Genomic DNA, 57,340 nt, shown 5'->3' on the forward strand with positions numbered 1-57,340 from the left:
CCACGAGGACCAGGCGGAGGTGCCGGTGTTGGTGATCTTCACGGAAGCCGAGAGGCCGTCGGCCCAGCGGTGGGCGGTGAAGCCGACCTCGCAGTCGGACTTCGGGGTGGTGGTGCCGCCGGACTTTTCCGCTGCCCAGCCGGAGACCCAGGCGAGGGCCGAGTTCCAGTTGATCGCGACCTCGTTCACCGAGTAGGCGCCGATGTCGTCGACCCAGCACTTCTGCTGCGGGCAGCCCGTGAGCAGGCGTTGGGCGACCGGGTCCTGCAGTGCGCTGTTCGGGCCGCCGGAGAGGGAGCCCGCGGGGGCGATGGGGAGGCTCGGGTCGTTCTGGTGTGCCCAGAAGCGGTGGTGGGCGTTGATCATCGCCTGGTCGCCGTAGCCCGTGACGTAGGAGGTGCTGAGCGGGTTGCGGCCCTGGATGTAGTGCAGGGCCTCGAAGACGCCGTCGCGGTACTTGGCGGCTCCGGTGAAGTCGTGGGCCAGGGCGAGGACCTGGGCGTTGTTGAGAACCGTGGAGTTCGAGCCCCAGACGTAGCCCGCGGTGCTGTTGTCGTACGGGGTGGCGTAACCCATCCCCGCCATGGCGGTCAGGTGCTCGTCGGCCACGGTGGCGAACTTCTGCTTGATCGCCGCCACGTCCGCCGCCGGGAGGCCGGGGACCAGGGCGAGGGTGATGTCGCCCAGCGGTGCCGTGCCGCCCCAGTGGAAGCCGCCGCGGTTCAGGCTCGCCGCCTTGTGGTGCGGTGAGGCGGTGACGTCGGTGCGGTAGGCGCTCTCACCCGTGGTGGCGAGCAGCTCCGACGCGGCCCAGTAGAACTCGTCGGTCACGGTGTCGTCGCTGTACGCGCCGCCGCCGGTGCCGTCGTTGGGGTCGGCGAGCTTGGCCGGGTTCGCCTTGGCCGCCGCGTAGGCCTTGCGGGCCGCGGCGAGCAGGGTGGCCGAGTAGGTGGCGTCGACGCCCTTCCACAGGCGGGACGCCTGGGCCGCCACCGCGGCCAGGTTCAGGGTGGCGGCGGTGCTCGTCGCCGAGAGGCGGCGGGGCTGGTCGTCCAGTTCGGGACGGGTCGGCAGGGCGGTCCAGTTGGCGTCGTGGACCTTGTGGTGCGCCATGCCGTCGGGCGCCTGCATCTTCAGCAGGAAGTCGACCTCCCAGCGGGCCTCGTCGAGGATGTCCGGGACGCCGTTGGACTTCTCGGGGATGTTCAGCGAGCCGTCGCGGTACGCGGTGGCGTCGCCGAGCACGGACGCGCGCTCGTAGGCGTTGAGGAGCTGCCAGGTGGCGATGCCGCCGTTGACGACGTACTTGCCGTGGTCACCCGCGTCGTACCAGCCGCCGCGCACGTCGAGGGTGTAGCCGCAGGCGAGGTCCGCACGGCACGGCACGTTGTTGTCGCCCTGGTTGGGGGCGACGTTCACGTGGCCGGCGGGACGCGCATACTCCTCACCGACGTACTGCGCCTCGATCGGCGTGCCGCTGCGCTGGTGGTAGAAGAACGCGAGCGAGTCGTAGCGCAGGCGCTTCACCGGGTCGGCGGAGATGTCGAACGGGAAGCTGCTGTCCTCGCCGACGGACAGCACGTAGCCGGTGCCGGCCGTGTCGAACGACGAGAAGTCGATCAGGTGCACCAGGTCGCCGGACGTGGCGTCCAGGCCCTTCGGCGTGCTCTGCCCGGACGCCACCGTCGCGCCCGCGGAGTTCTTGAGGGTCCACGTCTGCGGCGTCGTCGCCGTGGAGACGAGCGTCGCGCGCTTGGGCAGGCCCGGCACGTACGCCACCAGGTCGACCTGGACCTTCTTGGTGGGGTTGGGGTTCACCCCGCCGGGCGGCTTCACGCCGCCGATCACCGAGATGTTGTCGACGCAGATCGTGTTGTCGGACGGCTGGCCGCCGAGCTGGAACGCGACCTGGCCGTTGCCCGCGTCCGGGAAGTCCAAGGTGGACGTGAAGGTGAAGGAGAAGCGCTGCTTCTCAGGGGAGACCGTGAACTGCTGGCTCGCGATCCCGCGGTACGGGCTGACGCTCTCGCCCGCGGCGGCCGTCACCGGCTGCGCGGTCGTGGCGCGGGCGTCGAACGAGAACGTGTAGGACTGGCCTTCCTCGAACGGGACCCCGTTCTGGCCGATCAGGGCGTCCCAGGGGTTCGTGGTGCCGCCGGTGACCGCCGCGCACAGTTCGCCGCCGGTCACGCGGTGGGTGACGCCGGCGCCGGCCCACCAGGGGTCCGCCGAACCGCTGTCGAACGTGCCGTTGAGCACGCGCTCGTAGTCCGCGGCCGCGGCGGCGGACTGGAGCGAGGTCGCCGTCAGCACCGCGAGCAGGGTCGCGGCGAGGAGACGTGGGGGTTGAGATCTCATGCTGTGAGGTTCTCCGTCCTCGTCGACGGTGCGTCTGGGAGCGCTCCCAGGGGCACCGTAGGACGAGTCCGGCGACGGCAACAAGCTCCGGCGCGGTCATCGGTCGAATTCGACGCGTGATTCGACTCGAACCGAACGGGAGTCAGCGCAGGAGGCGGTCGAGGAGGTCGTGCCAGCCCGCTTCCGCCCGTGCGAGCGACCTGTCGCGGGGGCGGCCGAGGTGCTCGACGAGGACCACGTCCACGGACGCCAGCAGGGTGTGGGCGAGCAGGTCGGCGTCGGCGCCCGGGAGGACCTCGCGCACCAGCAGGGCCACGTGCCGGTGGCGCAGCTGCCGGGCGGGGACCGTGAACCGGCGTTCGGGCGACGGCTCGGCGGCGAGGTAGAGGTCGAGGTGGGCGTGTTCGTGGCGCAGCAGGGCCGGGCCGAACGCGCGCAGCCTCGTCGCCGCGCCGGCGTCGGGGCCGAGCGGCGCGGGGCCGCTCAGGAACGCTTCCTGGAACTGGCGCTCCGAGTGGTCCAGCAGGGCCTGCAGCAACCCCTGCCGGTCGCCGAAGCGGCGCGACACCGTGCCCTTGCCGACGCCCGCCGCGGTGGCCACGGACTCCATCGTGATCGCCGCCGCCCCCCGTTCCGCTGCCAGCCGCACGGCCGCTTCCAGCAGCAACGCCCTGTTGCGCACGGCATCCGCGCGCAGGGGCGCCTCCGGGTCTGCCAGTGGGAGGGTTGTGCCGTCGATCACCTCGGCAGCCTAGTCGGAAGATAAGCGGAACGCGACCCGTTTAAGGTGTAGTCGTTCAACCGCACCCCGCACACAGGAGTCCCGCCATGACCGTCCGCATCCTCACGCTCGTCGGCAGCCTCCGCTCCGGATCGCACAACCGGCGGCTCGCCGAGGCCGCGGTCCAGATCTCGCCGGACCACGTGGAGGTCGGCGTGTTCGAGGGCCTCGACACCGTGCCGTTCTACAACGAGGACATCGACACCGAGGACGCCGTTCCCGCCTCCGCCGTGAAGCTGCGCGAGGCCGCCGCGGAGGCCGACGCGCTGCTGCTCGTCTCGCCCGAGTACAACGGCACCATCCCCGCCGTGCTGAAGAACGCCATCGACTGGCTGTCCCGCCCCTATGGCGCCGGCGCCCTGTCCGGCAAGCCCGTCGCCGTCGTCGGCACCGCGTTCGGCCAGTACGGCGGCGTGTGGGCGCAGGACGAGGCCCGCAAGGCCGTCAAGATCGCGGGTGGCGTGCCCGCCGAGGACCTGACCCTGTCGATCCCGGGTTCGGTGGTCCGCTTCGCCGAGCTGCACCCGGTCGACGACCCCGAGGTCACCGAGAAGCTGTCCGGTGTGATCGAGGGCCTGGCCAGCCGCGCGAAGGCCGCTGTCTGACCACGAGGGCGGGCTAGGCGCTCGCCCGGCGCACCAGCGACGTCGGCAGCAGCATCGACGACGGGAGCTTCTCCTCGCCGGCCAGTTCGGCGAGGAGGCGCCACGTCATGGTGCGCCCCAGCTGCTCGACGTCCTGGCGCACGGTGGTGAGCGGCGGCGTCGCGGTCGAGGCGAGCACGGAGTCGTCGAACCCCACCACGGCGACGTCGTGGGGAATCCGGTAGCCGCGCGCGTGGAGCACTCGCAACGCGCCCACGGCCAGGATGTCGGCCGCCACGAAGACCGCGTCGAGATCGGGTGCGCGGCGCAGCAGGTCCTCCATCGCGAACGCGCCGCTCTCGGGCGTGAAGTCGCTGCTGTGGGCCACGAGCCCCACGGGCATCCCGTGTTCGGCGAGCCCGCACCGCCAGCCGCTCAGGCGGTCCATGCCGACCGCCATGTCGTGCGGGCCGGCGATCGTGGCGATCTTCTCGCGGCCCAGTGAGATCAGGTGGCGCACGGCCCCCAGCGCGCCGTTGAAGTTGTCCGCGTCGACGAACGGGACCGCGCCGCCCGCGAGCGGACGGCCGCCCGACACCACGGGCAGCCCCGTCTCGTGCAGGATCCTCGGCAACGGGTCCTCGCCGTGCAGGCTCACGACGAGCGCCCCGTCGACGTGCCCTCCGGTGAGGTAGGCGACCTGGTCCTCACCGTCGAGCGGCTGGTTCATCATCAGCAGGAGCTGGACGTGCCGTCCGGTGAGCTCGGCGTGCACCCCGCGCAGGATCCCGGCGAAGAACGGGTCCGCGAGGACCTGGCTGCCCTGTTCGGAGATCACGAGCGCGATCGCGTTGGCCTTGCTGCCCGCCAGGGTGCGCGCGGCGTGGTTGGGGCTGTACCCGAGCATGGCGATGGCGCGGTGCACCGCCTGGCGCGACCGCTCGCTCACGTACTTCTCGCCGTTGATCACCCTGGAAACGGTGGACTTCGACACCCCGGCCACGCGCGCCACCTCCTCGATGCGCGGGCCGGGGCGACGACTCCTGCCTTCCGTCATGAGGTGGCGACCAGCGCGTTGTCGCGTGCCACCCTGCTGAACCACCTCGCACTCATCTTCGGGGTGCGGATCTGGGTGTCGTAGTCCACGTGGACGATGCCGAACCGCTTCGCGTACCCCTCTGCCCACTCGAAGTTGTCGAGCAGCGACCAGCAGAAGTACCCGCGCAGGTCGACCCCCGCCTCGATCGCCGCGTGGGCGGCGCGCAGGTGGGAGGCGATGAAGCCGGTGCGGTCCACGTCGTCGATCGCACCGTTGCCGGTGAAGTCGTCGCGGAACGCGGCGCCGTTCTCGGTGATGTACAGCGGGAGCCGCGGGTAGTCCTGGTGCACCCGCATCAGCACGGTGGTCAGCCCGTCCGGCCTGACCTCCCAGCCCATGTCGGTGACCGGGGCGTTGCGGACGGGGAACGACGCGTGCTCCACGCCGACCCACGGGTTGCGGCCGCCGTCGTCGCCGTTGGGCGTCGAGCTGACGTAGTGCTCGGTGTAGTAGTTGACGCCGAGCATGTCCATCGGGCCGGAGATGACGCCGAGGTCGCCGTCCTTGATGTGGTCGCCGAAGCCGAACGGCTCCAGGTCCTCGAGGATGTCGGCCGGGTACTCGCCGCGCAGCAGCGGGTCCAGGAAGATCCGCTGCTGCAGCCCGTCGAGCCGGCGGGCCACGTCGAGGTCGCCCGGGTTGTCGGGGTCGACCGGGATGATCGGGTACATGTTGAGCGTGATGCCGACCTTGGCGTCCGGCTGGGTCGCGCGGATGGTGTCGGCGGCGAGCCCGTGGCCGAGCAGCAGGTGGTGCACCGCGGCGACGGCGGCCTTCGGCTCCTGGCGGCCGGGGGCGTGGATGCCCGCGGCGTAGCCGAGGAACGCCGAGCACCACGGCTCGTTCAGCGTCGTCCACGTGCTGACCCGGTCACCGAGCGCCTCGACGGTGGTGGCGGCGTAGTCGGCGAACCGGTACGCGGTGTCGCGGTTGGCCCACCCGCCGTTCTCCTCCAGCGCCTGCGGGAGGTCCCAGTGGTAGAGCGTCGGCCACGGCACGATGTCGTGCGCCAGCAACGAGTCGATGAGCCGCTTGTAGAAGTCGAGACCCGCCGGGTTGACCTTCCCGCCGTCCGGCCGCACGCGCGGCCAGGCGATCGAGAATCGGTAGGCCTGGAGTCCGAGGTCCGCCATCATCGCGACGTCCTGCTCGAACCGCCGGTAGTGGTCGGCGGCGGGTTCACCGCAGTCGCCGCCGACCACCCTGCCTGGCTGCCGGCAGAACTCGTCCCAGATGGAGTCGGTGCGGCCGTCCACGGCGGTCGCACCTTCCACCTGGAACGCCGCGGTAGCGGCTCCCCACAGAAATCCCTGTGGGAATACAATGTTCTCCATTTTCACCCCTTGACGGCGCCCTGCATCACACCGGCGACGATCTGCCGCCCGAGCACGAGGAAGACGATGAGCACCGGAACGGTCGCGAGCGTGGTTCCGGCGAGTACGAGCGAGTAGTCGACGTAGTAACCGCTCTGCAGCTTCTCCAGAGCGACCTGCAGAGTCGGGTTGTCGGCGTTGAGGACGACCAGCGGCCACAGGAAGTCGTTCCAGGACTGCATGAACGTGAACACGCCCAGCATCGCGGCGGCCGGCCTGGCGGCGGGCAGCGCGACGTGCCAGAACGCGCGCCACAGGCTGCAGCCGTCCATGCGCGCGGCTTCGACGAGTTCGTCGGGAATGGCGTCGACGAGGTACTGGCGCATCCAGAACACGCCGAACGCCGTGACGAGGTTCGGCACGATGACGGCTTCCAGCTCACCGGCCCAGCCGAACTCGGCCATCGCCATGTAGAGCGGGATGATGCCGAGCTGCGTCGGCACCGCCAGCGTCGCCACGACGAACAGGAACAGCACGCCGCGGCCGCGGAACTTCAGCTTGGCGAAGGCGAACCCGGCGAGCGTCGACAGCAGCACCACCGAGAACGTCACCGTGCCGGAGACGATGAAGCTGTTGCCCAGCGCCTTCCAGAACGGAACCGTGTCGAACACGCGCACGGCGTTGGCCCAGAAGTTCCCGCCGGGGACCAGCGTGAAGTCGCCGGTCAGCACCGAGTTGTCGCGGCTCGCGACGAGGAACGACCAGTAGAACGGGAAGGCGGAGCCGAGCACGAACGCGGCGAGGATGCCGTAGATCGCGAAGGACGGTCGTTTCATCATCGGACGGCCCTCCTGGTGAGGAAGAAGTTGAGGACCGCGACACCGATCACGACCAGGAACAGCACCCACGCGATCGCGGAGGCGTAACCGAGGTCGAGCCCCTGGAAGGCCGACTGGTAGAGGTAGAGGACGACGGTCTGGTACTGGTGCTCCGAGCCGCCGCCGCTGCCGCCCGAGGGCTCGAACAGCTTCGGCTCGGTGAAGATCTGCAGGCCACCGATCGTCGAGGTGACGATCACGAAGATCAGCGTGGGCTTCAGCATCGGGAGCGTGATGCTGAAGAACCGCCGCAACGCGCTCGCGCCGTCCACCAGCGCCGCCTCGTACACGTCGCGCGGGATCGCCTGCATCGCCGCGAGGATGATCAGCGCGTTGTAGCCGGTCCACCGCCAGTTGACCATCGACGCGATCGCGACGTGGCTGCCGAAGGTGCTGGCCTGCCAGTCGATCGGGCTGATGCCGATCAGACCGAGCACGTCGTTCACGAGGCCGTACTGCGGGCCGAACAGGTTGCCGAAGATGATCGTCAACGCCACGAGGCTCGCGACGTAGGGCAGCAGAACGCCCATCCGCCAGCCGGTGCGGGCGCGCAGGTTCGCGTTGAGCAGCGCCGCGATCACGACCGCGACGATGATCTGCGGGACGCTCGAGAGCAGGAAGATGCTGAACGTGTTGAACAGCGCGTTCCAGAACTGGTTGTCCTCGAACAGCGTCCGGTAGTTCTCCAAGCCGATGAACAGCGGCTCGTCGGCGCCCACCTCCCAGTCGAACAGGGAGACGTAGGCGGTGTACAGCAGCGGGAAGAGCCCGATGGCGCCGAAGAGCACGAAGAACGGTGCGACGAACAGGTAGGGCGATACCTTGGCGTCCAGGTTGGACAGCCGGTACCGCCGCGGAGGCCGCGGGCCGGCCTCCTGTGCCGGCCCGCGGTCCACCTTGGAGAGAGTGGCGGTCACTACTTGGCCGCCTTCTGAGCACCCTCGACAGCGGCCTTCCAGGCCTCTTCGGAGTTCTTGCCCTGCTCGACCGACTGCAGGGCCGGGCTGAACACCGTCTCCTGGATCTGGCCGTCGGCCGGGCCCTTGTACTGCGCGGCCTTGATCTTCTTGGCCTGGGTGGCGAACAGCGCGCCGGCCTTCACGTCACCGAAGTAGGCGTTGGTCTGCTCCAGCAGCTCCGGCGCGTCGAGAGCCTTGAGCTGGCTGGGGAAGGTGCCCTTGGCCTTGAACGCCTTGACCTGCTGCTCCGGCGCGGTCAGCCACGCGGCGAGCTCGGCGGCCTTCTTGGCGTTCTTGCTCTGCTTCGGCACGGTCAGGTACGAGCCGCCCCAGTTGCCGCCGCCGTTCGGGAACGCGTCGGTGACCGCCCACTTGCCCTTGTTCTCGGGACCGGCCTGCGTCTCGACGACACCGAGCATCCACGACGGGCACGTCTTGGTGGCGAACTTGCCGAGCTTGAAGCCGGTGTTCCACTCGGGGCTGAACGCCGCGAGCCGCGCCGACTGACCCTTCGCGACGGCCGCGGTCACCGCGGTCCAGTCCTTCTTGATGTCGGCGTTGGTGTCGACGACCAGCTTGTCGGACTTGTCGTAGTAACCGGTCTCGAGCTGGTTGTGCATCGCGTTGTAGACCTGGGCCGCGCTGTCGAACCAGGCGACACCCGGAACCTTCGCGATGAACTGGTCACCGGCGGCGAAGTAGCTGTCCCACGTGGCGAAGAGCGCCTTCACGCCCTCGGGGTCGGACGGCAGGCCGGCCTGCGCGAAGAGGTCCTTGCGGTAGCACATGGCCAGCGGACCGATGTCCGTGCCGTAGCCGATGAGCTTGCCGTCCTTGGATGTGATCGCGTCGGTCTTCCACTGCAGCCAGCGGTTGTCCTCGATCTTCGGGCCGATCTCCTTGAGATCGTTGAACTGCCCGGACTTCGACATCACCTGGCTGAGGTAGCCCTCTTCGACGCCCTCGATGTCGGCGAGACCGGAGCCGGCGCCGAGCTTGGTGAACAGGTTCTGGTGGTGGGGCTGGCCCTGACCGGTCTTGCGCTGCGTGATCTTGACGTCCGGGTGAGCGGCTTCGTACTCCTTGAACAGCTCTTCGTAGCCGAACTCGTTGAACGTCGCGATGGTGAGCTCGGTCTTTCCGTCTGCGGACTGGCTCGCTCCACCTGACCCGCACGCTGTGGTGGCGGCGGCGGACACGGCGGCACAGATCAGCACGCTGACCCAACGGTGTCGCACGGGAGAACTCCTCTGGTCTCGGCGGCGGGTTCTGGGAGCGCTCCCAGACGGGGAGGAGTGTCGTACCGGCTTCGAACGTGTGTCAAGACACACTCCGGGGTACACCAGGTGTTTCCGCTGTCGCGCGACCGGGTGACCTCGTGGTTTGCGGCTCAGGTCACAGTTGAGAAAGCTGGGAGCGTTCCCGGAAGTGTGACCTTTGGGTTAACACTGAGTGCTGCGGCCGGTACGCAGAGCGCCAGCGCGCGCATGGCGAAACCCGTGCGCCCAGGGCCGGAGCGGCAGCAGCGGTGGGAGCAATGCCCTGGTGCGACTGGACGTGCGGGGATGAGGACGAACGGCGCGCGGTGGCCGGGTCGGTGGGCGGCCGTACGGGGCCGTGGGTGAACACGCGAGTGTCCCGGGGCCGGCCGCGATCGGCGTGTGGAAGCGGGCGGAAGGGGGCGTCAGGCGCTCGCCCGGCGCACCAGGGAGGTCGGCAGCAGCAGCGACGGCGGCAGCCCGTCGTCGCCGGCCAGCTCGCCCAGCAGGCGCCACGTCAACGTCCGCCCGAGCTGCTCGACGTCCTGCCGCACCGTGGTGAGGGGCGGCGTGGCGGTGGACGCCAGCAGCGAGTCGTCGAACCCGACGACCGCCACGTCCTCCGGGATGCGCCGCCCGCGGGCGTGCAGCACCTGCAGCACACCCAGCGCGATGATGTCCGCGGCGACGAACACCGCGTCGATGCCGGGGGCGCGGTCGAGCAACTCGGTCATCGCACGCGCGCCGCTCTCCGGCGTGAAGTCCGCCTCGGCCACCAGGTCGGCGGGCAGCCGGGCCTCACCCAGCCCCCGGCGCCAGCCGCTGAGCCGGTCCAGTCCCGCCGCCATGTCGCGCGGCCCCGCCACGGTCGCGATGCGGTTGCGGCCCAGCGAGACGAGGTGCCGCACGGCGTCGAGGCCGCCGGTGAAGTTGTCCGAGTCCACGAACGGGACCGAGCTGGCGCCGAGCGGCCGCCCGCCCACGACCACCGGCAGGCCGATCTCCTGCAGGCGGTGGGGAAGCGGATCGTCGCCGTGCAGGCTCAGGAGCAGCGCGCCGTCCACGTGGCCGCCCGCCAGGTAGACGAGGAGGTCGTCGTGGTCCTCCGGGCGGCTCATCATGAGCAGCAGCTGGACGTGCCGGCCGGACAGCTCGGCGTGGACGCCGCGCAGGACGCCCGCGAAGAACGGGTCGCCGAGCACCCGGCTGCCGTGTTCGGAGACGATCAGCGCGATGGCGTTCGCCTTGCTGCCCGCGAGGGAGCGGGCGGCCTGGTTCGGGCTGTACTTCAGGTGGGTGATCGCCGTGTGGACGGCGTCGCGCGCCTTGGCGCTCACGTACTGCTCGTCGTTGATCACCCTCGAGACGGTCGACTTGGACACGCCGGCCAGCCGGGCGACCTCCTCGATGCGAGGGCCTGGCCGGCGGTGCCGGTCTACGTCCGTCATGACGCTCATCGTAGGAGTACGCGAAGATCAACTCGAACGTGACGAAACGCCCGCGTGTCACCGTGAGAGCGCGACCGCGGCACGGCGCTGTGCGCGGGGTGCCGCTGGGATCGGGGCGGGACGCCTGTGCCGCGCAGAACGTCCCGCCCCGAAGATCGTCAGGGCTCGACGCCCCACGCGAGCGTGCCGCCGGTGTGGGCGGTGACCCTGTCGAAGTCGGTGAGCGCGCCGCTCACCCGGTAGCTGTGGTCGTCGGTCTGGGTGAAGGTGGACCAATCGGACTTCGCGATCCGCACCTGGACGTCACCGGTGCTCGCTCCCGCCGCGAGGCTGCCGGAGGTGAAAGACACCTCGGCGTACGCGTCGGCGCCGGGCCGGGCTGCGGGGAGCTTCACCACCCGCACCTGGACGCCGGCACACCCCATCCGGGCCCAGTCGCACCACGTCTGGTAGCTCGCCGAGGGAGCGTCGCCGGTGAACCAGTACCGGATGGTGGTGCCGGTGAGGCTGACCGGCGTCGTGCCGCGGTTCGTCAGCTGCAGCGTGGCGCCGATCTGGTTGGCCGTGGCCGCTCCGGAACCGCTGTGCTGCACGGACAACGTGCTCGCGCTCCCCGGCAGCGTGCGCGTGGTGACCGGAACGCTCGCGGCGGACACGTTGCCGGACGTGTCTCTCGCGCGCACCGAGAACGTGTACGGCGTGTCCGGGGTGAGGCCGGTGACGACGAGACCGGTCGTGGCCGACGAACCCGTGACGGTAGTGCCGGCGAGCACGTCGTACCCGGCGACACCGACGTTGTCCGTCGAGGCCGTCCAGCTCAGCGTCGCGCTCGTGCTCGACACCGCCGAGACCGTGAGGCCGGCGGGAGCCGAGGGCGGTTCGGTGTCGTCGACGACGCCGCCGGGCTCGGTGCCCCACACCGTCCTGCCGTCCTGCCGCAGCACGATCCGGTCGGTCTGGACGACCGCGTTGCCGGTGCCGAGGCCCACCGCCGACCAGTCGTTGGACGGGTCCCAGGTGCCGGCGCTGGTGATCCGGAACTGGACCTCCTTGCGGAACGCCGACTGCCCGGCCGGGGCCACGCCGGTGCACGGGATCTCGACGTAGTACACCGAGCCGCGGTACTGCGCGGGGGCGCTCGCCGCGCCGCACTGGTTGTAGTTCGTGGTGACGCTGATCTGGCTCGGCGCGGTCGTGCCGTCGAGGGTGAAGTAGTAGCGCAGGGTGCCGTTGAACGTCCGCGCGGGCCAGGCGCTCTTGTTGAGCACGAACGCCTTGATCTCGGTGAACTGGGCGGCGCTCTGGTTCACCGACGCCTGGACCGTGAGCTCCGGGCCGTCCGGGGTCTCCGCGACCGGGAACGAGGCGAGCGGCGTGCCGCCGTACTCCCCGTACAGGCGGGCGAGCGCGCCGGTGAAGCCCGCGTTGTAGTCGAGCGCGACCTCGTTCATCACGTAGTCGCTGCGGCTGTCGGTGTAGGCGTCGTTGTTGGTGCTGGGGCCACCGACCAGCGCGCCGTAGAGGACGTGACGGCTGACGGCCGGTTCCTGGATGCTGTCGGCCCACGAGCCGTGCGCGCCGCGGTGGTGCGGGTTGCGCGGCGGGTTGGCGCCGAACCCGACGACGTAGCTCGCGTTGCGCGGGTTGTCGCCGAGGGCGTAGTTGATCTGCCGCACGCCGAAGTCGTGGTAGGTCTTGGCGCGGGTGGTGTCTCGTGTGGACAGCCAGTCCGAGTAGGTCAGGGCGGCGAACGCCGTGTTGGCGGCGTAGCGCAGGGAACCCCAGCTGTCGAGCACGGCCTGGCCGCCGGGGGAGTAGCGCACGCGGTTGCCGTTGTAGCCGGTCGTCCAGAAGTCGAGCCACCGGTTGGCGTCGGTGATGTAGGTCTGCTCGCCGGTCAGCTTGGCCATCAGGACGTAGGCGCCGTAGGACTTGTCGTCCCACGCGATCGTCCACCGGTAGGAGCGCTCGGTGCTCTGCGGTTCGGTGCCGAGCTTCTGGTACTCGGTCTTCGCCTTGGTCAGGTAGCTCGCGTCCCCGGTGGCGCGGTGCAGCCAGATCGCACCCCACACCAGCTCGTCCTGATAGCCGCTCCAGGAGTTGTAGAAGCTCGCGGCGTCGGTGATGCACGAGCTGTACTTGCCGCGGTAGGTGTCCGCGAAGCTGTAGAGCTGCTTGGCGTGCGTGAGCAGGGTCGCCGCGTACGTGGGATCGGTGTCCTTGAAGACCATCGACGCCGACGCCATCGCCGCCGCGTACTCGCCCGCGAGGTCGGAGCCGGGGCACGAGGCGTCCACCTTGTACGACGGACGGGCCATCGGCATCACCTCGGCCGAGCCCCACCAGGCGTGGTCGGGGTTGCCGGCGCCGACCTGGCCGTAGACGACGTTCGGGGACGGGTGCGCCTTGATGATCCAGTCCGTGCCGTGCCGCAGGTTCGCGAGCAGGTTTGGGAGTTGCCCGGAGCTCGCGTAGGCGGCCCGGTTCTCCACGGCGCCCCAGGCGAGCATGGACATGCTGAACGCGAACGGCAGCCCGAACTTCACGTGGTCGCCCGCGTCGTAGAAGCCGCCGGACAGGTCGAGCCCGACGTCGGCTCCGTCGCGCAGGGCCGAGTCGGCGCGCCAGCTCACGCGGTTGCCCGCCGGCAGCTGCCCCGACCGCTGGGCGTCGTAGAACCAGACCGACTTCTGCAGCGCCTCGCCGTAGTTGAACGCGGGCGCGGCCACCGAGGGCCGCACCAGCGGACCGGTCGCCGCCGCCAGCACCGCGACGAGCGCGGCTGCGACAGCTCTCCACCTGCGACTGTGCACGTGGGCCTCCGAGGACTCCGGGCTCCGACTGAATCTGGGAGCGCTCCCAGGTTCGGGACTGTAACGGTCACGAATCCGGTCCGACAGGGGTGGAGGTGAATGTTCGCGACAAGACCGCCGCTCGGCGCAATTTCGCCCGGCATTCGCGAGCGGGACGATTTCCGGCGCTCACCGCAATGTCGTGACGATTCGACGATTCGATGCACAGTACGTGGTCAGCGCCTCGGCCGTGTGGGGGACTCCGCTGGGCGAGAAGTGCTCAACAAAGGACGACGACCCGTCGCGGAAAGTGCAACGTGAGGTTCGCTATCGATTCGACCGCGATTCGACACCACTTCCTCGCGGTGTTGCCGGGTGATTACAGTCCGCTCCAATCTGGGAGCGTTCCCAGGCTTGGAGGTGTGTCATGACCGGAAGGCGCGGCGTCGCGCTGCTCGCGGCCTTCGTCTCGGTGGCCGCGACCGTCGGCCTGGCGGTGGTCGCCCCGGCCGCGGCGGCACCCGGCTGCAAGGTGGACTACGCGGTGCCCAGCCAGTGGCAGGGCGGGTTCACCGCGAACGTGGCCGTGACGAACGTGGGGGACCGCGTCGACGGCTGGCGGCTGACCTGGACGTGGCCGTCCGGGCAGAAGGTGACGCAGGCGTGGAACGCCACCGTGACGTCCTCGGGCGCCGAGGCCACGGCCGTCGACGTGGGGTACAACGCGGTGATCGAGCCGAACGCCAAGGTGTCGTTCGGCTTCAACGGCAGCTGGTCCGGTGTGAACACGGCACCGACGTCGTTCGCCCTCAACGGTGTCACGTGCACCGGCAGCCCCGGCACGGACCCGACGACGACCACGACCACCACCACGACGTCGGACAACCCGGTGCCGGGTGACGCGATGGCCCAGGTGGCGGCGATGCAGCCGGGGTGGAACCTCGGCAACTCGCTCGACGCGACCGGCGCCGACGAGACGTCCTGGGGCAACCCGCGCATCACCGAGGCGTTGCTGGACAACGTGAAGGCGCAGGGCTTCAAGAGCATCCGAATCCCCGTCACGTGGGGGCAGCACCAGGGCGGGGCGCCGGGCTACACGATCGAGGCCGCGTACCTCGCCCGCGTCAAGGAGGTCGTCGGCTGGGCGCTGGCGGACGGCTTCCAGGTGATGATCAACATCCACCACGACTCGTGGCAGTGGATCTCGGCGATGCCGTCCGACCGGACCGGCGTGCTCGCCCGCTACAACGCGATCTGGACGCAGCTCGCCACCGCGTTCAAGGACTCACCCGCGAAGCTCGTGTTCGAGAGCGTCAACGAGCCGCAGTTCACCGGCAGCTCGGGTGACGCCCAGAACGCCCAGCTGCTGCACGAGCTGAACGCGTCGTTCCGCACCATCGTCCGGAACTCGGGCGGCAACAACGCGAGCCGCCTGCTCGTGCTGCCCACCCTGCACACCTCGTCGGAGCAGGCACGCCTCGACGAGCTCGCGACGTCGATCAGCGGGTTCAACGACAGGAACCTGGCCGCGACCGTGCACTACTACGGCTACTGGCCGTTCAGCGTGAACGTCGCCGGCGGGTTCCGCTTCGACGCGACCGCGCAGAAGGACCTCACGGACTCGTTCGACCGCGTCTCCAGCACCTTCGTCTCCCGCGGCATCCCGGTGATCCTCGGCGAGTACGGGCTGCTCGGCTTCGACCGGCACACCGGCACGATCGAGCAGGGCGAGAAGCTGAAGTTCTTCGAGCTCTTCGGGTACTACGCGCGCACCAAGAAGATCACGACGATGCTGTGGGACAACGGCCAGCACCTCGGCCGCACGTCCTTCCGGTGGAGCGACCCGGAGCTGATCGCGCAGATCAAGTCGAGCTGGACGACCCGGTCCGGCACGGCGTCGGGGGACCAGGTGTTCAGCGCCCGGTCGAGCGCGGTCACCGCGAAGACGATCACGTTGAACCCCAACGGGACCACGTTCACCGCGTTGCGCCAGGGCTCGGCGGACCTGGTGCGCGGCACGGACTACACGGTCTCGGGCGACCAGCTCACCCTGACCGCGGCGGCGATGACCAGGCTGAGCGGTTCGCGGAGCTACGGCACGAACGCCGTGCTGACGGCCCACTTCTCCGCCGGGGTGCCGTGGCGGATCAACCTCATCACCCACGACACCCCCGTGCTGTCGGCCGCCACGGGCACGACGAGCGCCTTCTCGATCCCGACGAACTTCCGCGGCGACGTGCTCGCCACGATGGAGGCGAAGTACGCGGACGGGTCGAACGCGGGGCCGCACAACTGGACGTCCTTCAAGGAGTTCGACCGGACGTTCGCGCCCGACTACACCACGGGCGCCACGACGCTGACGCCCGAGTTCTTCGCGGAGGTCAACGACAACGCGCGGGTGACGCTGACGTTCCACTACTGGAGCGGAGCGACCGCCACCTACCACGTGACGAAGTCGGGGAGCGCGGTCACGGGGAGCCTGTGACCCCGAGCCCGCGGCGGAGCGCGTCCAACCTCGTCGGCGAACATCCGGCGTGAGATGGACGCGCTCTCCACGAGCGATGCGCCGGACGGGCGGCTCGGCGTCGGGCCGTTGCTGCCCGCGATCGACGCGGCGAAGTCGTGGCACGGCGCCGGAACGGCGCTGCGGTACACATCGGACGGTGAGCCGGTCGTGTGGTGGGACCGGCTGGGCGGCCTGGCGCTGATGGCCGGCCAGGTGGACGCCGGTGACATCGCCGCGTTGCCCGACGTGCTCGCGCTCGACCGGCCGGCCGGCGAGCAGGCATGATCACGCCGCTGGACGCGTTGTGCGCCACCGGGTCGGCGCGCGAGGCCGCCGCGGTGCTGCACCGCCACCACAGCACCATGACCGCCCGGCTCGCGCGGGCGGAGTCGGTGCCGGGGTCCGGGCTCGACGAGGCACCGGGCCGGTTCCGGCTGCACCTCGCGTTGATGTTGCGGCGTTTGCGGGACAACGCCACCCCACTAGGGTTGGCTCATGATCACCCTCGTGGAGGAGTCCGTGGAGCAGCTCACCGCGGGCTGGCGCGCCATGGTGCTGGACCGGGACCCGAACGCTGACGTGCGCGACCTACCCGGCGTGGCGGTGCGGTGGGCCGACTGCGGTTTCCCGTTCTGGAACTGCGTCACGCTGACCGAGCCCGGCCTCGGCACCGGCCTGCTCGCCCGGCGGTTCGCCGAAGCGGCCGAGGTCATGCGGGCCAAGGAGCGGTCCGGGTTCCTGTGGGTGTTCGAGGACCTGGTGCCGGGCGCCGACCTCGACGCGCTGGCCGGGCGTGCCGGGCTCGAGCACGCGTTCCCGGGCACGGCGATGGCGGGCGACCTGCTGCCGATCCCCGAGCCGCACCACCCGGAACTGACGTTCGAACGGGTCAGGACCGACGAGCAGTTGCTCGCCTACGCGGACATCAACTCCCGCGCGTACGGGTTCGAGCAGGGGGCCGGGCGCGACGGCATCGCCGGGTCGGCGTTGTGGAAGACCGGCGTGCACGCCTACCTCGGCCTGCGCGACGGGGTACCGGTGACGTGCGCGGCGACGGTCGAGACGGCCGGCCGGCTGCTCGTGGTCCTGGTGGCGACCGAGCCGGGGCACGAGCGGCGCGGGTACGGCGAGGCGGTGACGCGCAAGGCGCTGTACGAGGGCTGGCGGGCTACCGGCATCACCCGCGCGACGCTGCACGCCACGGTCGCCGGAGCGCCGGTCTACCCGCGGATCGGGTTCGCACCGGGCTCGGCGATGCGGTTCTACGCGCTCAAGGGCTGACCGGCGCCTGCCACAGGCCCACCAGCGCGTCGACCAGCCCGGTCGCCGTGTCCTGCCAGCTCGCGCGCGGGGTTCGGGTGTTCTCGGCGAGGGCGCGTTCGCGTTCGGCGATCATGTGCACGAGCAGCTGCCGGGCCATGTCGTGGCGCTCGGCCCGCACGGCGTCCGGCAGTCCGGCGACGCAGGCGTTCAGCCCGGCCAGGATCCGGACCTGCGAGGGGGAGGACCGCGTCTCCTCGATGATGATCGGCCGCAGTGTCGGGTCGGTCATCACCTGCGCGCCGAACCGCGCGAACCAGGTGGGGCTGCCGACCGCGTCCAGGTGCTCGGTGACCGGGCGGACGAGGCAGCCGAGCCAGTCGCGCAGGTCCGGGTCGTCGCCGAGCTCGGACACCCTCCGCTGCCGGATCTCCTCGACCTGCGCCAGGTGCTTGCGCGCGATGGCGCGGACGAGGTCGGCCTTGGTGCCGAAGTGGTAGCCGACGGCGGTGTTGTTGCCCTGCCCTGCGGCCTCGCTGACCTGGCGGTTCGACACGGCCAGCACCCCGTGCCCGGCGAACAGGCGCTCCGCCGCGGTCAGGATCAGCTCACGGGTGGCGTGGGCGCGTTCGGTCCTCGACGGGTTGTCGACCTTGCTCATCACGCCACCATCTTCCACCGGGAGCGGCTCCGGACAACGCGGACATCCTTCGCGGGGTGGTTCGAGGTGCCTGCGGCACGGACTTAAGTCAAGTGACTGACTTAGACTGCGGGCGTGCTCCTCGAAGAGACGCGTCCGGTGACGCGCCCGAACGTCGTCGTGGCCGTGCTCGCGCTGGGCGGCATCGTCGTCTCGCTGATGCAGACCCTGGTCATCCCGCTCCTGCCGCGGTTCCCGCAGCTGCTGGGCTCGTCGCCCGGCGACACGACGTGGGTGATCACCTCGACCCTGCTGGCCGGCGCGGTCGCGACACCCGTGATCGGACGGCTCGGCGACATGTACGGCAAGCGCCGCATGCTGCTGGTCAGCCTGGTGATGGTCGTGGTGGGCTCGGTGATCGGGGCGCTGAGCCACTCGCTCGTGCCGCTGATCGCCGGGCGCGTGGTGCAGGGCATGGCGGTCGGCGTGATCCCGCTCGGGATCAGCATCATGCGCGACGAGCTGCCGGTGGAACGGCTGGCCTCGGCGACCGCGCTGATGAGCTCCTCGCTCGGCGTCGGTGGCGCGCTCGGCCTGCCCGCCGCGGCGTTCCTCGTCGAGCAGAGCGACTGGCACATGCTGTTCTGGACGTCGGCGGTGGCCGGTGCGCTGGCGCTGGTCGCGGTGCTCGTCTGGGTGCCGGAGTCACCGGTCCGCGGCGGCGGGCGGTTCGACTTCCCCGGCGCGGTGGGGCTCTCCACCGCGTTGATCTGCCTGCTGCTCGGGGTGTCGAAGGCGTCCACGTGGAACGGTGGCGTCGTCACGGGCCTGTTCGCCGCGGCGGCCGTCGTGCTCGCGGTGTGGGGCCGGTGGGAGCTGCGGTCGCCCGAGCCGCTGGTCGATCTGCGCACCACGGCCCGGCGCCAGGTGCTGCTCACCAACATCGCCTCGGTGTCGTTCGCCTTCGCGCTCTTCGCCCAGTCGCTGGTGCTGCCGCAGGTCCTGCAGCTGCCGGCCTCGACGGGCCACGGACTCGGGCAGTCGTTGCTCGTCACGGGCCTGGTGCTGGTGCCGTCCGGACTGGTCATGATGCTGACGGCGCCGCTGTCCGCGCGGATCTCGAACGCACGCGGCCCGCGCGTCACGCTCGTCCTCGGCGCGCTCGTGGTCGCCCTCGGCTACGGCGCGGGCGTCTTCATGCTGTCCGCCCTCTGGCAGCTCGTCGTGATCTCGGCCGTCATCGGCGCCGGCATCGGCATCGGCTACGGCGCGATGCCCGCCCTGATCATGGGCGCGGTGCCGACGTCGGAGACCGCCGCCGCCAACAGCCTCAACACGCTGGCGCGCGCGATCGGCACGTCGGTGTCCAGCGCCGTGGCGGGTGTGGTGCTGACGCAGGCCGGAGCTCCGTTCAGCTTCCAGCTGATCATGGGCCTGGGCGCCGCGACCGCGCTGCTCGCTGTCGTGGTCGCGGCGTTCATCCCCCCGGCACGCCGGGTCGGCTGAAGAAGCGGGTGGTCTCCCGGACTCCTTCGCGTGGTTGTGCCGAACCCCGGGCAGGCCGGGGTCTTCCGCTCCCGGCGTCAGGGGACGAGGTGGTACGCGACCGTGGGCCAGACCTCGCCCTTCACCTCGCGGTCCTCGTCGCGGGCGGGGTCGCGGACGAACCCGGCGCGTTCGGCGACCTTGCGGGAACCGGCGTTGTCGCGGTGGGTCCACAGCCTCAGCTCGGTGACGGGGTGGTGCGCGAGGATCCACGCGACGAACTCGGTGAGCGCCCCGGTCGCGAGGCCCCGGCCGCGGGCTTCGGCCGCGACGAGGTACGAGACGTGCCCGACGCCGTCCCGGAAGTCGACGGCGACGTTGCCGCAGCGCTCACCGGCGTCCTCGATGCAGAACGACGCGACCGCCGGGTTGCCGGGCAACGCCTCGATCGCCGCGGCGACCTGCTGCTCGGTGGTCGTGGGCGGGTCGGTGGTGTACCGCTGGACCTCGGGGTCCCTCGTGGCCCGCACGTACCAGGCGGCGTCCTCGACGGTCCACTCGCGCAGCCTCACCCGAGCTCCGCCGAGTCCGTGAGCCGCAGCTTGCGCCGCGCCCGCTGGTAGAAGGTCGTCATCCCGAGCCGCACCACCCGCGCGGCACGCGCACGTCCGCGCAGCGACACCCGCTGCCCCGGCTCGACGTACCCGGCGACCATGCCGTCCACCTCGACGGCCAGGCGGCCGCTCGACGGCAGCAGGTCGAGGTCCACCTCGTCGTCGACCGACAGCACGACGCCGCGGCTGTAGGCCGAGTGCGGGGAGGCCGGCGTGACGAGCAGCGCCTCCACGGACGGGCTGGTGATCGGCCCGCCCGCGCTGAAGCTGTAGGCCGTGGAGCCGGTCGGCGTGGCGACGATGACGGCGTCGGCGGAGTAGCTCACGAACGGCTGGCCGGCGACGCGGACGGCGACCCTCGCACTGCCCTGGCCGGGCGTGCGCACCACGGCGATGTCGTTGAACGCCGTGACCTTCCGGTCGTCGAACACCGCGTCGACGGCGAGGCGCGGCTCGACGGTGAAGTCGTGGGCGTCGATGGCCGACAGCGCCGCCGGCAGGTCCGGGACGTCGACCTCGGCGAGGAAGCCGAGCTTGCCGAGGTTCACGCCCAGCACCGGGGCGTGCGCGCCGTCGGCCAGGCGCATGGCGCGCAGCATCGTGCCGTCGCCGCCGAGGCTCACGACCAGGTCGGCGCGGCGGCCCAGCTCCTCCGCGGTGACCGGGGTGGCCTCGCAGCGCAGGCGCTGGATCTCGTCGGAGATGCCGAGGATCTCCACACCGCGGTGGGCCGCCCAGCCGAGGACGGCCTCGACGGCGGCGGCGGAGTCCCGTTGCGGGTGCAGCACCAGGCCGGCGGCGTGCACGTCAGCACTTCCTCAGTCGGATCACCCGGCCAGTCTGCCGAATTCCCACGGGTCGTGTGCGCTGAAGAGCGTGACCTCGGCGGAGTGGTCGCGGGCCAGTGCCCTCAGCCTGTCCTGGGTCGTGACGCGGTCGCCGTGGTCGTGGGCGGAGCGCATCTGCACGACGTCGAGAACCGGGTGCGTTTCAGGCGTTTCCTCCAATTCGCGGTGGTAGTAGTAGGCGTCGCCGCAGTGCAGGAGCCACCGCGAGCCGTCGTGCACCGCGATTCCCGTGTGGCCTTCGGTGTGCCCCGGCAGCGGGACGAGCTTGAACTCCTCCGGCAGGCCTTCGGGCTGGACGGCGGCGAAACCGAACCACGAGTCGTCGGCGGACTCGTAGGCGCGCCACCGCGGACCGTGCGCCCAGTGGGCAGGGCGGTAGCGGTAGCTCGGGGCCTGGTCCAGGGCGGTGCGCAGTTCGGCGGCGAGGACGTGGACCGTGGCACGGGGGAAGTCCGGCAGGCCACCGCAGTGGTCCACGTCGAGGTGGGTGACGAGGACGTGCCGGACGTCGGCGGGGTCGTGGCCGAGCTCCTCGACCTGGCGGAGAGCCGTTTCCCGCTCGTCGAGAACCGGGTGCGCCATCTCGGTCCAGACCTCGCCGAGCGTGGCGAGCGGAGTGCGGACGTCCGCGAGCCCGAGTCCGGTCTCGACCAGGACGAGGCCCTCGCCGGTCTCCGCCAGCAGGCAGTGGTTCACCGCCGGGGCGCTCGGCAGACCCGCGCGGGTGGGGTCGAGGCGGCGCATCGAACCGCAGTTCAGGTGGTGGATCTTCATGGCGCAGAGCGTGCGACTTGAAGCGCGGTTCAAGTCAAGCCCCGCGTCCGGCCGTCCCGGACTAGCCTCGACCCCGTGCTGGACATCGCCGAAGTCGCGCAGAGGTCAGGGCTCGCGCCGTCCGCCCTGAGGTTCTACGAGAAGAAGGGCCTGCTCTCCTCGAACGGCCGCAACGGGTTGCGCCGCACCTACGAGCCGGAGGTGCTGCACCGGCTGGCGCTCATCAGCTGCGCCCGCCGGGCCGGGTTCTCCGTCGCGGAGATCGGGAGGTTCCTCCTCGCCATGCCCGGCGACACCGCCGTCCAGCAGCAGATGGCCGTGAAGGCAGCGGCGCTGGACGAGGACATCGCGCGGTTGCGGCGCATGCGCGACAGTCTCGGCCACGCCTCCACCTGCACCCACGAACCGCTGGTCGAGTGCCCCGAGTTCAAGCGGATGCTCGCCCCTTAGCGGCAGAAGGTGGTGATCGTTTCGGTCAGGACGTCGGTGAGCCGGTCGAGCGAGGCGAGGTCGACGTGCTCGGTGGCAGCGTGGGCTCCGGCGCCGTCCACGCCGAACAGCAGGCAGGGGATGCCGGCGCGGTCGAGCAGGGCGCAGTCGGTCCAGAACGGCTCCGCCCGGATGACCGGCGGTTCGCCGAGTGCGGCGACGAGGGTGCGCACGATCTCCGCGTCCGGGTCGGCCTCGAACGGCTCCCTGGCGAGGCCGCGGGTGAGCGTGGCGCTGAAGTCCGGGACGGTGGACGCCAGCCTGGCGATGATCGCCCGCAGCTCGTCCTCGGTCCGCCGCGGTGACTCGCCGGGAACCGTGCGGCGTTCCAGCGTGATGCGGCAGCTCGCCGGGTAGGTCGACGCCTCCTCGCCGCCGCTGATCAGCGACGCGTGCACGGTCCCGGTGCCCAGCAACGGGTGCCGCGGGCCGGTCGCGAGGTCGTGGCCGAGCTGTTCCAGCGCCACGAGGAAGTGCCCGGCCTTGGCGATCGCGTCGACACCGAGCTCCGGCCGCGACCCGTGGGCCGCCCTGCCCCCGATCTCGACGTCGAACCACACGAACCCCTTGTGCGCCAGCGTGACTTCGAGGTGGCTGGGTTCGGTGACGATCGCCGCGTCGGCGGTGAACGACTCCAGCACCTCCTCGGTGCCGAGACTGCCGTGCTCCTCGTCGGCGACGCACGCCACGATCACGTCGCCGCGCAGCGGTCGTTCGGTGGCTCGGGCGGCCGCGACCATCATCGCCGCGATGCCGCCCTTCATGTCGAACGTGCCGCGGCCGGACATCCTGCCGTCCTCGACCACGGGTTCGAGCGGGTCGCCGTCGTAGCCGGCCAGGCCGACCGTGTCGACGTGACCGTTGAGCATCAACGACTTCCCGCCGCCGGTGCCCTCGCGGACGGCCACGATCGAGGGTCTGCCCGGTCGTCTCTCCAGCCGGTGCACCTCGAAGCCGCGCTCCCGGAACCACCCGGTGCAGAAGTCGGCGATCTCGCGTTCGCCGTTGCCGCCGGGGACGAGGTCCGGGTTGACCGAGTCGATGGAGACCAGCCGCGCCAGCAGGTCGCGTGGTGTCACGAACGTCCCTCCGTGCTGATGAGGACAACGGTGCCGAGGTCGCCGAGGTCGTCCCGGATGGCACGCAGCCCTGCGAGAGTGGCGGCGCCACACGGTCCTGAATGGACGTTCTGCGCGAAGAGGTCTTCGACGGCTTCGGCGCACTCTTCTTCGGAGACGGACACTGCGGCGTCCAAACCGTTCTGCAGGAACGGCCACGCGGTGCTGGAAGGTGTACCGCAGTTGAGGCCCGTCATGATCGTGTGGCCGGTCGGGATGCTCCTCAGCTCGCCCGCCAGGAGGCTTTCGAGCACGCAGGCGGCCCGGTCGGGTTCGACGGCGAGAATCCTCGTGCGCGAGTCGCGACCGCGGTAGTGCGTGATCACGGCTTGTGCGAACGACCCGACGCCCACGGGGACTACGACCAGGCCGGGCTCGGAGCCGAGCTGCTCGTCGACCTCGAGGCAGAGCGTGCCGTAGCCCTCGACGATCCAGCCGGGGACCTCCTCGTAGCCGTCCCAGCCCATGTCCTGCACGAGGATCCCGTCGGCCTGCGCGGCCAGTGCCACCGCGTCGTCGTACGTGCCGTCGACGACGGTGACCTCGGCGTTCTCCGCGCGGATCGCTTCGATCGCCTTCTCGGGCACCGTGTTCGGCACGAAGACGTGCGCGCGTTGACCGCGGAGCCGGGCCATGCGCGCCACCGCCCGGCCGTGGTTGCCGTCGGTCGCGGTGGTGAGCGTGACCTGCCCGGTTCGTCCCCGCAGCACGCGGTGGACGGCCCAGGACGCGCCGAGGGCCTTGAAAGCGGGCAGGCCGAGCCGGGAGGATTCGTCCTTGACGAACAACCGGCCGATCCCGAGCTCGGCGGCGAGCGCGGGCAGCTCGGTCAGCGGAGTGGGCGCGTAGCCGGGCAGTCCGGCGTGGAAGTCGCGCACGTCGGCAGGTGCGGGCGGGCACTTCCAGCGCGGGGCGTCTGGCCGCAGGAACCTCATGCCCGACAGCGTGCTGGTGGTCCGGATCATCGGTCCAGCACGTGTTGCCGACGTGTACCGGTGGGAGAATCCGACGAGTCGCGGAGAGGAGGTGCCGGTGACCGAGGACGAGCTGGTCGTCGAGTTCGCGCTGACCCGCCTCGACCACCCGGGCCTCGACCTGGAGGAGGTCGCCGCACTCGTGGTGCGGCGGGTGGGACCCGACCGCATGCTCGAGTTCGCCGGGCGGACCCTGGCGCACCGCGACGAGCTGCGCGGAGCCGTGTTCCCTGCCGCGGTCGAGCACGTCCTGCGGGTGGTGCTGACGTTGCGCGGGCCGCGCGACTAGAGCTCACCGGCGACATCTTCGGCGAGGCTGGTCCGTTCGGCAGATCAGCCGGCGCCGTTCGACGGCTCCAAACGACCTGTCGTCGTCTCTGCACGCCGCGTGCGGCCGGATCGCTGATCGACTCGGACGGGTGGGGAAGACCTATGGGTACGCGGACGCCGTCAAACTGCTCGGCAAGAAGGACAGTGCGCTGGTCAACGCGCTCGACAAGCTCGCCGGCGCGGCTCTTCTGGGCGGCGTCCCCTTCGCCGTCTCGGACCTGCTGGGGTGGTTCGACGCCAAGACGGAGTTCGTCCGGCTGAGCCGCGAACTGCTCCTCAAGCTGGGCGAACGGCGCCACGGCCTGGCGCGGCACTCCTACTCCGAACGGCTGCACGCGGCGCACACGGTGATCGTGGTCGTCGGGCTGTTCGAGGCGCTCAAAGCCGTCGACCTGCCGTTCAAGCTCAAGGACATCGGGCTCGACAAGGCCGGCCAGACCGCGCTGGTGGGGCTGAGCAGCATCTTCGACGGCTCCGGACTGCTGCCCAGCGCGAACCGCCCGTACGAGGTGAACCTGCGCGTGCTGGGCGAGCAGTACCGGCGGGCCGGGCGCGAGCTGCTCACGCTGCTCCAGGACAAGGCCGTCTGGCAGCGGCTCGACGACGACCGGCGGGAGCACACCCACGAGGTGCTGACGCGGCTGCACGGACCCGCGGTCCGCCACTACGAGGAGCTGATCCGCAAGCTCGTCGTCGAGTACCAGGAGCTCGGCTACTGGCTGCAGGCCCACCACAACGCGCACGTCAGCGCCGGTCTGGCCCGGCTGGAGGAGAGCCTGGAGAGCACGCGGATCGGTGCCGAGCCGGACGAACGCCGCCGCGAGCTCGCCAACCGGTACCGCGCGGTGCTCGACCGGCCCATCATCGACCCCGGTCAGGTGCCGCAGGAGCTGGAGATCCCCCTGACCAGGGACGCCTACGTCGACCCGGACTTCCAGGTCGTGCCGATGACGCCCAGCTGCACCCCGGCGCTGCTCGAGTGGTGGGAGGGGGTGCCCGCGCGTTCGGACCTGCACCAGTACCTCGTCGGCTACCTGACCTCGCCGAAGGCCGTGACGCACCCGCTGGTGGTGCTCGGCGATCCCGGCTCGGGCAAGTCGCTGCTGACCAAGGTGCTGGCGGCCCGGCTGCCCGCGAGCGACTTCCTGACCGTGCGGATCGAGCTGCGGTCGGTCGCGACGGAGGAGGACCTGCGCAGGCAGGTCGACCTGGGGCTCAGCGCCGTGCTGCAGGAGGACATCAGCTTCGTCGCCCTGGCGCGCGAGGCCGGGGACGCGTTGCCCGTGGTGCTGCTCGACGGGTTCGACGAGCTGCTGCAGGCGACCGGGGTGACCCAGACCGACTTCCTCGAGCACGTCCAGACGTTCCAGCGGCGCCGTGCCGAGGCGGGACGCCCGGTCGCGGTCGTCGTGACGAGCCGGATCAGCGTGTCCAGCGGCATGCGGATCCCGCCGGACGCGGACGTGCTGCGGCTGGTGCCGTTCTCCGCGGACAACATGGCGGCGTGGCTGGCCGTGTGGAACTCGTCGAACGAGCGCTACTTCGCCGAGCACGACCTCAAGCCGTTGCCGGTGGGCGAGGTGCTCGTGCACCGCGTGCTCGCCGAACAGCCGCTCCTGCTGCTGATGCTCGCCCTCTACGACGCCTCCGGCAACGCGTTGCAACGACAAGCGGACAGCCTCGGCCGCGCAGACCTCTACGAGAAGCTCCTCTACAGCTTCGCGAGCCGGGAGGTGGGCAGGAAGTACGACGCGTCGGCCGCCGAGTCCGAGACCGGGTGCGAGCTGGTCGAGCGGGAGCTGGAACGGCTGTCGGTGGTCGCCTTCGCGATGTTCCACCGCGGCGGTCAGTGGGTCGCCGAAAGCGACATCGACGAGGACATGACGACGTTGCTGCGCGGTGGGAACCCCGTGCCGCGCAACGGGATGCGCAAACCGTTGAGCGAGTCCGACCGCGTGGTCGGCCGCTTCTTCTTCGTGCAGTGCGCGAAGGCCATGCGTGACGAGGAGGAGCTGCGCACGTATGAGTTCCTCCACGCGACCTTCGGCGAGTACCTGGTCGCGCGGTTGACGTGGTGTGCGCTCATGGACCTGCACGACGGCGCCTCGCGGCCCCGGCGCATCACCGGGGCGCAGGTCGACGACAGCTTCCTGTACGCCCTGCTGTCGTTCACCCCGCTGACCTCGAGCGTCCCGGTGATCGAGTTCCTGGTCGAGCAGGCGGGCAAGGCGGAGAACCGGACCGTGCTCGCCGACCTGGTCACGAAGCTGTTCGCGCTGTCGCAGCAGGCGAGGCCGCGGTCGTTCGAGGCCTACCAGCCGGTGCGGCGGACGGTGCCCGCCCGGCACGCCGTCTACAGCCTCAACCTCGTGCTGCTGTCGGTCGTGCTCACGCCGCTGTGCTCGTCGCGCGACATCGGCGTGGACGATTGGCCGAAGCTGACGACGTTCTGGAAGTCGCAGCTGTCGGACGGCGAGTGGCGCACCCTGATCGAGTCGCTCTACGTGCGCTGGGACGAACCGCCCGTGCCGGTGCTCGGGATCGGGATGTCCGTGCCGGCCACTGTGGACACCAACGGCCTCGCGGGGAGGACGTCGTTGCGCGAGGCGGCCAGGGAGGCCCGCTTCACCGGCGACCCGGCGGGCAACGAGTTCAACCACGCGTTCGAGGCTCTGCCGGTCAGCCGCTACGACGTCCACTACGCACGGGCGCTGGTCCAGCTCGCCGCGTCACCGGTCCCGCCCTGGGAACGCGCCGTGCACTACCTGCGGTGGGCGGACAGGTACCCGGACCTGGTGCTGGAGTGCCTGCGCCGCGACATCACGGTGAGCCCGGAAACGCTGCGGGAGCTGGCGAAGACCGGACTGGCCGAGGGCAGCTCGTTCGTCGTGCAGCTCTGCGACCGCATCGGCAGGGGCGGCCCCGACTCGGCGTTGCTCGACATCGTCGACGGTCTCGGGGTGCCGCGCGTGGACCACGGCACCGAGATCGCGGTGCTGGACGCGTGGCTGAGGCTCCACGAACAGGGCTACCGGCATCCGCCGCACCGGCGGGTGGACCTGATGGCGGTGCTGCGGTCCGTTGACTTCGGCAAGATCCGGCAGCACCGGCCGGACCTGGTCTACCGGGCGGGGACCGCGGCTCACGAGATCGGGTTGTTCGAGTGAGCTCCGGCGCGACTCGAGCACGTCTCCGGGTACGACCGTCCATTTTTGTCGGTGCCGCCCGGTAACGTCCCGTCCATGAGTGCTGGGGACCGGATTCAGGAGCTCGCCGCGCGGATCGTCGAGCTGCGTGACGCGTACTACCAGGGCGAGCCGCTGGTGGTGGACGCCGAGTACGACGCGATCGAGGACGAGTTCCGCTCGCTGATCGCCGAGCACCCGGAGCTGGCGCCGGCGGACAACCCGCTGGACCACGTGGGTGCGCCGTCGGTGCTGCACGCGCCGGTGCGGCACTCACGGCCGATGCTGTCGCTGGAGAAGGCGAACAAGCCCGAGCAGGTCGAGGCGTTCTTCTCGCGGTTCCCGGGCCAGCCGGTCGTCGTCATGCCGAAGCTCGACGGTCTGTCGTTGGCGCTCGTGTACGAGAACGGCCGCCTTGCGCGCGCTGTGACGCGTGGGGACGGCACGACGGGTGACGACGTCACGTTCCTCACGCGCGCGCTGTGCGACGGTGTGCCGGACAAGGTGGACGCGCCGGGCCGCGTCGAGGTGCGCGGCGAGTGCGTGATGCTGCGCTCGACGTTCGACGAGTACAACAAGGCGCACCCGGACAAGCCGTTGATCAACCCGCGCAACGCGGCGGCCGGCACGTTGCGCGCGAAGGACCCGAAAGCCGTCGAGGGCAGGCGGATGCAGTTCTTCGCCTTCGACCTGACGACCGAGCCCGAGAGCGCCGACTCCGACCTCGACGCGGGCCTGCGCAAGCTCGGCTTCAGCGTCGCCGAGATGCGCCACTGCACCACCGCGGCCGAAGCGCAGGAGCTCATCAGCGGCATCGAACAGGCCCGCAACGCACTCGACTACGACCTCGACGGAGCCGTGCTGCGCCTGGCGAACCGCGACGCGTTCGCCGCCGCCGGCACCCGCTCGTCGTCCCCGCGCGGCGCCATCGCCTACAAGTTCGCCGCCGAGGAGAAGACGACGGTCCTGCTCGACGTGAGGTGGGACGTCGGCAAGACGGGCAAGATCGCCCCGGTGGCGTGGCTCGAGCCGGTGTTCGTGGGCGGCACCACCGTCACCCGCGCGACGCTCGCCAACCAGGAGGTCATCCGCTCCCGCGGCATCAAGATCGGCGACACGGTCCTGGTCCGCCGCGCGGGCGACGTCATCCCGTTCGTCGCGGGCGTCCTGGACGAGTCGAAGCGCACCGGCGAGGAGCGCGAGATCGTGCCGCCGTCGCAGTGCCCCTCCTGCGCCCAGCCGCTGAGCGAACAGGGCAACAGCCGCGAGCTGTTCTGCACGAACGCGGCCTGCCCTGCCCAGACCGTGCGCCGCCTGATCCACTGGTCCTCCCGCGCCGCCGCCGACATCGACGCCATCGGCCAGGTCTGGATCGAACGCCTCGCCGAAACCGGCGACCTGGTGAACCCGTCCGACTTCTACACCCTCACCAAGGAACGCCTGCTGGAGTTCGACCGCGTGGGCGAGGTCTCCGCCACCCGCATGATCGAGTCGATCGACCGCAGCCGGGCCGTGGGCCTGCGCCGAGCCCTGATCGGCCTGTCCATCCCGATGGCCTCCGAAGGCACCGCCGCCCGCCTCTGCCGAGCGGGCTTCGGCTCCCTGGAAGAGGTCGCCGACGCGGGCGTCGACGAGCTCGTCGCCGTGGAGGACATCGGCACCAAGGTCGCCGAGTCCCTCACCCACCACCTCGAGCGCCTGCGCCCGGAGATCGAACGGCTGCGAGCCCGGGGCGTCTCCCTCGACGTCCGCTCCGAAGACCTCCCGCCCGTCGTCGTCGCGGGCGCGCCGCTCGAAGGCAAATCGGTCGTCATCACCGGCTCCATCAGCGACCCGCGCTCCGGCGAGAAGGTCACCCGCCCGGCGTTCCAGAAGATGTGCGAACGAGCCGGCGCCACCGCCGCCTCCTCGGTCTCGGCCACCACCGACCTGCTCATCACGGGCGAGGGCGTCGGCGCGAGCAAGCTGACGAAGGCGGAGAAGCTCGGTGTCGAGGTGGTGGACCAGAGCGAGATCTGGGAGAAGCTGATCGCCGCCGGGGTGGCCTGAGCGGCCGGTTCCGCGCTGCCGATCACGACCGTGCCTGCGGGTGTTCTCCGTCCACCGGCAGGCGTTGGCCTGCCGGTCGGGGGTCACGAAGCTCGTACGAGGGGGATCGGTGCCTCCTGCCGCCGGGGAGCCCCGGCGGCCTTGACCGGGTAGTGGCGTTCGTGGTCGCGCGGCTCGGTTCCCGCGGACAGCGCAGGACCGTCCGACAACCTGCGCAGCCTGTGCGATCTGCGGGTGCGCGGCAAGAACGGAGAGGTGGGCCGGTACCCGGACGGAACCGGAAGGGATACCTGCTGCCATCGAGAGCTGGTGGTGCTCCACCGGCCGGTGCATCCTGGTCGAATGCCTGAGCGGTTCAGGGTGCACAACGTCGTCAACGGCGATGTCACGGGGACTGTCGTGCAGGCAGGCGAGGTCGTCGTCCGGACTGGGCGGCCGGCGCCCCGGCAGTTGCCCGCCTCGCCGTCGCGCTTCGTCGGCAGGACCTCCGACCTGGCCGGTCTGGCCGGCAGCCCTGGAGTGCACGCGGTAGTCGGGATCGGCGGTGTGGGCAAGACGTGGCTGGCCGTGCACTGGGCACACGCCAACCGGCACCGGTTCCCGGACGGCCAGCTGTTCGTGGACCTGCGGGGGTTCTCCCCGGACCAGCCCATGGCTCCCGCTGTCGCGGTGCGGGGTTTCCTGGACGCTCTCAACGCCTTCGACGTCCCGCCCGATCCGCACGCACAGGTGGCGCTCTACCGGAGTCTGACCGCGGACAAGCGGCTGCTGGTGGTGCTCGACAACGCCGCGGATGCGGCCCAGGTGGAGCCGCTGCTGCCCGGTGGGTCTTCCTGCACGGTGCTGGTGACCAGCCGCCGCCAGCTGACCTCGCTGGTCACCCGGTGGGGAACGCTGCAGTTGCGGCTCGGTCCGCTCGATGACGCCGAGTCCCGCGACCTGCTGGTCGCACGACTGGGAGCTGTCCGAGTCGATGCGGATCCCGAGGCGGTGCGGAGGATCGTGCGGCACTGCGCGGGACTGCCGTTGGCCCTGGCGATCGTGGCCAGTCGTGGCCAGACGTCTCCCGGGACGCCGCTTGCGCGGATCGCCGACGAGCTGGGGCAGTTCGACGACGAGGACCCGAGCAACAGCGTGCCGGCGGTGCTGTCGTGGTCGTTGCGCGGGCTGTCCGACGCGCAGTCGCGTGTGCTCGGTCTGCTCGCCGCCGCGCCGGGTCCGGACATCGGCCCTGCCGCCGTGGGCAGCCTGACGGGATCGACGTCCGAACTGCCTGCTCTGGAGCGTCTGTGCCTGCTGGAGAGGAAGGCCGATGGGCGCTACCGCATGCACGACCTGGTCCGGGCCCAGGTCCGTGTCGAGGACGTCGAGGCCGTGCGGCGCGTGGTCGACCACTACCTGCACACCGCCCATGCCGCAGATCGCTGTCTCCAGCCGCACGGATCGCCTGCGCCCTTGCCGCCGATGTCGCGCGGATGCCGGCCGGAAGCGCCCGCGGCCGTCGACGCGGCGCTGGCCTGGTTCGATGCGGAACACCAGTGCCTGCTCGCAGCTGTGGACACCGCCGCGGAGCACGGGTGGCACGACGTCGTCCGGCATCTGGCGCGAACGCTGACCACCTACCACCACCGGCGAGACCAGGCTGACGCCGACATCCGCACCTGGAGCCTCACGCTGCACGAGCGGACACGAAACCCAGCCCTGGTCACCTCGCACCGGCGGCTCGGCGAGGCTTCGGCCCGGGCCCACCGCTACTCCGAGGCTTTGGCACACCTGCGGGAAGCACGCGTCCTCGCCGAGCAGTTGGGCGACGTGCACCAGTTGTCCCACGTCCACCGTGCCCTGGCGTGGGCACTCGGTCGCCAGGACGAAGACGCCGAAGCCCTGCGCCACGCCCAGGAGAACCTGCGTCTGTCCCGGGAACTCCACGACACCGTCAGCGAAGCACACGCCCTGAACGCAGTCGCGTGGTTCACCGCCCGACTCGGAGATCTCGGCCGGGCCCGCGCGTTCGGCGAAGCGGCCCTCGCCGCGCAACCCAACCCGGAAGGTGAGGCGTCCTGCCGGGAAACCCTGGGCTACGTGGAATTTCGCGCCCACCGTCCGGACAGGTCGATCGAGCACTACAAACGGGCTCTCGTCCTGCGGCGCGCCCACGGCTACCTCAGGCATGTGGCCAACACCCTGGAGAGGATGGTCGCCCCTCTGCGCGAACTGGGCCGCGATGAGGAGGCCGAAGCCCTGTCGCGAGAAGCAGAAGAGCTGTTCACCCGACTTCGGAGATGACCTCCGCCGCAGGTTCCTCTCAGCCGCACAGCGGTCGAGCTCGCCCGGCGAAATGACGGAAACCCCCACGCTGCCTGGGGGAGGACGGCAGCCTGGGGGCGGGTAGAGGTGGTCGGTGTGGCGGTCGCCTCTCGGCGGTGTGCGCGACGCGGCTCCGGCTCGCCGGTGTTCCGCGAAGGCTGTCTGGTGGGGCCCGGGGACTCGTTCCACGCCGACCGTCTGGTTCAACAGAACTGACTTCTGTTGTGTTCCAACGGTGATCTGTGTTGTGACTCACCGCTGGGAAGTGTTTTTCCTTGACGGGCAAGGGGTGTCGGAGTGGGAAGGCCCTCGGGCCGGCTGGGGGGTGGGCGGCCCGAGGGCGTGGCTTGTGGTCGGTGTGGTGGTCGCCTCTCGGCGGTGTGCACGACGCGGCTCCTGCCGAACGGTGTTCCGCGAAGGCTGTCTGGTGGGGCCCGGGGACTCGTTCCACACCGACCGTCTGGTTCAACGGTGCGGACTTCCGTTGTGTTCCAACGTGATCTGTGTGGTGGCTCACCGGTCAGGTGGAGCAACCGCCCGCGGTTCTGTTGTGTCGCAACGCGTGAGTTCGGGTGGCCGACGCGGCAGGAGAGTTCCGCGCCGGCCCGGCGTCCCCAGGCTACCTGTCGGGGAGAGCTGCGGCCTGGGGACGGGCTTTGGTGGAAGTCGGTGCGGCGGTCGCCTCTCGGCGAGGGGCTCGACGCGGTACCAGCCGAACGGTCTTCCGCGAAGGCTTTGAGATGAGGCCCGGGGGACACGGACCGCACCGACCAATCTGTACAACGGGAACCGTGCCCGCGGTGTTTCCGCGCGGGCTGTGGGGTCGCTCACCGTGTCCACGAGGCCTGGAATCCATGCGGGACAGGAGGGCCGGACGGCGCGGAGGCCTACCTGCGCTCGGGCGCCTGCGGCACGACGAGGCCCGACTCGTAGGCGATGACCACGAGCTGGGCGCGGTCGCGGGCGTGCAGCTTCGCCATCGCCCGGTTGACGTGCGTCTTGGCGGTGAGCGGGCTGATCACCATGGTCGCGGCGATCTCGTCGTTCGACAGGCCCCGCGCGACCAGCACGAGGGCTTCGCGCTCGCGGTTGGTGAGCTGGTCGAGGCACTGCTTCGGCCGCGGCGGCTGGCTCACGTACCGGTCGATCAGGCGGCGGGTGATCGACGGGGCGAGCAGCGCGTCGCCGCGGGCCGCGACCCGGACGGCGTGCAGGAAGTCCTCCGGCTCGACGTCCTTGACCAGGAACCCGGCCGCGCCCGCCTTCAGGGCGTGGAAGACGTACTCGTCGAGGCCGTAGTTGGTGACGATCACGACGTGCGTGCCCGTGAGGTCCGGGTCGGCGGCGATCCGCCGCGTCGCCTCGATGCCGTCGACCTCCGGCATCTGGACGTCGACCAGGGCGATGTCCGGGCGGTGTTCCCTCGCTCTGGCAACGCCTTCCGCCCCGTTCGAGGCCTCGGCGACGACCTCGATGTCGTCCTCGGCGTCGAGCAGCGCCCGGAACCCGCTGCGGATCAGCGGCTGGTCGTCCACCAGCAGGACGCGGATCACGGTTGTGCCACCGGGAGCTCGGCACGGACGGTGAACCCGCCCTCGGAGCGCGGCGCCGCCTGGAGGCTGCCGCCGAGCGCGGTGACGCGTTCACGCATGCCCAGCAGGCCCACGCCCGATGCTGTTGCCTTCGGCTGCGCCGTGCCGTCGTCGTCGACTCGGATGACCAGCGCTTCCGGCGTGCGGTCGATGTGGATCCGGGCGGTCTCGGCGGCGGCGTGACGGGCGATGTTCGTGAGCGACTCCTGCACGATCCGGTAGGCGGTGCGGCCGACGGCGGCCGGCACGTCGTCGTGGCGGCCCTCGATCGTGAGCCGGGCGTCCAGGCCGGTGGACCTGGCGCGCTGCACGAGGTCGGGAACGTCGTCGATCCCGTGCGGCGGGTTCTTGCCGTCGTCCCTGAGCGCTTCCAGCGTCGCCCGGAGCTCCCTGGCGGCTTCGCGGCCGGCGTCCCGGATCACGAGCAGCGGCTCGGGTGGTTCCTCGCCGCGCTTGCGGGCGAGGTGGACGGCGACCTCGGCCTGCAGCTTGATCACGGAGATCTGGTGGGTGAGCGAGTCGTGCAGTTCGCGAGCGATGTGGAGGCGCTCCTCGTTGGCCCGCCTGCGTGCCGTTTCCTCTTTGCTGCGTTCGGCTTCGTCTGCTCGTTTCTCGGCTTGTCTCAGTGCTTCGCCCGCGGCTGCCGCGGCGATGAGCCACGCGATCTGCAGGACGTCCCGCGTCTGCGTGAACGCCTCGTACGTGGTGAGGTCGCGCGGGGAGAGGAGAGCGGCGAGGGGGAGGGAGGCGATCATCAGCACGGAGCCGGTGAGGGTGACGACGCGGTGGCCCGCCCGCATGGTCGAGTAGACCGCGAAGAGGAACGCGATCACCGGCACGTCGGCGCCCGTCGCCTGGTAGCCGAGCGCGAGGACGCCGGTCGCCACGAGCACCGCTCGCGGTGCCGTCCGCCGTGCGACGAGCACCAGCCCGCTCGCGGCCAGCAACGCGTAGCCCGGACCGGTGGCGGGGTGCCCGGCCACCACCAGGCTCGCGGCGACCCCGGCGGCGATCGACCGGTCCAGCCAGCGCCTGCTCATGCGTGCAGCCTAGGCCCCTGTCGCCGCTGGTAGATCGTGCGCCGGGAGGACTTCCCGGCTACCGCGGACGCGGTAGCCGTTGTCCGCGCCGGCACGACGCCCCGGGGTGTTCTCGCGGCCAGGCTTGTCGGCATGGTGATTGCTGTTTGGGAACTGAGTGCTGGACGTGCGTGGTCCCTGGTCGGTGCGGCCCTGGGCATCGCGGGTGTCGTGTTCGGCGTGTCGGCGCTGGCTCGGCTCCGGGGTGCGCTGGTGGCCGTGGCGCTGGGGGCGGCCGGGGTGGTGATCGGCGCGGTGGTCGTGCTGATGGCCGAGGGCGGTCCCGGAACCGGCTACGGCATCGTCGGCGGCTACGTGTCCGCCGTGGTGGGGCTTGCCGCCGCGGTGCTGGGCGTCCTGGCTAGGCGAAAAGGCGCTCGGGCTGCTGGACGGCGTGCCTCGTGATCAACCCCGCGGCGCCCCGGACGACCGCGAACTCGCCGAGCGGTGAGGCGAGCAGGCGCGTGTGCCGTTCGCCTCCCGCGAGCACCCTGCCGTCCATTTCGGACTGCACGGCCTCGCTGAGGTGGTCGTACAGCACGGCGTAGCTGCCACCGAGGACGACCGTGGGGACGTCGAAGAGGTTCATCAGCGTCGCGATCCCGACGCCGAGGGCCTCTCCGGCGTTGCGCACGGCCTCCACCGCCCTGGGGTCGCCGGCCCGCAACGCCTTGCCGAGCGAGTCGAGGTGCCTGCGCCCTGCCTCGCGCAGGATGACGTCGAGTCCCGCGTACCGCTCGACACAACCGCGGCTGCCGCAGGTGCACCGGACGCCGTCGCGCTCGATCACGACGTGCCCGAGTTCGCCCGCGAACCCGCTGGCCCCCCGGTACACCTCGCCGCCCAGCACGACGCCCGCGCCGATGCCGACGTCCGCGGTGACGTGCACGAAGTCCTCGCCCGCCAGGTGCTTCGGCCACAGGTGGGCGAGCGCGGCGAGGTTCGCCTCGTTGTCCAGCTCCACCTCGACGCCGAGCCGTGCGGTGAGTCCTTCCGCGAGGGGCACGCCGACGAGTTTCGGCAGGTTGGGCGCGCGGACCACGACGCCGTCGTGCACGACACCGGGGATCGCGAGCCCGGCACCGAGGAGCTTGCGCGGTCCGCTGACCTCGCGCACCAGCGCGGCGACGCGGTCGAGCACCTCGTCCGCCGGGACCTTGCGCATGTCGGCGGGCACGAGGTGCCGGTCGAGCGTCTCGCCGTCGAGCCCGAGCGTCTCGACGGCGAGGTGGCTGACGTTGATCTCGGCCCCGACCGCGACCGGCCCGTCGGGGTGGAAGCGCAACGGCTTGGACGGCCTGCCCATGCCGGCCAGCGTGGCGGGCTCCTCGACGAGGATGCCGTTGGCCAGCAACGGCTCGGTGAGGTTGGACAGGGTCGCCTTGGTGAGGCCCGTGCGCGCGGCGAGGTCGGCCCGGGAGCCGGGGCGGTCGACCAGGGCGAGCAGGACCGTCCGCAGGTTGCCGAGGCGAACCTGGCGCAGGTGGTCGGCTGTGGTCATCGGACCCAGTATCGCGGCGAGGGGGTGCGGGGGTGCGCGCGCGGGTGCTGTGCCGCCCGCGAACGGCCGGGCGCGAGCGGCAGCGTCGCGGCCGGCCTCGACCGGCCCACCCCGCCACCTCGCCGCTCCACGCCCGGCCTCCGCCCCGTCATCGCGTCAGGTACCGCTCGGAAGCCTCGCGGTAGCGCTCCCGGACCGAGGCCACCGCATCAGCCTCGTACCGGGTGCTCTCGGCTCCGGCCCACTCCGGCGGCGTCGCGCCGCCGGTGAGCGTCCAGGCCGCCTGCCGGGCCGCCCCGTCCGCCACGTACTCGCCCGGAGCCGGCACCGTGACCGGCACGCCGAACACCGTCGGCGCGATCTCCCGCACCGCGCGTGAGGCGGCAGCGCCACCCACGAGCCGCACGCCGCTGACGTCCGCTCCCTGCGACACCAGGGCGTCCAGGCCGACGGCGAGGCCGCAGAGCATGCCCTCGACCGCGGCGCGGGCGATGTTCGCCGGGGTGGCGTTGGTCAGGGTCAGGCCGTGCAGCGCACCGGTGGCGTCCGGCAGGTTCGGCGTCCGTTCGCCTTCGAGGTACGGCACCAGCACCAGTCCCTCGGCACCCGCGGGGGCCGAGAGGGCGAGGGTGCTGAGCTGCTCCAGGTCCACGCCGAGCATGCGCGCCGTCGCGTCCAGGACGCGGGCGGCGTTGAGGGTGCACGCGAGCGGCAGGTACCGGCCGGTGGCGTCGGCGAAGCCCGCGACGATGCCCGACGGGTCCTCCGCGCGGACGTCGCTCGTGGCCGTCACGACGCCGGAGGTGCCGAGGGACACCACGACGCCGCCGCCCACGCCGAGCATCGCCGCGGCGTTGTCCCCCGCGCCGGCGCCCAGGCGGACCGGGCCCTCGACGAACTCGGCCGGGCCGAGGACGCGCGGCAGCACCACGTCGGAGCGGCCCAGGCCCAGGGACACCAGGTCAGGGACGTAGGAGTCGGTCGCCGAGTCGAAGTAGCCGGTGCCCGAGGCGTCCGAGCGGTCCGTGACCAGGTCGGCCAGGTCGCCGGTGCCGCGCAGCCGCCACGTCAGCCAGTCGTGCGGGAGGCAGACGGCGGCGGTGCGCCCGGCGTTGGCCGGTTCGTGCTGGGCGAGCCAGCGGAGCTTCGTGATGGTGAACGACGCGACCGGCACGAGGCCGATGCGCGCCGCCCACTGCGAGGCACCGAGCTCGGCGGTCAGGTCCGCCGCCGCCGCCGCGGAACGGGTGTCGTTCCACAGCAGCGCCTCGCGCACCACCTCGCCGTTCTCGTCGAGGCAGACCATGCCGTGCTGCTGACCGGCGACGCTGAGCGCCGCCACGTCGTCCAGGCCGCCGGCGTCGGACAGCGCGGTCTGCAGCGCGGACCACCAGTGCGAGGGGTGCACCTCGGTGCCGTCCGGGTGGGAGGCGCGCCCCTCGCGGACGAGCTCGCCGGTCTCCGCGTCGCGGATCACGACCTTGCACGACTGCGTCGAGGAGTCGACGCCGGCGACCAGCGTCATGTCAGCGCGCTCCGGTGAGGTGCTCGAGCGCGAGCTGGTTCAGGCGCACGAAGCCGAAGCCGCGCTCGGCCGCCTGGTTCGGGTCGAACCCGTCGTCGTCCTTCAGCAGGTCGTCGTAGGACTCGCCGGCGTTCAGGGTCGGCTGGCCCAGCTCGGCGACGCCCGCGATCTGCAGCGCCTCCTGCACCTCGGGGTCCGCGCGGAAGGCCGCGGCGCGGTCGCGCAGCAGCAGGTACGTCGCCATGTTCGCGCGCGCGGAGTCCCAGACGCCCTTGATGTCCTCGGTCCGCGACGGCTTGTAGTCGAAGTGCCGCGGGCCGTCGTAGCCGGCGGTCTCCAGCAGGTCGACCAGCGCGAACGCGTTCATCAGGTCGCCGTGGCCGAACACCAGGTCCTGGTCGTACTTGATGCTGCGCTGGCCGTTGAGGTCGATGTGGAACAGCTTGCCGTGCCACAGCGCCTGCGCGATGCCGTGCACGAAGTTCAGGCCCGCCATCTGCTCGTGCCCGACCTCGGGGTTGAGCCCGACGAGTTCCGGCTGGTCCAGCTCGGAGATGAACGCGATCGCGTGCCCGATCGTGGGCAGCAGGATGTCGCCGCGAGGCTCGTTCGGCTTGGGCTCGAGCGCGAACCGGATGTCGTAGCCGCGGTCGGTGACGAACTGCGTGAGCAGGTTCATGGACTCGCGGTACCGGTCGAGCGCCGCCCGCACGTCCTTGGCGGTGTCGTACTCGGAGCCCTCACGGCCGCCCCACAGCACGAACGTCCCGGCGCCGAGCTCGGCCGCCAGCTCGATGTTGCGCAGCACCTTGCGCAGCGCGAACCGCCGCACGCCGCGGTCGTTGCTGGTCAGACCGCCGTCCTTGAAGACGGGGTGCTCGAACAGGTTCGTCGTCACCATCGGGATGACGAGGCCGGTCTCGGCGAGCGCGCCCTGCAACCGGCTGATCTGCTGGTCGCGGTGCGTGGCGTCGAAGCCGAACAGGTCGTCGTCGTGGAACGTCAGGCCGTACGCGCCGAGCTCGGCGAGCCGGTGCACCGCCTCGACCACGTCGAGCTCGGGCCGCGTGGCGTGGCCGAAGGGGTCGCGACCCTGCCAGCCCACGGTCCACAGACCGAAGGAGAACTTGTCCGCCGGAGTGGGCGTGCTCATCATCCACCTCATTCGTTCAATGCTTGAACTTAGTGCGGACAGTACGACGTCACGGCCTTGATCGCAATCGGTCAGGCGGACCGCCGTGCCGCGACGGACTCCACGGCGGGGGCGAGCGCGGTGGCGATCTCGCGGTAGCCGGCGGCGGACGGGTGGAAGCGGTCGGCGGCGAAGAGCGACGGGTCGGAGGCGAAGCGCGGGGTGACGGCGCGCTCGACGTGGGCTACCACGCCTCCCGCCCTGATGACGGCCTGCTGCTGCACGCTCGCGTAGTCGCGGCTCACGGCCGACACGACGTCGCGCAGCGCGGGCGGCACGTGCGAGACGATGCTCAGGTCCGGTGCGGTGGCGACGACCACCTCGGCTCCGGCGGCGCGGAGGTCCGCGACGGCGTCGTGCAGCTGCTGCGCGCCGACCTGGGCCGGGACGAACCTGGTGAGGTCGTTCGCGCCGATCACGACCACCGCGATGTCGATCCCGCCCGCCACCGCGGCGCGCACCTGGGACCGCAGGTCGGCCGAGCGGGCGCCGGCGACGGCGTGCACGCGGAGGTCGACGTGGTGTCCGGCGGCGCGGAGGCGGGTGGCGAGCAACGGGCCGAGCGTGTCCTCCCGGCGGGTGCTGCCGACACCGGCGGCGATCGAGTCGCCGAGCAAGCACAGTCGCATACCCGTAGCAACGTCGAGCATGGTGGAGGTGTTCCTAAAAGCGTTGTGAGGCGCCGCTCACGACGTCTACGCTCCACGATCAACATCACCTGGGACGACGAGAGGGGAACGGCCGTGCGCACCACCGTCGTCCTCCCGTCCCGTTTCGACGTGATCCTCGTGTCTCCGCGCCCCGGCTGCTCGCTGCGCGCCGGGCACCGGAGTGTCTGACGAACCCCTTCGAAGGTGTTCGTCGGGTCATCGCGCTGACCCCGCAAGTCCTTGACACCAAAGGCACACGACCATGCGCACGATCACGTTGAACGCTGTCCGCAACATCGGCGTCCTCGCCCACGTCGACGCGGGCAAGACCACGCTCACCGAACGCGTCCTGTACGCCACCGGCAGCACCTACAAGCGCGGCGAGGTCCACGACGGCACCACCGTCACGGACTTCGACCCGCAGGAGCGCGACCGCGGCATCACGATCTTCGCCGCGGCGGTCACCTGCACGTGGGACGGCCACCGCGTCAACCTCATCGACACGCCGGGGCACGTCGACTTCTCCGACGAGGTCGAACGGTCCCTGCGCGTGCTCGACGGGGCGGTCGCGGTGTTCGACGGCGTGGCCGGGGTGGAACCGCAGAGCGAGTCGGTGTGGCGGCAGGCGGACCGGCACGGCGTGCCGAGGATCGCGTTCGTCAACAAGCTCGACCGGGCGGGCGCGGACCTGGACGACGCCGTCGAGTCGATCCGCACGCGCCTGCACACCGTGCCGCTCGTCGTGCAGCTGCCGATCGGCGCGGAGGACGGGTTCCGCGGTGTCGTCGATCTGGTGCGCCTGCGGGCGCTGGTCTGGGACGACGACGGGATGACCGAGGGACCCGTGCCGGAAGCGCTGCTGGCGGAGGCACAACGCCGCCGCAGGCTGTTGGAGGAGGCGGTGGCGGAGCTGCACCCCGACGCCGTCGAGGAGTTCTTCGCGGGAGGGTTGTCCGAAGAGACGCTCGAGAACGCTCTGAGGGAGTTGACGTTGCAGCGCAGCGGAACCGTCGTGCTGTGCGGCTCGGCCTACCGCAACCGCGGTGTCGAACCGTTGCTGGACGCGGTGATCGCGTACCTGCCGTCCCCTGTGGACGTTCCGCCGGTGCGGGGCGTCGACGGCGAGGAACGGGAGGCTGATCCGGACGCGCCGCTCGCGGCGCTGGTGTTCAAGGTGAACTCCACCGCCACCGGACGGCTGGCGTACGTCCGCGTCTACTCGGGCACCCTCCACAAGGGAGAGACGGTCCTCGTGGCCGGCCGTGGCGAGCGCGTCGGCCGGGTCCTGCGCGTCCAGGCCGACCGGCACACGCCGGTCGACCGGGCCGTCGCGGGGGACATCGTGGCACTCGTCGGGCTGAGGTCGGCCCGCATCGGGGCGACCCTGTGCGCGCCGGACGCTCCTCTGCTGCTCGAACCGCCGGTGTCGGCCGACCCCGTCGTGTCGGTGGCGGTGGAGGCGAGGACCAGCGCGGACAGCGCCCGGCTGGCCGAGGCGCTGGCGCACCTGGTCGACGAGGACCCGTCCCTGCAGGTCAGGACGGACCCGGAAACCGGCCAGACCGTGCTGTCCGGCCTGGGCGAGCTGCAGCTGGAGGTCGCGGTGCAGAAGGCTCGCACGAGCCACCGCGTCGAAATCAGAATGGGACGCCCACGGGTGTCCTACCGCGAGACCGTCGCGAACGGTGTCACGGGATTCGTCTACCGGCACGTGAAGCAGGACGGAGGTGCGGGCCAGTTCGCCCACGTGGTGATCGACACCGAACCGCTGGAGACCGGGTTCGAGTTCCACTGCACCGTCACCGGCGGCCGGGTGCCGCGGGAGTTCGTCCGCGCGGTCGAGCAGGGCTGCCGGGACGCGCTCGCCGAGGGGCCGCTGGGCCATCCGGTGACCGGCCTGCGGGTGACGCTCACCGACGGGTCCACGCACGTCAAGGACTCGTCGGAGATGGCGTTCCGCACGGCGGGACGGCTCGGGCTGCGCGAGGCGCTGAAGGCGGGTGCCACGACACTGCTCGAACCGATCGCCGAGGTCGCGGTCACCGTGCCGGAGGAGCACCTCGGTGGTGTGCTGGGCGACCTGGCCTCGCGGCGCGGCCGGATCCTCGGCTCGCGGGCGAGAGCCGGTGAGGCGGTCGTGACGGCGAGCGTGCCGCTGGCGGAGATGTTCGGCTACGTGACGGCGTTGCGCAGCCGGACGCAGGGCCGCGGCACGTTCACCAGCACGCCGACCGGCTACGCGCCCGCCTAGGTGAACGCGGGCCTGCCCCTTCCCCGGGGCAGGCCTGTGCCATGCTCGGCACGGTGTCGACCTTGAGCGTGATGTCGTTGAACCTGCGGTACGCCTCGGACGCCGAGCCGAACTCGTGGGCCACGAGACGGCCGGTGATGGCGCAGCTGCTGATGAGCACGCTGCCGACCGTCATCGGCACGCAGGAGGGCCTGTACGGGCAGCTCGGCGACATCGCGCACGACCTGCCGGACCACTACGACTGGATCGGCCTCGGCCGGGCGGGCGGCAGCCGCGACGAGTTCATGGCGGTCTTCTTCGACACCATCCGGGTGCAACCGCTCGAGTTCGACCACGAGTGGCTGTCCGACACGCCGAACGTCGTCGCCTCGCGGTCGTGGGGCAACAACGTGGTCCGCATGGTCACCTGGGTCAGGTTCGCGGACCGCCTCACGGGCAAGCAGTTCGTGCTGGTCAACACCCACTTCGACCACGAGTCGGCGACCGCGCGCCTGTGCTCGGCCGAGTTCGTGCGCGACCGGCTCGCCGCGCAGACGTTGCCGGTGGTCGTCACCGGTGACTTCAACGACGTGCCCGGCTCACCGGCCTACGCCACCCTCACGTCGATCCTGACCGACACCTGGGTCGCCGGGCCGCGGACCACCCCCGCCTACGGGACGTTCCACGGGTTCGGCCAGCCGGTGCCGGACGGTCCGCGCATCGACTGGATCCTCACCCGCGGCGTCACGGTCGAGGCGGCCGCGATCAACGCCTTCCAGCGGGACGGCCAGTACCCGACCGACCACCTCGCCGTCCAGGCCCTGATCAGGTTGTAGGCCGCGCGGCCGGGTGGGACGGCTGTCAACGGTGAAGGAGAATGGTTCATACCAATTTCCGCTACGGTCCGCGGGATGCGCCTGAAATCGACGTCCGGACGCGTCGCGGTGATCGCGTGCGCGTTGCTGTTCACCCTCGGCTCGACCGCGGTCGCGAACGCCTCGCACGGCCGCGAGTGCGCCACCCCGTCCATCGACCGGTACCAGCAGTGGATCGCCAGTGGCGAAGGTGCCACGGAACCCGCGACCGGGAGCATCCTCGTGCCGAAGGGACGGCACGACCACACCGCGAAGATCAAGTTCCTCGCCGACGACTGGGCCGTCATGGTCGTGTGGCTGGGCAACAGGTTCGAGGCACAGGCGGACCTGTCCGATTCGCGCGGGTTCTGGCTCACCTACCGCGCCACCGACGACCTGCACGTCCAGCTGCGGCCCGCCGAGTTCTGGAGCGGCGGCGACAAGTGGGTCACCGAGATCCCGTCCACCGGCGGCCGGCTCGTGAAGCGGTTCTTCAGCTTCAAGGCGGAGAACTGGACGTACCTGCCGGCGCTCGGCAAGCCGTCCTACCCGCTCGCCGAGGCCCTCGACGACGCCCGCGGCCTGGTGTTCGTCGGCAACACGAAGAACGACCTGGAGTTCCAGGGGCTCGAGGTCGACGGCTACCGGCCACCCTGCGTTCACTGAAACCGGGTTAGGGTCCGGGACGTGAGAGCGCTCCCGGTCCTCCTGGTCACTGTCCTCACCGCCGCACTGGCGACCCCCGCGAGCGCGGCGGTGAGAGACGACACCCGGTACGTCGACCCGCTGATCGGCTCGGCGGGCGGCGGCAACACCTATCCGGGCGCCGTGCGGCCGTTCGGGATGATCTCCTGGAGCCCCACGTCGACCCGCGGCGACCAGACCGGCACCGGTGCCGCCAACGGGTACGCCCACGACGCCACCAGGGTCCGCGGCTTCAGCCTCACGCACGTCAACGGGGCGGGCTGCCACCCCGGTGCCGCGGGTGACGTCCCGATCATGCCGCACGTCGGCGAGATCACCTCGTCGCCGACGGCGGACACCCGGGACGAGATCTTCGCCAGCGACTTCTCGCACGCCGACGAGAAGGCCGAGGCCGGCCGCTACCGGGTGGGCCTGGCGTCCGGTGCCACGGCGGACCTGTCCGTCACGACCCGCGCGGGCATCGGCGAGTTCACCTTCCCGGTCAGCGGTTCGCTGCTGTTCCGCACCTCCAACTCGCTCAACGGCAGCGAGGACGCCGACATCACGATCGACCCGGCGACCGGCAGCGTCTCCGGCTCGGTGCTGACCGGCGCGTTCTGCGGCCGCCGTGCGAACGGCGGCACGAACAACCAGAAGACCTACTACCGGTTGCACTTCACGGCGTCGTTCGACCGCCCGATCGCGAACTACGGCACGTGGGTCGACAGCGAGCTGCGGCCGGGCACGACGCAGGCGAGCGGCGGCGAGGGGTACCTGACCGGGAGCGCCCGTGCGGGCCGGGGGTCCGGTGGTTACGTGTCCTTCGCGGACAGCGAGGTCCGCATGCGCGTCGGCATCTCCTACACGAGCCTCGACGCGGCGAAGCGCAACCTCGCCGCGGAGATCCCGAAGCGCGCGACCGTGGACGACGTGGCCAAAGAAGCGCGCAAGGCGTGGGCGAAGCAGCTGCGCGCGGTCGAGGTCGACGGCGGCACGACCGACGAGCGCACGGTCTTCTACACCGCGCTGTACCACACCTTCCTGCAGCCCAACGTGATCACGGACGTCGGCCGGCCGACGCGGTACGGCAACTTCTCCGGCTGGGACCAGTACCGAGCCCACACGCAGCTGCTGGCGCTGCTGGCCCCGGACGTGGCGAGCGACTTCGCCCAGTCGTTGCTGGAGATCTCGCGCCGCAACGGCGGGGTGTGGGACCGCTGGGTCCACATCACCGGCCCGACGCACGTCATGACCGGGGACCCGTCCGCACCGGCGATCGCGGGCATGTACGCCATGGGCGCCAGGGACTTCGACGTCAACGCCGCCTACGACTCACTGCTGCGCCAGGCGACCGTCCCGCACCCGGACGGCCTGTCCGACAAGGGCTGCCCGGGCCAGTGCGAGGGCCAGCGCCCGAACCTCGCGGAGTACACGAGGCTCGGCTACGCGCCCCACGACACCTGCCACTGCTGGGGAGGCGCCGCCGAGACGCTCGAGGACGCCGTGGCCGACCGGGCGCTCGCCGACCTCGGGCGCAGGCTCGGCCGGCCGGACGCGGCGATGGAGGAGCGCGCGGGCTGGTGGCGCAACACGTTCAACCCGGCCACCGGCCACCAGCAGGCCCGCAAGGCCGACGGCAGCTGGGTGACCCCGTTCAACCCGGCCTCCGACCAGGGCTTCGCGCAGGGCAGCAGCGCCACCTATACGTGGATGGTGCCGCACGACGTCCAAGGTCTCGCGGAGGCGATGGGAGGGCCGGAAGTGGCGGCCACCAGGCTCGACGGGTTCTTCAAGCGCGCGGACGGCTCGTGGGCCACCGGCGGTGACGCCCTGCGGTACGACCCGACGAACGAGCCCGGCATCCACACGCCGTGGATCTACAACGAGCTCGGCCAGCCGCGGAAGACCCAGGAGACCGTGCGCGCGATGGCCCGCCTGGTCTACAAGACGGGGCCGTCCGGCCTGCCCGGCAACGACGACCTCGGCACGATGTCCGCCTGGTACGTCTTCGCCGCGTTGGGCCTCTACCCGCGCACGCCGAGCAGCGCCGAACTCCACCTGTCCAGCCCGATGTTCCCCCAGGCCCGGATCACGAAGAAGAACATCACGATCCTCGCCACCGGCACCCCCGGTGTCCACGTGCGGGAGACGCGGTGGAACGGCCGCGAGGTCGAGCGGCCGTGGCTGCCGGAGGCGTTCGTCGAACGCGGGGGAGTGCTGGTCTCCCGTCTCGAGGGCTGACCCGGCAGCGATGAGGCCCCGGCGAGGAGCCGCGGTGCACGACGCCCGGCCCGACAGGGCCGAGACCGGCAGCTCTCCCGTGCCGAACGGCCTGGAAGTCCGCTGAGCTGGTGTTTGCCGCCGTCGACCACGGGAAGACCCAGGTCGACGACGCAGGGAGGCGGAAACGTGAAGGCTGTCGTGTGGCACGGCGAAGGCGACATCAGGCTCGACGACGTGGACGACCCGAAGGTCCACGAACCGACGGACGCGGTCATCCGGATCACCCGCAGCGCCATCTGCGGCACCGATCTGCACATGGTGCGCGGCACGATGCCGGGCATGGTCGAGGGGACCGTGCTGGGGCACGAGGCGGTCGGCGTCGTCGAGGAGGTGGGGTCCGCCGTGCGCGGGTTCTCGCCGGGCGACCGGGTGGTGATCCCGTCCACGATCGGGTGCGGCACGTGCTCCTACTGCCGCGCGGGCTACTACGCGCAGTGCGACACCGCGAACCCGAACGGCCCGGCCGCCGGCACCTGCTTCTTCGGCGGGCCCGAGGCGACCGGCCCGGTCAACGGCCTGCAGGCCGAGTTCGCCCGGATCCCGTACGCGGCCACGACGATGGTGCGCATCCCGGACGGCGTGAGCGACGACCAGGCGATCCTCGTCTCCGACATCTTCCCGACCGCGTGGTTCGGGTCGCGCCTCGCCGAGGTCGGCCCCGGCGACACCGTGCTGGTGCTCGGCGCCGGGGTGGTCGGCCAGTTCGCGATCGCCTCGGCGAAACGGCAGGGAGCCGGCCGCGTGATCGTCGTCGACGGCATCGCGTCGAGGCTCGACAAGGCACGCGAGCAGAACGCCGAGACCGTCGACTTCAACTCCGAGGACCCCCTCGAAGTCGTGAAGGACCTGACCGGCGGCATCGGGCCGGACCGCGTGATCGAGGCCGTCGGCGTCGACGCGGAGAGCCCAGGAGAGCGCGGGGACGAGCAGTGGAAGCCGGGCGACTCGCCGGCGCTGGCCCTGCAGTGGGCCGTCGAGCTCGTCGCCAAGGCGGGCTCGATCGGGATCATCGGCGTCTACCCGCCGGGGTTCGGGCAGTTCCCGATCGGCGACGCGATGAACAAGAACCTCACGCTGCGCATGGGCAACTGCAACCACCGCCGCTACATCCCGGATCTGCTCGACCTCGTGCTCACCGGCGTGGTCGACCCGACCGCGTTCATCACCCGGCACGAGCCGCCCAGCGCCGCGATCGAGGCCTACAGGTCGTTCGACCTCCGCGAGGACGGCTGGCTCAAGACGGTGCTCGATGTCGCCTGAACGGGTGGTCGTGACGGGCGGGGCGGGCTTCCTCGGTTCGCACGTCTGCGAGGCGCTGCTGCGGGAGGGCGCGGAGGTGGTGTGCGTCGACTCGTTGCGCACCGGGTCGCGCGAGAACGTGCCCGCCGGGGTGGAGATCGTCGTGGCCGACGTGTCGCGGCCGCTCGACCTGCCCGGTCCCGTCGACCTCGTCCTGCACCTGGCGTGCCCCGCCTCGCCCGCGGACTACCTGCGCATGCCGGTGGACACGCTGAAGGCGGGCGGGTTCGGCACCTACCACGCGCTGGAACTGGCGCGCCGCAAGGGCGCCCGTGTCGTCGTCGCGTCGACGAGCGAGGTCTACGGCGACCCGGAGGAACACCCGCAGCGCGAGTCGTACTGGGGGCACGTGAACCCCATCGGGCCGCGCAGCGTCTACGACGAGGCCAAGCGGTTCGGCGAGGCGATGACCGTCGCGTTCCGTGCGGAACACGGTGTCGACACGGGGATCGTGCGGATCTTCAACACCTACGGGCCCAGGATGCGCGCGCACGACGGCAGGATGATCCCCACGTTCCTGCGGCAGGCGCTGGCGGGCGAGCCGCTGACCGTCCACGGCGACGGCTTGCAGACCCGTTCGCTGTGCTACGTGGACGACCTCGTGCGCGGGCTGCTCGCGATGGCGCGTTCCGAGCACCCCGGACCGATCAACCTCGGCAACCCGGACGAGGTCACCGTGCTCGACGTCGCGCGCCGCAGCATCGAGGTGACCGGCAGCTCGTCGGTGATCCGCCACGTCGAGTCGATGGTGGACGACCCCCGCCGCCGGCGCCCGGACATCGCCCTGGCGCGGGAGGTCCTCGGCTGGCAGCCGAGCGTTCCGCTGGAAGAGGGACTGCGGTCGTTTGTCCGGGAGTTCGCCGGGTAGCCGCTCGTCATGCGAGTTCTCGGGATCAACGCGGTGTTCCACGACCCCGCCGCGGCACTGGTGGTCGACGGCGAGGTCGTGGCGGCGGCGGAGGAGGAACGCTTCTCCCGCCGCAAGCACGGCAAGCGCCCGGTGCCGTTCTCCACGTGGGAACAGCCCGAGCTGTCGGCTCGCTGGTGTCTCGAGCAGGCCGGCCTGACCGCCGCCGACCTCGATGCCGTCGCGTACTCCTACGACCCCGCCCTGGTCGACGCGGAGTACGCACCATGGGAGGAACTGCGGACGACCTACGCGCGCAAGGCTCCGCAGTTCCTCGCCACCTCGCTGCCGGGTCTCGATCCCGACATCGTCCAGTTCGTGCCGCACCACGTCGCGCACGCCGCGTCCACCGGCCTCGCCGCGCCCTTCGGCGGCAACTGCGCCGTGCTGGTGGCCGACGGCCGCGGCGAGTGCGGCTCGCACCTCGCCGGGCGGTACGTGGACCAGACGCTGACGACCTTCGCGTCCCAGCGGCTCCCGCACTCGCTCGGCCTGATGTACGAGGACCTGACCGAGCACCTGGGGTTCCTGCGGTCCAGCGACGAGTACAAGGTCATGGCGCTGGCCTCGCACGCCGAACCGGTGCACCTCGACCTGATGCGCGAGCACGTCGTGGTGCGCGACGGCGGCTTCGAGATCCGGCCGCTCGACTGGAGCACGCTCGCCAAGCAGCGCGGCAAGGACGAGGACCTCACCCGCGAGCACGCCGAGCTGGCGGCGAGCGTGCAGGTGCGCCTCGAGGAGGTGCTGCTGGAACTGGTGCGGTGGCTGCACGAGCGCACCGGCGAGACCCGCCTGACGATGGCCGGCGGCGTGGCGCTGAACTGCGTGGCCAACACCAGGATCTTCGCGGAGGGGCCGTTCGACGAGGTGTGGGTCCAGCCCGCCGCCGGGGACGCGGGCACCGCGCTGGGAGCGGCGCTGCACGCGAGCGCGGACGTCGTGTCGCCGATGCCGGGCGCGGACCTCGGGCGGGGCTTCACCGACGACGAGATCGAGTCGGCGCTGCGGGTCGCCGCCGTGCCGTACAAGAGGTCCGACGACGTGGCGCTGGAGGTCGCCGAGGCGCTGGCCGCGAACAAGGTCGTGGCGTGGTTCCAGGGCCGCAGCGAGTACGGCCCGCGCGCCCTCGGCCGCCGCTCGCTGCTCGCGAACCCCTGCTACGCCGAGAACCTGACGCGGCTGAACGACGTGAAGGGCCGCGAGCAGTTCCGGCCGGTGGCGCCCATGGTGCTCGCCTCGCGTGCCGCGGAGGTGTTCACGCGCGGCCCGATCCCCAGCCCGTACATGCTCTTCGTGCACGACGTCCGTCCGGAGTGGACCGACCGCATCCCGGCCGTGGTGCACGTGGACGGCACTGCCCGCGCCCAGACCGTCGACGGTGACCCACTGCTCGAGCGGATGCTGCACGAGTTCGAGGCGCGCAGCGGCGTCCCGGTGGTCGTGAACACCAGCCTCAACACCGCGGGACGCCCGATGGTCGACAGCCCGCGCGACGCGCTGGAGTGCTTCGGCTCGTCCCCGATCGACCTGCTCGCCATCGGCCCCTTCGTGGTGCGCCGATGAGCTACTCCGTCGTGATCCCCACCGTCGGGCGGCCGAACCTGGACGTCCTGCTGCGCGCGCTGGCCGAGGGCGAGGGGCCCGACCCGTGCGAGGTGCTCGTGGTGGACGACCGCGAGACCCGCCTCGGCCCGGCCGCCGCGCGCAACACCGGCTGGCGGGAGGCGAAGGGCGACTGGGTGGCGTTCCTCGACGACGACGTGGTGCTCGCGCCCGACTGGAAGGCGCGGCTGTGGGCGGACCTCGCCGACCTACCTGAGGACGTCGGGGCGAGCCAGGCGCGGATCGTCGTGCCGCTGCCGCAGGACCGCAGGCCGACCGACGCCGAGCGCGGCACGGCGGGCCTCGCCACCGCCCACTGGATCACCGCCGACATGGCGTACCGGCGGGAAGCCCTGGCGCGGGCGGGCGGGTTCGACGAACGGTTCCCGCGCGCCTACCGCGAGGACGCCGAGCTGGCGTTGCGCGTGCAGGACCTCGGCTACCGGATCGTGCGCGGCTCCCGCGTCACGACGCACCCGGTGAAGCCCTCGACCTTCCTCACCAGCGTCCGCGATCAGCGCGGCAACGCCGACGACGCTCTGATGCGCCGGCTGGTGGGGCCGAAGTGGCGGTCGCGGATCGGAGGTCAGCGGGGACGGCTGCCGTCGCACGTGGCGACCACGGCGTCCGGCCTGCTCGCGGTCCTGTGCGGAGCGCTCGGCCTGCGCCGCGTGGCGGGGGCGTTCGCGGCGGTGTGGGTGGGACGCACGGTGTGGTTCGCGGTCGTGCGGATCGCGCCGGGACCGCGGACCTGGGGCGAGGTCGTCCGGATGCTGGTGACGAGCGCGCTGATCCCTCCCGCCGCCTGCTGGCACCGGGTGCGCGGCGAGCTGCGGCACCGGCGGGTGCGGCCGTGAGGATCCTGGTGCTGCGGGCGCTCGGGCTGGGCGACCTGCTGACCGCTGTGCCCGCCCTCAGGGGGCTGCGGGCGGCGTTCCCGCGGGCGGAGATCACCCTGGCCGCGCCCGAGTGGCTCGCGGACGCGGTGTCCAGGATCGAGGCGGTGGACGCGCTGCTGCCCACCGCGGGACTGGCGCCGATCGGCTTCCACCGGCCCGACCTCGCGGTCAACCTGCACGGTAGGGGTCCCCAGAGCGTCGAACGGCTGCTGGCCACGCAGCCGCGCCGCCTGATCACCTACGCCGACGGCCGGTGGGACGAGAGGGTGACGGCCCTTGAGTGGCCCGCCGAACAGCACGAGGTGCTGCGGTGGTGCCATCTGCTGCAACGGCACGGGATCCACTGCGATCCCGACGACTTCAGGCTGGCACCCCTGGGAGAGCGGACCGGCCGGATCGTGGTCCACCCCGGCGCGAGCACGGGTGCGCGGAGGTGGCCGGCGGAGAGGTACGCCGAGGTCGCGCGGGCGCTCGGACCCGAAGTGGTGATCACCGCCGGACCGGGGGAGGAGGACCTCGCCCGCCGGGTCGGCCCGAACGTCGTGGCGGGCACCCTCGCCGACTTGATGGACCTCGTCGGCACCGCCCGGCTCGTCGTCTGCGGCGACACCGGGGTCGCCCACGTGGCCACCGCCTACCGGACGCCGTCGGTGCTGCTGTTCGGCCCGGTTCCGCCTGCCCTGTGGGGACCGCGCCGGGGTCCGCACCGGGCGCTCTGGCACGGCACGACCGGCGACACGTTCGCCGACGTCCCGGATCCGGGGCTGCTGCGGATCACGGCCGAGGAAGTCCTGGACGCCGCGGGAGGTGTGCTGTGCGAATCGGAGTCGTCGGCGCCGGCTACGTCGGCCTGACCACCGCTGCCTGCTTCGCCCACCTCGGGCACAGCGTGACGTGCGCGGACGTGGACGCGGCCAAGGTGCGGGCGCTGTCCGCGGGCGAGGTCGCGCTGCACGAGCCCGGCCTGCGCGAGCTCGTCGCGGAAGGGCTGGGGAGCGGCCGCCTGCGGTTCGTCCAGGGCAGCGCTCTGTCCGATGTGGACTACACGTTCATCTGCGTGCAGACGCCGACCGGCGCCGACGGCGAGGCCGACCTGTCCGCCGTCGAGGACGTGCTGGGCCAGACCTCGACCCCGGTCGTGCTCAAGTCGACGGTGCCCGTCGGCACGGCGGCCAGGCACCCCGGTGTCGTGTCGAACCCGGAGTTCCTGCGCGAGGGTCACGCCGTCGAGGACTTCCTGCGCCCGCAACGGATCGTGGTCGGCGCGCAGGACGAGCGGCAGGCCCGCGAGGTGGCCGAGCTGTACGGGCCGACCCGCGCCCCCGTCGTCCTCACCGACAACACCAGTGCCGAACTGGTGAAGTACGCGAGCAACTGCTTCCTGGCGCTGAAGCTGTCGTACGTCAACACGCTGGCCGAACTGTGCGAACAGCTGAACGCCGACATCGACGGCGTCACGGAGGGAATGCGGCTCGACGACAGGATCGGCGCGTCGTGCCTCGCGCCCGGTCCTGGCTGGGGAGGCTCGTGCCTGCCCAAGGACACGCTGGCGCTGCTCGCGACGGCGCGCACCGCCGGCGTCGACTTCGCCACGCTCGAGGCGGCCATCGCGACCAACCACCACCAGCCGCGGCGGGTCGTCGACCGGATCCGCTCGGAGGCCGGACCGCTCGCCGGGGCCCGGATCGGGTTGCTGGGGCTGACGTTCAAGGCGGGCACCAACGACCTGCGCGACTCGCCGGCCCTGGTGGTGGCGGGGATGCTCGCGCGGGAAGGCGCCTCGCTGACGGCCTACGACCCGTGCGTCACGGGAAACCGGCCCGGCATCACCGTGGTGGGCAGCGCGGCGGAGGCGGCGGCCGGGGCGGACGTCGTGGTGGTGCTGACGGAGTGGCCGGAGTTCGCCGAGCTGGACTGGCCGGAACTGGCGCACCACGTGCGCGTGCCGCTCCTCTTCGACACCCGTGACGTGGTGCCGCCGGAGAAGGCGGAGGAGGCCGGGTTCCGGCTCATCAGGACCGGGCACTGAGGGGAGGGCGCCCGGACCGGGCGCCGGGGTCTCCGGCCGATCAGGACCTGGTGCGGGGAACCCCGAGGTGGACCACCTTGGTCGTGGTCATCTCGTCGAGCAGCTCCGGCCCGTAGCCGAACCCCGTGCCGGACGCGCCACGCGGCTGTGCCGCACCGCCGGGTGCGCCGCCGAACACCGCGTTGACCTTCACCGTGCCCACCGGCAGCTCCCGCCAGGCGCGCTGGGCGTTCTCCATCGACGCGGTCAGCACCGTGGCCGCGAGGCCGTAGTCACCGGTGCAGGCCTCGGTCAGGCCCTCCTCGAACGACGACACCAGCTGCACCGGCGCGACCGGGCCGAAGGTCTCCTCGCACATCACCCGCATCGCGCTGCCGCAGTCCGCCAGCACCGTCGCCGGGTAGAACGCGCCGGGACCGTCGGGCACCGACCCGCCCACCAGTGCCGAGGCGCCGGCCGCGAGGGCGCCCGACACCTGCTCGTGCACGAACTCGCGGTGCCGGGTGTCGACCAGCGGCTGCGGATCGGTGTTCCACTCGCGGGCCTGCGCGCACAGCGCCTCCAGGAACGGCGTCGCGATCGCCTTGTGGAGGTAGATCCGCTCGACCGACGTGCAGAGCTGGCCCGCGTTGGTGAACGCCCCCAGCGCGGCCTGGGAGGCGGCCCACACCGGGTCGACGTCGTCGTCGACGAGCAGCGGGTCGTTGCCACCGTTCTCCAGCAACAACTTCGCCGACGAGGTGCGCGCGATCGCACGACCCGTCGCGGTGCTGCCGACGTGGGCGACGAGGTCGACGTCGGGGGAGCCGACGAGCGCGGAGCCGACCTCGCCGTCACCGACCAGCGTCTGCAGCACCCCGGCGGGGAAGTGCGGCCGCAGCACGGTCGCGAGCAGCAGGCCGGTGTGCGGGCAGCGCTCGCTCGGCTTGTGCACCACCACGTTCCCCGTCACCAGTGCGGCGCCGAGAAGGCCGCACGCCACGGCGACCGGGTCGTTCCACGGCGTCAGCGCCACGACGAGCCCGCGCGGTTCCGGGACCATGAAGTCGACCGCGGAACCGAGCAGGGACCGTCCGCGGTGGACCGGGCCGAGCTCGGCGTACTGCTCCAGCGTGGAGACGCCCGCCAGCACTCCCTCGCGCGCGGAGGCGAACGGCCGTCCCGTCTCGGTCTCCACCACCGTCGCGAGGTCGTTCGCCCGTTCCCGCAACGCCGCCGCGGCTTCGCGCAGCGCCGTTCCGCGTTCGGCGGCGGGGGTGGCGGCCCAGCCGGGGAAGGCCGACCGGGCGGTGGACAGCGCGGAGGAGACCTCGGACGGCGTGGCGGTGGGGAGCCATCCGACGAGCTGCGAGTCGCGCGGGCTGTGGACATCGATGGCGTGCATGGTCGTCATGTCGTTCGGGTACCCGTCATCGCAGGTGAAAACCTTGGAGGAGAGCCATGCCCGGACGGCAGGAACTGCCCAGCACGGTGGCCCGCTCGTCGGAGAAAGCGCAACGGACGTGGATCAAGGCGCACGACTCGGCGGTGGAGTCCTACGGCGAAGGCGAACGTGCGCACCGCACCGCCTTCTCCGCGTTGAAGCACGGCTTCGAGAAGGTGGGTGACCACTGGGAGGCCAAGGAGGAGAAGGGGCCGTCCGACCCGCAGGCCGAGCGCGGAACCCCGGCCGCCGGTGAGACGGCCGGCGGGGTCGACGCGAACGCGAGCAAGGAACACCTCTACGACATCGCGACGAGGCTGGAGATCGAGGGCCGCTCCCGGATGACCAAGGACGAGCTCGTCGACGCCATCCAGAAGGCGAACGACCGCGAGACGGCGAGGGCGCGCTCATGAAGGTCGTCGTCACCGGTGCGAGCGGGAACGTCGGAACGGCTCTCTTACGCCGCCTGGCCCAGGAACCGGACGTCCAGGTGCACGGCATGTCCCGCCGGCCGCCGGGCGACGCGCCGCCGTACCGCGGGGTGCCCTGGACACCGGTCGACCTCGGCCGGGCCGGTGCGGAGGAGGTGCTCAAGACGGCTTTCGAGGGCGCCGACGCCGTGGTGCACCTGGCGTGGATGATCCAGCCCTCCCGCGACGAGCGGCGGCTGTACCGGACGAACGTGGCCGGTTCCGCGCAGGTCTTCAGCACGGCGGCCGAGGTCGGTGTGCCGCACCTGGTGCACATGTCGTCCGTCGGCGCGTACTCGCCGGGCGGCAAGGACCGGCACGTGGACGAGTCGTGGCCGGTCAACGGCGTGACGTCGTCGTTCTACAGCAGGCACAAGGCCGCTGTGGAGCACATGCTGAACAAGTTCGAGTCGCAGCTGCTGATCTCGCGTCCGCGGCCCGGCCTGATCCTGCAGTCCGACGCCGGGTCGGAGATCCACGAGTACTTCCTGGGCAAGCTGGTGCCGAAGTCGCTGTTCCGGCAGCGCATCCCCGTCCTGCCGCTGCCGCGCCGCCTGGTGCTGCAGTTCGTCCACGCCGACGACGTCGCCGACGGACTGGCCCTCATCCTGAAGCACCGGCCGCACGGCGCGGTGAACCTCGTGGCCGATCCCGTCGTCACTCCCCGTGTTCTCGCGGAGGCCCTCGGCGGTCGTCACGTCACGGTTCCGGAAGGGCTCGTGAGGGCCCTGGCGAGCGCGAGCTGGCACCTCCGGCTGCAGCCCACCCCACCCGGTTGGGTGGACCTCGCGCTGAAGTCTCCGCTGCTCGACGCCTCGCGCGCACGAATCGAGCTGGGCTGGAAACCGCAGTTCGACGCGCAGGAAGCCCTCCGGGCCCTGGTCCGCGGGATCGGGGAGGGCAAGGACGTGCCGGCCAGCCCGGCGCTCTAGAAGCGCTTCGCCGAGTAGCGTTTCAAGCCGCTTTTCTCGGCTAACTCACCTCTATGGACGAGCCTTTCGACGCGGTGCTGTTCGACCGCGACGGCACGCTGATCCGGGACGTCCCGTACAACGGCGACCCGGATCGCGTGACCCCGATGCCGGGCGCCCGCGAGGTGTTGCGGGCCCTGCGCGCTCGTGGCCTGCGCACCGGCGTCGTGAGCAACCAGTCCGGGATCGGCCGCGGAATCCTGGCCCACGAGCAGGTCGCGGCCGTGAACGCGCGCGTCGAGGAGCTGCTGGGTCCCTTCGGCACCTGGCAGATCTGCCCGCACCACCCCGACGAGGGCTGCGCGTGCCGCAAACCCGCGCCGGGGCTGGTGCTGGCGGCCTGCGAGGCCCTGGACGTCCGTCCCGAACGCGTTGTCGTCGTCGGTGACATCGGGGCTGACGTGGACGCGGCCGCCGCAGCCGGTGCGTCGTCGGTGCTCGTGCCGACCGTGGTCACCCTCCGCGAGGAGGTCGACAGGGCACCGCGCACCGCGCCCGACCTCCGGTCCGCGATCGGGATGATCTTGTGAGGACGCTCGTCGCGCGTCTGGACAGCGACGGGGACGTGCTGCTGGCCGGGCCGGCGGTGCGTGCCGCCGCGACGGCGGGCGAGGTCGTCTTCCTCTGCGGCCCGAACGGTGTCCGGGCCGCGGAGCTGCTGCCCGGGGTCACCCGCGTCATCGAGTGGGAGTGCCCGTGGATCGCGAACCCGGCTCCCGAGGTCCGCCCGTTCGACATCGAGGCCATCACCGCGTTGCTGCACGGCGTGCGCGCCGACGTGGCGTTGATCCTGACCTCGTTCCACCAAAGCCCGCTGCCACTCGCGCTCGTCCTGCGGCTCGCGGGCCTGCCGAAGATCGTCGCGCGGTCGGTCGACTACCCCGGTTCGCTGCTCGACGTACGTCTGACCGGCGACGAGGACGTCCCCGAGGCGCAGCGCGCACTGGAGGTCGCGCTGGCCGCCGGGTTCGCGCTCCCGGAGGGCGACGACGGCCGCCTGGCCGTCGTCCAGCCCCCGAAGTCACCGCTGGGCCCTCCGTACGTGGTGGTGCACCCCGGTGCGACGGTGCCCGCCCGCACGTGGTCGCCCGACAGGTGGGCCAAGGCCGTGGTCGCCCTGACCGCGGCCGGCCACCGCGTGGTCGTGACCGGGGGCCCGGCGGAAACCGCCCTCACCGGCCACGTCGCGGGCGCGTGCGGAACCGATCTCGGCGGGCGCACCAGCTTGCTCGAACTGGCCGGGGTGCTCGCCGGCGCCGAGGCCGTCGTGGTCGGCAACACCGGCCCGGCCCACCTCGCGGCCGCGGTCGGCACACCCGTCGTGTCGCTGTTCGCCCCGGTCGTCCCGGCGGCCAGGTGGGCTCCGCACGGCCGGCACGTGCTGCTTGGCGACCAGAACGCGCCGTGCCGCGGGACGAGGGCCCGCGACTGCCCGGTGCCAGGACATCCCTGCCTCGACCAGGTCGACCCGGCCGACGTCGTGGCCGCTGTAGCGGAGGTGACGGCGTGAAGATCCTGCTGTGGCACGTGCACGGCTCCTGGACGCACTCGTTCGTCCAGGGCGGCCACGAGTACCTGGTCCCGGGACCGCCCCACGGCATCGGGCTCGCCGGGAGGCCCTGGGACGCGCGGGAGGTCGATCCGTCCGAAGTGGACGCCGATGTCGCGGTCGTCCAGCGGCTGGAGGAGCTCTCGCAGGTGCCGTCCGGGATCCCGGTCGTGTACCTGGAGCACAACACTCCCAGCCGTCCGGCGCAGGAGCACCCGCTGGCCGGCTGGGACGGCACGCTGGTCCACGTCACGCACTTCAACGACCTGATGTGGGACTGCGGCACGACGAGGACCGTCGTGATCGAGCACGGCGTCGTCGACCCCGGACCGCTCTACACCGGTGAGCTCCCGCGCGCGGCGGCGGTGATCAACGAGCCGGTCCGCCGCGGCCGGATCGTCGGCACCGACCTGCTGCCGAGGTTCGACCCGATCGACGTGTTCGGCATGGGGACCGAGGAGATCGGCGGCATGGGCGACCACGGACTCGCAGCGCTGCACGGGGAACTGGCCCGGCGCCGCGTCTACGTGCACACCCCGCGCTGGACC

The 57,340-nt window shown here is 71.5% G+C and carries 49 protein-coding genes (1 of these 49 cut by a window edge); 27 read left to right on the forward strand and 22 right to left on the reverse strand.

All coding sequences use genetic code 11. The features are described 5' to 3' along the window. Positions 1–2,358, reverse strand: a 2,358-nt coding sequence (locus L6E10_RS25670; RefSeq protein ID WP_236222179.1) for a glycoside hydrolase family 9 protein, incomplete at its 3' end; no start/stop codon positions are given. A 142-nt stretch (positions 2,359–2,500) separates the two neighbouring features. Continuing rightward, the gene (locus L6E10_RS25675; protein ID WP_236222181.1) at positions 2,501–3,100 is read right to left on the reverse strand and encodes a TetR/AcrR family transcriptional regulator; all 600 of its coding nucleotides are present in this window, start codon (positions 3,098–3,100) and stop codon (positions 2,501–2,503) included. An 86-nt stretch (positions 3,101–3,186) separates the two neighbouring features. Here L6E10_RS25675 and L6E10_RS25680 point away from each other — a divergent pair, with 86 nt between their 5' ends. Then, positions 3,187–3,744, forward strand: a complete 558-nt coding sequence (locus tag L6E10_RS25680) for an NAD(P)H-dependent oxidoreductase (protein WP_236222182.1) — start codon at positions 3,187–3,189, stop codon at positions 3,742–3,744. Positions 3,745–3,757: 13 nt separating this feature from the next. On the opposite strand, the gene L6E10_RS25685 is transcribed toward L6E10_RS25680, so the two are convergent. The 7 genes from L6E10_RS25685 to L6E10_RS25715 form a co-directional block, all read right to left on the reverse strand. Continuing rightward, entirely contained in the window at positions 3,758–4,780 is a 1,023-nt protein-coding gene (locus tag L6E10_RS25685; protein WP_090096284.1) for a LacI family DNA-binding transcriptional regulator, read from the reverse strand. Then, on the reverse strand, positions 4,777–6,156 hold the full coding sequence (locus L6E10_RS25690) for a GH1 family beta-glucosidase (RefSeq protein ID WP_236222184.1): 1,380 nt from the start codon (positions 6,154–6,156) through the stop codon (positions 4,777–4,779). The genes L6E10_RS25685 and L6E10_RS25690 overlap by 4 nt, the downstream gene beginning before the upstream one ends. Before the next feature lie 2 nt (positions 6,157–6,158). Continuing rightward, complete coding sequence (locus L6E10_RS25695; RefSeq protein WP_236222186.1) at positions 6,159–6,971, reverse strand: carbohydrate ABC transporter permease; 813 nt, start codon at positions 6,969–6,971, stop codon at positions 6,159–6,161. Then, complete coding sequence (locus tag L6E10_RS25700; RefSeq protein WP_236222188.1) at positions 6,971–7,930, reverse strand: carbohydrate ABC transporter permease; 960 nt, start codon at positions 7,928–7,930, stop codon at positions 6,971–6,973. Before L6E10_RS25700 ends, L6E10_RS25695 begins: the two co-directional genes overlap by 1 nt. Continuing rightward, positions 7,930–9,210, reverse strand: a complete 1,281-nt coding sequence (locus tag L6E10_RS25705; RefSeq protein WP_374237528.1) for an extracellular solute-binding protein — start codon at positions 9,208–9,210, stop codon at positions 7,930–7,932. The genes L6E10_RS25700 and L6E10_RS25705 overlap by 1 nt, the downstream gene beginning before the upstream one ends. Before the next feature lie 446 nt (positions 9,211–9,656). Then, positions 9,657–10,679 carry a LacI family DNA-binding transcriptional regulator gene (locus L6E10_RS25710; RefSeq protein WP_374237530.1) on the reverse strand — a complete coding sequence of 341 codons (1,023 nt, stop codon included), beginning with the start codon at positions 10,677–10,679 and terminating at the stop codon, positions 9,657–9,659. Positions 10,680–10,837: 158 nt separating this feature from the next. Beyond that, positions 10,838–13,492: a glycoside hydrolase family 9 protein gene (locus L6E10_RS25715; RefSeq protein ID WP_236222192.1), complete on the reverse strand. Its 2,655-nt coding sequence runs from the start codon at positions 13,490–13,492 to the stop codon at positions 10,838–10,840. Positions 13,493–13,898: 406 nt separating this feature from the next. On the opposite strand from L6E10_RS25715, the gene L6E10_RS25720 reads away from it, so the two are divergent. From L6E10_RS25720 to L6E10_RS25735, 4 genes are all read left to right on the forward strand, one after another. Then, positions 13,899–15,956 carry a cellulase family glycosylhydrolase gene (locus tag L6E10_RS25720; RefSeq protein WP_236222194.1) on the forward strand — a complete coding sequence of 686 codons (2,058 nt, stop codon included), beginning with the start codon at positions 13,899–13,901 and terminating at the stop codon, positions 15,954–15,956. Positions 15,957–16,010: 54 nt separating this feature from the next. Next, positions 16,011–16,262: a hypothetical protein gene (locus L6E10_RS25725; protein ID WP_236222196.1), complete on the forward strand. Its 252-nt coding sequence runs from the start codon at positions 16,011–16,013 to the stop codon at positions 16,260–16,262. A 77-nt stretch (positions 16,263–16,339) separates the two neighbouring features. After that, entirely contained in the window at positions 16,340–16,555 is a 216-nt protein-coding gene (locus tag L6E10_RS25730; RefSeq protein WP_236222422.1) for a hypothetical protein, read from the forward strand. After that, positions 16,473–17,258 (forward strand): GNAT family N-acetyltransferase, encoded by a 786-nt coding sequence (locus L6E10_RS25735; protein WP_236222198.1) that lies wholly within the window; start codon positions 16,473–16,475, stop codon positions 17,256–17,258. Before L6E10_RS25730 ends, L6E10_RS25735 begins: the two co-directional genes overlap by 83 nt. Here L6E10_RS25735 and L6E10_RS25740 read toward each other — a convergent pair. Next, on the reverse strand, positions 17,248–17,898 hold the full coding sequence (locus tag L6E10_RS25740; RefSeq protein ID WP_236222200.1) for a TetR/AcrR family transcriptional regulator: 651 nt from the start codon (positions 17,896–17,898) through the stop codon (positions 17,248–17,250). The genes L6E10_RS25735 and L6E10_RS25740 overlap by 11 nt on opposite strands. A gap of 198 nt (positions 17,899–18,096) precedes the next feature. Here L6E10_RS25740 and L6E10_RS25745 point away from each other — a divergent pair, with 198 nt between their 5' ends. Beyond that, the gene (locus L6E10_RS25745; protein WP_236222424.1) at positions 18,097–19,383 is read left to right on the forward strand and encodes an MFS transporter; all 1,287 of its coding nucleotides are present in this window, start codon (positions 18,097–18,099) and stop codon (positions 19,381–19,383) included. Positions 19,384–19,460: 77 nt separating this feature from the next. Here the strand turns inward: L6E10_RS25745 and L6E10_RS25750 are convergent, their stop codons facing one another. Genes L6E10_RS25750 through L6E10_RS25760 form a run of 3 tightly spaced genes read right to left on the reverse strand, consistent with a single transcriptional unit; the run spans position 19,461 to position 21,598 of the window. Next, positions 19,461–19,934, reverse strand: coding sequence for a GNAT family N-acetyltransferase (locus tag L6E10_RS25750; RefSeq protein WP_236222202.1), 474 nt, complete (start codon positions 19,932–19,934; stop codon positions 19,461–19,463). Continuing rightward, complete coding sequence (locus L6E10_RS25755) at positions 19,931–20,782, reverse strand: NAD(+)/NADH kinase (protein WP_236222204.1); 852 nt, start codon at positions 20,780–20,782, stop codon at positions 19,931–19,933. The genes L6E10_RS25750 and L6E10_RS25755 overlap by 4 nt, the downstream gene beginning before the upstream one ends. Positions 20,783–20,803: 21 nt before the next feature. Continuing rightward, positions 20,804–21,598, reverse strand: a complete 795-nt coding sequence (locus L6E10_RS25760) for an MBL fold metallo-hydrolase (protein WP_236222206.1) — start codon at positions 21,596–21,598, stop codon at positions 20,804–20,806. Between the two features lie 75 nt (positions 21,599–21,673). Between L6E10_RS25760 and L6E10_RS25765 the strand changes: the two genes are divergently transcribed. Further along, positions 21,674–22,048: a MerR family transcriptional regulator gene (locus tag L6E10_RS25765; protein WP_236222208.1), complete on the forward strand. Its 375-nt coding sequence runs from the start codon at positions 21,674–21,676 to the stop codon at positions 22,046–22,048. Here the strand turns inward: L6E10_RS25765 and L6E10_RS25770 are convergent. Together L6E10_RS25770 and L6E10_RS25775 are read right to left on the reverse strand one after the other, a co-directional pair. Further along, positions 22,045–23,166: an ArgE/DapE family deacylase gene (locus tag L6E10_RS25770; RefSeq protein WP_236222210.1), complete on the reverse strand. Its 1,122-nt coding sequence runs from the start codon at positions 23,164–23,166 to the stop codon at positions 22,045–22,047. The genes L6E10_RS25765 and L6E10_RS25770 overlap by 4 nt on opposite strands. Further along, complete coding sequence (locus L6E10_RS25775) at positions 23,163–24,170, reverse strand: pyridoxal-phosphate dependent enzyme (RefSeq protein ID WP_236222212.1); 1,008 nt, start codon at positions 24,168–24,170, stop codon at positions 23,163–23,165. Before L6E10_RS25775 ends, L6E10_RS25770 begins: the two co-directional genes overlap by 4 nt. A gap of 67 nt (positions 24,171–24,237) precedes the next feature. On the opposite strand from L6E10_RS25775, the gene L6E10_RS25780 reads away from it, so the two are divergent. From L6E10_RS25780 to L6E10_RS25795, 4 genes are all read left to right on the forward strand, one after another. Then, entirely contained in the window at positions 24,238–24,468 is a 231-nt protein-coding gene (locus L6E10_RS25780) for a hypothetical protein (protein WP_090096295.1), read from the forward strand. A gap of 130 nt (positions 24,469–24,598) precedes the next feature. Next, complete coding sequence (locus L6E10_RS25785) at positions 24,599–27,676, forward strand: NACHT domain-containing NTPase (protein ID WP_236222214.1); 3,078 nt, start codon at positions 24,599–24,601, stop codon at positions 27,674–27,676. A gap of 75 nt (positions 27,677–27,751) precedes the next feature. Continuing rightward, a complete protein-coding gene (ligA, locus tag L6E10_RS25790; RefSeq protein ID WP_236222216.1) occupies positions 27,752–29,743 on the forward strand; it encodes an NAD-dependent DNA ligase LigA in 1,992 nt (663 codons plus the stop codon). Between the two features lie 342 nt (positions 29,744–30,085). After that, complete coding sequence (locus L6E10_RS25795) at positions 30,086–32,029, forward strand: NB-ARC domain-containing protein (protein ID WP_236222218.1); 1,944 nt, start codon at positions 30,086–30,088, stop codon at positions 32,027–32,029. A 908-nt stretch (positions 32,030–32,937) separates the two neighbouring features. On the opposite strand, the gene L6E10_RS25800 is transcribed toward L6E10_RS25795, so the two are convergent. Then, positions 32,938–33,603 carry a response regulator transcription factor gene (locus tag L6E10_RS25800; RefSeq protein ID WP_236222220.1) on the reverse strand — a complete coding sequence of 222 codons (666 nt, stop codon included), beginning with the start codon at positions 33,601–33,603 and terminating at the stop codon, positions 32,938–32,940. Further along, positions 33,600–34,682, reverse strand: coding sequence for a sensor histidine kinase (locus L6E10_RS25805; protein ID WP_236222222.1), 1,083 nt, complete (start codon positions 34,680–34,682; stop codon positions 33,600–33,602). The genes L6E10_RS25800 and L6E10_RS25805 overlap by 4 nt, the downstream gene beginning before the upstream one ends. Positions 34,683–34,814: 132 nt before the next feature. On the opposite strand from L6E10_RS25805, the gene L6E10_RS25810 reads away from it, so the two are divergent. Then, positions 34,815–35,126 carry a DUF6223 family protein gene (locus L6E10_RS25810; protein WP_236222224.1) on the forward strand — a complete coding sequence of 104 codons (312 nt, stop codon included), beginning with the start codon at positions 34,815–34,817 and terminating at the stop codon, positions 35,124–35,126. Here the strand turns inward: L6E10_RS25810 and L6E10_RS25815 are convergent. The 4 genes from L6E10_RS25815 to L6E10_RS25830 all read right to left on the reverse strand — a co-directional run bounded on the left by L6E10_RS25815 (position 35,083) and on the right by L6E10_RS25830 (position 39,589). Beyond that, complete coding sequence (locus tag L6E10_RS25815; protein ID WP_236222226.1) at positions 35,083–36,222, reverse strand: ROK family protein; 1,140 nt, start codon at positions 36,220–36,222, stop codon at positions 35,083–35,085. The genes L6E10_RS25810 and L6E10_RS25815 overlap by 44 nt on opposite strands. A gap of 148 nt (positions 36,223–36,370) precedes the next feature. Beyond that, complete coding sequence (gene xylB / locus L6E10_RS25820; protein WP_236222228.1) at positions 36,371–37,747, reverse strand: xylulokinase; 1,377 nt, start codon at positions 37,745–37,747, stop codon at positions 36,371–36,373. A gap of 1 nt (position 37,748) precedes the next feature. Then, the gene (gene xylA, locus L6E10_RS25825) at positions 37,749–38,903 is read right to left on the reverse strand and encodes a xylose isomerase (RefSeq protein ID WP_236222425.1); all 1,155 of its coding nucleotides are present in this window, start codon (positions 38,901–38,903) and stop codon (positions 37,749–37,751) included. A 68-nt stretch (positions 38,904–38,971) separates the two neighbouring features. After that, complete coding sequence (locus L6E10_RS25830; protein WP_236222230.1) at positions 38,972–39,589, reverse strand: SGNH/GDSL hydrolase family protein; 618 nt, start codon at positions 39,587–39,589, stop codon at positions 38,972–38,974. A gap of 262 nt (positions 39,590–39,851) precedes the next feature. On the opposite strand from L6E10_RS25830, the gene fusA reads away from it, so the two are divergent. The 10 genes from fusA (at position 39,852) to L6E10_RS25880 (ending at position 52,379) form a co-directional block, all read left to right on the forward strand. After that, positions 39,852–41,840 (forward strand): elongation factor G, encoded by a 1,989-nt coding sequence (fusA, locus tag L6E10_RS25835; RefSeq protein WP_236222232.1) that lies wholly within the window; start codon positions 39,852–39,854, stop codon positions 41,838–41,840. Positions 41,841–41,893: 53 nt separating this feature from the next. Further along, positions 41,894–42,655, forward strand: coding sequence for an endonuclease/exonuclease/phosphatase family protein (locus tag L6E10_RS25840; protein ID WP_236222234.1), 762 nt, complete (start codon positions 41,894–41,896; stop codon positions 42,653–42,655). 75 nt (positions 42,656–42,730) lie between these two features. Next, positions 42,731–43,339: a hypothetical protein gene (locus L6E10_RS25845; protein ID WP_236222236.1), complete on the forward strand. Its 609-nt coding sequence runs from the start codon at positions 42,731–42,733 to the stop codon at positions 43,337–43,339. Positions 43,340–43,360: 21 nt separating this feature from the next. Next, on the forward strand, positions 43,361–45,598 hold the full coding sequence (locus L6E10_RS25850) for a GH92 family glycosyl hydrolase (protein ID WP_236222237.1): 2,238 nt from the start codon (positions 43,361–43,363) through the stop codon (positions 45,596–45,598). A 168-nt stretch (positions 45,599–45,766) separates the two neighbouring features. Next, positions 45,767–46,900 (forward strand): zinc-dependent alcohol dehydrogenase, encoded by a 1,134-nt coding sequence (locus tag L6E10_RS25855; RefSeq protein ID WP_236222238.1) that lies wholly within the window; start codon positions 45,767–45,769, stop codon positions 46,898–46,900. Beyond that, positions 46,890–47,807, forward strand: coding sequence for a UDP-glucuronic acid decarboxylase family protein (locus L6E10_RS25860; protein WP_236222239.1), 918 nt, complete (start codon positions 46,890–46,892; stop codon positions 47,805–47,807). The genes L6E10_RS25855 and L6E10_RS25860 overlap by 11 nt, the downstream gene beginning before the upstream one ends. Before the next feature lie 9 nt (positions 47,808–47,816). After that, positions 47,817–49,412: a carbamoyltransferase C-terminal domain-containing protein gene (locus tag L6E10_RS25865; protein WP_236222240.1), complete on the forward strand. Its 1,596-nt coding sequence runs from the start codon at positions 47,817–47,819 to the stop codon at positions 49,410–49,412. Continuing rightward, positions 49,409–50,308: a glycosyltransferase gene (locus L6E10_RS25870; RefSeq protein WP_308102878.1), complete on the forward strand. Its 900-nt coding sequence runs from the start codon at positions 49,409–49,411 to the stop codon at positions 50,306–50,308. The genes L6E10_RS25865 and L6E10_RS25870 overlap by 4 nt, the downstream gene beginning before the upstream one ends. Further along, on the forward strand, positions 50,305–51,204 hold the full coding sequence (locus tag L6E10_RS25875; protein ID WP_236222242.1) for a glycosyltransferase family 9 protein: 900 nt from the start codon (positions 50,305–50,307) through the stop codon (positions 51,202–51,204). Before L6E10_RS25870 ends, L6E10_RS25875 begins: the two co-directional genes overlap by 4 nt. Further along, complete coding sequence (locus tag L6E10_RS25880) at positions 51,165–52,379, forward strand: UDP-glucose/GDP-mannose dehydrogenase family protein (protein ID WP_236222243.1); 1,215 nt, start codon at positions 51,165–51,167, stop codon at positions 52,377–52,379. Before L6E10_RS25875 ends, L6E10_RS25880 begins: the two co-directional genes overlap by 40 nt. Positions 52,380–52,419: 40 nt before the next feature. On the opposite strand, the gene L6E10_RS25885 is transcribed toward L6E10_RS25880, so the two are convergent. After that, a complete protein-coding gene (locus L6E10_RS25885; protein WP_236222245.1) occupies positions 52,420–53,772 on the reverse strand; it encodes an aldehyde dehydrogenase in 1,353 nt (450 codons plus the stop codon). Between the two features lie 47 nt (positions 53,773–53,819). On the opposite strand from L6E10_RS25885, the gene L6E10_RS25890 reads away from it, so the two are divergent. The 5 genes in view from L6E10_RS25890 to L6E10_RS25910 are tightly spaced (at most 53 nt apart) and all read left to right on the forward strand, a layout consistent with a single transcriptional unit that may run on beyond the window. Continuing rightward, entirely contained in the window at positions 53,820–54,215 is a 396-nt protein-coding gene (locus L6E10_RS25890) for a ChaB family protein (protein ID WP_090096315.1), read from the forward strand. Next, entirely contained in the window at positions 54,212–55,204 is a 993-nt protein-coding gene (locus L6E10_RS25895; RefSeq protein ID WP_236222247.1) for an NAD-dependent epimerase/dehydratase family protein, read from the forward strand. Before L6E10_RS25890 ends, L6E10_RS25895 begins: the two co-directional genes overlap by 4 nt. A gap of 53 nt (positions 55,205–55,257) precedes the next feature. Then, positions 55,258–55,773, forward strand: coding sequence for an HAD-IIIA family hydrolase (locus L6E10_RS25900; protein ID WP_236222249.1), 516 nt, complete (start codon positions 55,258–55,260; stop codon positions 55,771–55,773). After that, on the forward strand, positions 55,770–56,753 hold the full coding sequence (locus tag L6E10_RS25905; RefSeq protein WP_236222251.1) for a glycosyltransferase family 9 protein: 984 nt from the start codon (positions 55,770–55,772) through the stop codon (positions 56,751–56,753). Before L6E10_RS25900 ends, L6E10_RS25905 begins: the two co-directional genes overlap by 4 nt. Then, positions 56,750–57,340: the 5' portion of a glycosyltransferase gene (locus L6E10_RS25910; RefSeq protein ID WP_236222253.1), read on the forward strand. 270 nt of this gene lie beyond the right edge of the window; the window shows 591 of its 861 coding nt (coding positions 1–591); the start codon lies at positions 56,750–56,752; the stop codon falls past the right edge of the window. Before L6E10_RS25905 ends, L6E10_RS25910 begins: the two co-directional genes overlap by 4 nt.

Source organism: Lentzea sp. CC55 (assembly GCF_021056325.1).
Lineage (GTDB): Bacteria > Actinomycetota > Actinomycetes > Mycobacteriales > Pseudonocardiaceae > Lentzea > Lentzea jiangxiensis.

Bases quoted from the DNA above. Each gene is read 5' to 3' on its own strand.
- L6E10_RS25730 (WP_236222422.1), top strand. From the start codon at position 16,340: ATGACCGCCCGGCTCGCGCGGGCGGAGTCGGTGCCGGGGTCCGGGCTC.
- L6E10_RS25865 (WP_236222240.1), top strand. From the start codon at position 47,817: ATGCGAGTTCTCGGGATCAACGCGGTGTTCCACGACCCCGCCGCGGCA.
- L6E10_RS25740 (WP_236222200.1), bottom strand. From the start codon at position 17,898: ATGAGCAAGGTCGACAACCCGTCGAGGACCGAACGCGCCCACGCCACC.
- L6E10_RS25895 (WP_236222247.1), top strand. From the start codon at position 54,212: ATGAAGGTCGTCGTCACCGGTGCGAGCGGGAACGTCGGAACGGCTCTC.
- L6E10_RS25760 (WP_236222206.1), bottom strand. From the start codon at position 21,598: ATGAAGATCCACCACCTGAACTGCGGTTCGATGCGCCGCCTCGACCCC.
- L6E10_RS25815 (WP_236222226.1), bottom strand. From the start codon at position 36,222: ATGACCACAGCCGACCACCTGCGCCAGGTTCGCCTCGGCAACCTGCGG.
- L6E10_RS25845 (WP_236222236.1), top strand. From the start codon at position 42,731: ATGCGCCTGAAATCGACGTCCGGACGCGTCGCGGTGATCGCGTGCGCG.
- fusA (WP_236222232.1), top strand. From the start codon at position 39,852: ATGCGCACGATCACGTTGAACGCTGTCCGCAACATCGGCGTCCTCGCC.
- L6E10_RS25890 (WP_090096315.1), top strand. From the start codon at position 53,820: ATGCCCGGACGGCAGGAACTGCCCAGCACGGTGGCCCGCTCGTCGGAG.
- L6E10_RS25805 (WP_236222222.1), bottom strand. From the start codon at position 34,682: ATGAGCAGGCGCTGGCTGGACCGGTCGATCGCCGCCGGGGTCGCCGCG.
- xylA (WP_236222425.1), bottom strand. From the start codon at position 38,903: ATGATGAGCACGCCCACTCCGGCGGACAAGTTCTCCTTCGGTCTGTGG.
- L6E10_RS25810 (WP_236222224.1), top strand. From the start codon at position 34,815: ATGGTGATTGCTGTTTGGGAACTGAGTGCTGGACGTGCGTGGTCCCTG.
- xylB (WP_236222228.1), bottom strand. From the start codon at position 37,747: ATGACGCTGGTCGCCGGCGTCGACTCCTCGACGCAGTCGTGCAAGGTC.
- L6E10_RS25830 (WP_236222230.1), bottom strand. From the start codon at position 39,589: ATGCTCGACGTTGCTACGGGTATGCGACTGTGCTTGCTCGGCGACTCG.
- L6E10_RS25775 (WP_236222212.1), bottom strand. From the start codon at position 24,170: ATGATCCGGACCACCAGCACGCTGTCGGGCATGAGGTTCCTGCGGCCA.
- L6E10_RS25680 (WP_236222182.1), top strand. From the start codon at position 3,187: ATGACCGTCCGCATCCTCACGCTCGTCGGCAGCCTCCGCTCCGGATCG.
- L6E10_RS25710 (WP_374237530.1), bottom strand. From the start codon at position 10,679: ATGACGGACGTAGACCGGCACCGCCGGCCAGGCCCTCGCATCGAGGAG.
- L6E10_RS25860 (WP_236222239.1), top strand. From the start codon at position 46,890: ATGTCGCCTGAACGGGTGGTCGTGACGGGCGGGGCGGGCTTCCTCGGT.
- L6E10_RS25690 (WP_236222184.1), bottom strand. From the start codon at position 6,156: ATGGAGAACATTGTATTCCCACAGGGATTTCTGTGGGGAGCCGCTACC.
- L6E10_RS25745 (WP_236222424.1), top strand. From the start codon at position 18,097: ATGCAGACCCTGGTCATCCCGCTCCTGCCGCGGTTCCCGCAGCTGCTG.
- L6E10_RS25685 (WP_090096284.1), bottom strand. From the start codon at position 4,780: ATGACGGAAGGCAGGAGTCGTCGCCCCGGCCCGCGCATCGAGGAGGTG.
- L6E10_RS25870 (WP_308102878.1), top strand. From the start codon at position 49,409: ATGAGCTACTCCGTCGTGATCCCCACCGTCGGGCGGCCGAACCTGGAC.
- L6E10_RS25735 (WP_236222198.1), top strand. From the start codon at position 16,473: ATGATCACCCTCGTGGAGGAGTCCGTGGAGCAGCTCACCGCGGGCTGG.
- ligA (WP_236222216.1), top strand. From the start codon at position 27,752: ATGAGTGCTGGGGACCGGATTCAGGAGCTCGCCGCGCGGATCGTCGAG.
- L6E10_RS25795 (WP_236222218.1), top strand. From the start codon at position 30,086: ATGCCTGAGCGGTTCAGGGTGCACAACGTCGTCAACGGCGATGTCACG.
- L6E10_RS25725 (WP_236222196.1), top strand. From the start codon at position 16,011: ATGGACGCGCTCTCCACGAGCGATGCGCCGGACGGGCGGCTCGGCGTC.
- L6E10_RS25900 (WP_236222249.1), top strand. From the start codon at position 55,258: ATGGACGAGCCTTTCGACGCGGTGCTGTTCGACCGCGACGGCACGCTG.
- L6E10_RS25885 (WP_236222245.1), bottom strand. From the start codon at position 53,772: ATGACGACCATGCACGCCATCGATGTCCACAGCCCGCGCGACTCGCAG.
- L6E10_RS25720 (WP_236222194.1), top strand. From the start codon at position 13,899: ATGACCGGAAGGCGCGGCGTCGCGCTGCTCGCGGCCTTCGTCTCGGTG.
- L6E10_RS25695 (WP_236222186.1), bottom strand. From the start codon at position 6,971: ATGAAACGACCGTCCTTCGCGATCTACGGCATCCTCGCCGCGTTCGTG.